At 71.3% G+C, this 56,159-nt stretch carries 53 protein-coding genes and 1 pseudogene (1 of these 54 running past the window's edge); 33 read left to right on the top strand and 21 right to left on the bottom strand.

The genetic code is table 11. The features are described from left to right. Window positions 1-94 precede the first annotated feature (94 nt). Together ABZT17_RS23235 and ABZT17_RS23240 are read right to left on the bottom strand one after the other, a co-directional pair. Window positions 95-1,312 (bottom strand): annotated as a pseudogene (locus ABZT17_RS23235) (phospholipid carrier-dependent glycosyltransferase); the annotation flags it as partial. A gap of 325 nt (window positions 1,313-1,637) precedes the next feature. Then, window positions 1,638-2,171, bottom strand: coding sequence for a DoxX family protein (locus tag ABZT17_RS23240; RefSeq protein ID WP_356351479.1), 534 nt, complete (start codon window positions 2,169-2,171; stop codon window positions 1,638-1,640). 206 nt (window positions 2,172-2,377) lie between these two features. On the opposite strand from ABZT17_RS23240, the gene ABZT17_RS23245 reads away from it, so the two are divergent. The 8 genes from ABZT17_RS23245 to ABZT17_RS23280 all read left to right on the top strand — a co-directional run bounded on the left by ABZT17_RS23245 (window position 2,378) and on the right by ABZT17_RS23280 (window position 12,551). After that, the gene (locus tag ABZT17_RS23245) at window positions 2,378-4,525 is read left to right on the top strand and encodes a DUF1996 domain-containing protein (protein ID WP_356351480.1); all 2,148 of its coding nucleotides are present in this window, start codon (window positions 2,378-2,380) and stop codon (window positions 4,523-4,525) included. A gap of 123 nt (window positions 4,526-4,648) precedes the next feature. Beyond that, window positions 4,649-5,101: a flavodoxin family protein gene (locus ABZT17_RS23250; RefSeq protein ID WP_356351481.1), complete on the top strand. Its 453-nt coding sequence runs from the start codon at window positions 4,649-4,651 to the stop codon at window positions 5,099-5,101. Between the two features lie 236 nt (window positions 5,102-5,337). Beyond that, on the top strand, window positions 5,338-5,889 hold the full coding sequence (locus tag ABZT17_RS23255; RefSeq protein ID WP_356351482.1) for a DUF485 domain-containing protein: 552 nt from the start codon (window positions 5,338-5,340) through the stop codon (window positions 5,887-5,889). Further along, complete coding sequence (locus ABZT17_RS23260; protein WP_356351483.1) at window positions 5,883-7,481, top strand: cation acetate symporter; 1,599 nt, start codon at window positions 5,883-5,885, stop codon at window positions 7,479-7,481. The genes ABZT17_RS23255 and ABZT17_RS23260 overlap by 7 nt, the downstream gene beginning before the upstream one ends. A 162-nt stretch (window positions 7,482-7,643) precedes the next feature. Further along, window positions 7,644-8,798, top strand: a complete 1,155-nt coding sequence (locus ABZT17_RS23265) for a serine hydrolase domain-containing protein (RefSeq protein WP_356351484.1) — start codon at window positions 7,644-7,646, stop codon at window positions 8,796-8,798. A gap of 81 nt (window positions 8,799-8,879) precedes the next feature. After that, window positions 8,880-10,520, top strand: coding sequence for a phosphoglucomutase (alpha-D-glucose-1,6-bisphosphate-dependent) (gene pgm, locus ABZT17_RS23270; protein ID WP_356351485.1), 1,641 nt, complete (start codon window positions 8,880-8,882; stop codon window positions 10,518-10,520). 135 nt (window positions 10,521-10,655) lie between these two features. Next, window positions 10,656-11,486 (top strand): PP2C family protein-serine/threonine phosphatase, encoded by an 831-nt coding sequence (locus tag ABZT17_RS23275; RefSeq protein ID WP_356351486.1) that lies wholly within the window; start codon window positions 10,656-10,658, stop codon window positions 11,484-11,486. Between the two features lie 63 nt (window positions 11,487-11,549). Continuing rightward, on the top strand, window positions 11,550-12,551 hold the full coding sequence (locus tag ABZT17_RS23280; protein WP_356351487.1) for an MASE1 domain-containing protein: 1,002 nt from the start codon (window positions 11,550-11,552) through the stop codon (window positions 12,549-12,551). Here the strand turns inward: ABZT17_RS23280 and ABZT17_RS23285 are convergent. The 3 genes from ABZT17_RS23285 to ABZT17_RS23295 all read right to left on the bottom strand — a co-directional run bounded on the left by ABZT17_RS23285 (window position 12,533) and on the right by ABZT17_RS23295 (window position 14,035). Then, window positions 12,533-13,000 carry a hypothetical protein gene (locus ABZT17_RS23285; protein WP_356351488.1) on the bottom strand — a complete coding sequence of 156 codons (468 nt, stop codon included), beginning with the start codon at window positions 12,998-13,000 and terminating at the stop codon, window positions 12,533-12,535. The genes ABZT17_RS23280 and ABZT17_RS23285 overlap by 19 nt on opposite strands. A 98-nt stretch (window positions 13,001-13,098) precedes the next feature. Further along, complete coding sequence (locus ABZT17_RS23290; protein ID WP_356351489.1) at window positions 13,099-13,464, bottom strand: metalloregulator ArsR/SmtB family transcription factor; 366 nt, start codon at window positions 13,462-13,464, stop codon at window positions 13,099-13,101. A gap of 196 nt (window positions 13,465-13,660) precedes the next feature. Continuing rightward, window positions 13,661-14,035 (bottom strand): hypothetical protein, encoded by a 375-nt coding sequence (locus ABZT17_RS23295; RefSeq protein WP_356351490.1) that lies wholly within the window; start codon window positions 14,033-14,035, stop codon window positions 13,661-13,663. A 234-nt stretch (window positions 14,036-14,269) separates the two neighbouring features. Between ABZT17_RS23295 and ABZT17_RS23300 the strand changes: the two genes are divergently transcribed. Next, window positions 14,270-14,683 carry an SRPBCC family protein gene (locus ABZT17_RS23300; protein ID WP_356351491.1) on the top strand — a complete coding sequence of 138 codons (414 nt, stop codon included), beginning with the start codon at window positions 14,270-14,272 and terminating at the stop codon, window positions 14,681-14,683. A gap of 68 nt (window positions 14,684-14,751) precedes the next feature. Here ABZT17_RS23300 and ABZT17_RS23305 read toward each other — a convergent pair whose 3' ends face one another. Genes ABZT17_RS23305 through ABZT17_RS23325 form a run of 5 tightly spaced genes read right to left on the bottom strand, consistent with a single transcriptional unit; the run spans window position 14,752 to window position 20,200 of the window. Further along, window positions 14,752-16,215 carry an HAD-IA family hydrolase gene (locus tag ABZT17_RS23305; protein ID WP_356351492.1) on the bottom strand — a complete coding sequence of 488 codons (1,464 nt, stop codon included), beginning with the start codon at window positions 16,213-16,215 and terminating at the stop codon, window positions 14,752-14,754. Between the two features lie 54 nt (window positions 16,216-16,269). Then, on the bottom strand, window positions 16,270-17,346 hold the full coding sequence (locus ABZT17_RS23310; RefSeq protein ID WP_356351493.1) for an ABC transporter ATP-binding protein: 1,077 nt from the start codon (window positions 17,344-17,346) through the stop codon (window positions 16,270-16,272). A gap of 3 nt (window positions 17,347-17,349) precedes the next feature. Next, complete coding sequence (locus ABZT17_RS23315) at window positions 17,350-18,165, bottom strand: ABC transporter permease subunit (RefSeq protein WP_356351494.1); 816 nt, start codon at window positions 18,163-18,165, stop codon at window positions 17,350-17,352. Next, on the bottom strand, window positions 18,153-19,052 hold the full coding sequence (locus tag ABZT17_RS23320; protein WP_356351495.1) for an ABC transporter permease subunit: 900 nt from the start codon (window positions 19,050-19,052) through the stop codon (window positions 18,153-18,155). The genes ABZT17_RS23315 and ABZT17_RS23320 overlap by 13 nt, the downstream gene beginning before the upstream one ends. Then, window positions 19,049-20,200 carry an extracellular solute-binding protein gene (locus tag ABZT17_RS23325; protein WP_356351496.1) on the bottom strand — a complete coding sequence of 384 codons (1,152 nt, stop codon included), beginning with the start codon at window positions 20,198-20,200 and terminating at the stop codon, window positions 19,049-19,051. Before ABZT17_RS23325 ends, ABZT17_RS23320 begins: the two co-directional genes overlap by 4 nt. 212 nt (window positions 20,201-20,412) lie before the next feature. On the opposite strand from ABZT17_RS23325, the gene ABZT17_RS23330 reads away from it, so the two are divergent. Then, entirely contained in the window at window positions 20,413-21,153 is a 741-nt protein-coding gene (locus ABZT17_RS23330; RefSeq protein ID WP_356351497.1) for a GntR family transcriptional regulator, read from the top strand. 6 nt (window positions 21,154-21,159) lie between these two features. Here the strand turns inward: ABZT17_RS23330 and ABZT17_RS23335 are convergent, their stop codons facing one another. Further along, window positions 21,160-21,816 (bottom strand): hypothetical protein, encoded by a 657-nt coding sequence (locus tag ABZT17_RS23335; RefSeq protein ID WP_356351498.1) that lies wholly within the window; start codon window positions 21,814-21,816, stop codon window positions 21,160-21,162. Between the two features lie 40 nt (window positions 21,817-21,856). Beyond that, on the bottom strand, window positions 21,857-22,570 hold the full coding sequence (locus ABZT17_RS23340) for an FAD binding domain-containing protein (RefSeq protein ID WP_356351499.1): 714 nt from the start codon (window positions 22,568-22,570) through the stop codon (window positions 21,857-21,859). Window positions 22,571-22,824: 254 nt separating this feature from the next. Here ABZT17_RS23340 and ABZT17_RS23345 point away from each other — a divergent pair, with 254 nt between their 5' ends. Then, window positions 22,825-23,502 (top strand): alpha/beta fold hydrolase, encoded by a 678-nt coding sequence (locus tag ABZT17_RS23345; protein WP_356351500.1) that lies wholly within the window; start codon window positions 22,825-22,827, stop codon window positions 23,500-23,502. A gap of 4 nt (window positions 23,503-23,506) precedes the next feature. On the opposite strand, the gene ABZT17_RS23350 is transcribed toward ABZT17_RS23345, so the two are convergent. Next, window positions 23,507-24,838, bottom strand: a complete 1,332-nt coding sequence (locus ABZT17_RS23350) for a lipase family protein (RefSeq protein ID WP_356351501.1) — start codon at window positions 24,836-24,838, stop codon at window positions 23,507-23,509. A gap of 208 nt (window positions 24,839-25,046) precedes the next feature. On the opposite strand from ABZT17_RS23350, the gene ABZT17_RS23355 reads away from it, so the two are divergent. Beyond that, complete coding sequence (locus ABZT17_RS23355; RefSeq protein ID WP_356351502.1) at window positions 25,047-26,555, top strand: MFS transporter; 1,509 nt, start codon at window positions 25,047-25,049, stop codon at window positions 26,553-26,555. Window positions 26,556-26,565: 10 nt separating this feature from the next. On the opposite strand, the gene ABZT17_RS23360 is transcribed toward ABZT17_RS23355, so the two are convergent. Next, window positions 26,566-27,429 carry a DUF3152 domain-containing protein gene (locus tag ABZT17_RS23360; protein WP_356351503.1) on the bottom strand — a complete coding sequence of 288 codons (864 nt, stop codon included), beginning with the start codon at window positions 27,427-27,429 and terminating at the stop codon, window positions 26,566-26,568. Between the two features lie 140 nt (window positions 27,430-27,569). Between ABZT17_RS23360 and ABZT17_RS23365 the strand changes: the two genes are divergently transcribed. Genes ABZT17_RS23365 through ABZT17_RS23375 form a run of 3 tightly spaced genes read left to right on the top strand, consistent with a single transcriptional unit; the run spans window position 27,570 to window position 30,342 of the window. Next, window positions 27,570-28,250: a response regulator transcription factor gene (locus tag ABZT17_RS23365; protein WP_356351504.1), complete on the top strand. Its 681-nt coding sequence runs from the start codon at window positions 27,570-27,572 to the stop codon at window positions 28,248-28,250. Between the two features lie 56 nt (window positions 28,251-28,306). Beyond that, complete coding sequence (locus tag ABZT17_RS23370; RefSeq protein WP_356351545.1) at window positions 28,307-29,806, top strand: HAMP domain-containing sensor histidine kinase; 1,500 nt, start codon at window positions 28,307-28,309, stop codon at window positions 29,804-29,806. Then, window positions 29,803-30,342 carry a hypothetical protein gene (locus tag ABZT17_RS23375; protein WP_356351505.1) on the top strand — a complete coding sequence of 180 codons (540 nt, stop codon included), beginning with the start codon at window positions 29,803-29,805 and terminating at the stop codon, window positions 30,340-30,342. Before ABZT17_RS23370 ends, ABZT17_RS23375 begins: the two co-directional genes overlap by 4 nt. Here ABZT17_RS23375 and ABZT17_RS23380 read toward each other — a convergent pair. Both ABZT17_RS23380 and ABZT17_RS23385 read right to left on the bottom strand, forming a co-directional pair. Further along, window positions 30,339-30,764, bottom strand: coding sequence for an ATP-binding protein (locus ABZT17_RS23380; RefSeq protein ID WP_356351506.1), 426 nt, complete (start codon window positions 30,762-30,764; stop codon window positions 30,339-30,341). The two genes, ABZT17_RS23375 and ABZT17_RS23380, sit on opposite strands and share 4 nt — an antisense overlap. A 190-nt stretch (window positions 30,765-30,954) precedes the next feature. Then, window positions 30,955-31,836 (bottom strand): LysR substrate-binding domain-containing protein, encoded by an 882-nt coding sequence (locus ABZT17_RS23385; RefSeq protein WP_356351507.1) that lies wholly within the window; start codon window positions 31,834-31,836, stop codon window positions 30,955-30,957. 71 nt (window positions 31,837-31,907) lie between these two features. On the opposite strand from ABZT17_RS23385, the gene ABZT17_RS23390 reads away from it, so the two are divergent. The 7 genes from ABZT17_RS23390 (at window position 31,908) to ABZT17_RS23420 (ending at window position 38,066) form a co-directional block, all read left to right on the top strand. Next, window positions 31,908-33,113, top strand: coding sequence for a thiolase family protein (locus ABZT17_RS23390; RefSeq protein ID WP_356351508.1), 1,206 nt, complete (start codon window positions 31,908-31,910; stop codon window positions 33,111-33,113). Next, window positions 33,110-33,805: a 3-oxoacid CoA-transferase subunit A gene (locus ABZT17_RS23395; RefSeq protein ID WP_356351509.1), complete on the top strand. Its 696-nt coding sequence runs from the start codon at window positions 33,110-33,112 to the stop codon at window positions 33,803-33,805. Before ABZT17_RS23390 ends, ABZT17_RS23395 begins: the two co-directional genes overlap by 4 nt. Next, the gene (locus ABZT17_RS23400) at window positions 33,802-34,449 is read left to right on the top strand and encodes a 3-oxoacid CoA-transferase subunit B (RefSeq protein WP_356351510.1); all 648 of its coding nucleotides are present in this window, start codon (window positions 33,802-33,804) and stop codon (window positions 34,447-34,449) included. The genes ABZT17_RS23395 and ABZT17_RS23400 overlap by 4 nt, the downstream gene beginning before the upstream one ends. Before the next feature lie 153 nt (window positions 34,450-34,602). Further along, window positions 34,603-36,129: an APC family permease gene (locus ABZT17_RS23405; protein ID WP_356351511.1), complete on the top strand. Its 1,527-nt coding sequence runs from the start codon at window positions 34,603-34,605 to the stop codon at window positions 36,127-36,129. A gap of 215 nt (window positions 36,130-36,344) precedes the next feature. Continuing rightward, entirely contained in the window at window positions 36,345-37,262 is a 918-nt protein-coding gene (locus ABZT17_RS23410) for an SGNH/GDSL hydrolase family protein (protein ID WP_356351512.1), read from the top strand. 118 nt (window positions 37,263-37,380) lie between these two features. Beyond that, window positions 37,381-37,821, top strand: a complete 441-nt coding sequence (locus ABZT17_RS23415; protein ID WP_356351513.1) for an OsmC family protein — start codon at window positions 37,381-37,383, stop codon at window positions 37,819-37,821. Window positions 37,822-37,889: 68 nt separating this feature from the next. Continuing rightward, entirely contained in the window at window positions 37,890-38,066 is a 177-nt protein-coding gene (locus tag ABZT17_RS23420; protein ID WP_356351514.1) for a hypothetical protein, read from the top strand. A 29-nt stretch (window positions 38,067-38,095) separates the two neighbouring features. Here ABZT17_RS23420 and ABZT17_RS23425 read toward each other — a convergent pair whose 3' ends face one another. Continuing rightward, a complete protein-coding gene (locus ABZT17_RS23425; protein WP_356351515.1) occupies window positions 38,096-38,527 on the bottom strand; it encodes a MarR family transcriptional regulator in 432 nt (143 codons plus the stop codon). 148 nt (window positions 38,528-38,675) lie between these two features. Between ABZT17_RS23425 and ABZT17_RS23430 the strand changes: the two genes are divergently transcribed. The 3 genes from ABZT17_RS23430 to gap all read left to right on the top strand — a co-directional run bounded on the left by ABZT17_RS23430 (window position 38,676) and on the right by gap (window position 42,271). Beyond that, entirely contained in the window at window positions 38,676-40,082 is a 1,407-nt protein-coding gene (locus ABZT17_RS23430; protein ID WP_356351546.1) for a DHA2 family efflux MFS transporter permease subunit, read from the top strand. A 125-nt stretch (window positions 40,083-40,207) separates the two neighbouring features. Then, on the top strand, window positions 40,208-41,164 hold the full coding sequence (locus tag ABZT17_RS23435; protein ID WP_356351516.1) for a helix-turn-helix domain-containing protein: 957 nt from the start codon (window positions 40,208-40,210) through the stop codon (window positions 41,162-41,164). A gap of 108 nt (window positions 41,165-41,272) precedes the next feature. Beyond that, on the top strand, window positions 41,273-42,271 hold the full coding sequence (gene gap / locus ABZT17_RS23440) for a type I glyceraldehyde-3-phosphate dehydrogenase (protein WP_356351517.1): 999 nt from the start codon (window positions 41,273-41,275) through the stop codon (window positions 42,269-42,271). 10 nt (window positions 42,272-42,281) lie between these two features. On the opposite strand, the gene ABZT17_RS23445 is transcribed toward gap, so the two are convergent. Further along, window positions 42,282-42,941 carry a hypothetical protein gene (locus tag ABZT17_RS23445; RefSeq protein ID WP_356351518.1) on the bottom strand — a complete coding sequence of 220 codons (660 nt, stop codon included), beginning with the start codon at window positions 42,939-42,941 and terminating at the stop codon, window positions 42,282-42,284. 192 nt (window positions 42,942-43,133) lie between these two features. Continuing rightward, complete coding sequence (locus ABZT17_RS23450) at window positions 43,134-44,348, bottom strand: carbohydrate-binding protein (protein WP_356351519.1); 1,215 nt, start codon at window positions 44,346-44,348, stop codon at window positions 43,134-43,136. 216 nt (window positions 44,349-44,564) lie between these two features. On the opposite strand from ABZT17_RS23450, the gene ABZT17_RS23455 reads away from it, so the two are divergent. Then, the gene (locus ABZT17_RS23455; protein ID WP_356351520.1) at window positions 44,565-45,653 is read left to right on the top strand and encodes a twin-arginine translocation signal domain-containing protein; all 1,089 of its coding nucleotides are present in this window, start codon (window positions 44,565-44,567) and stop codon (window positions 45,651-45,653) included. Between the two features lie 6 nt (window positions 45,654-45,659). Here the strand turns inward: ABZT17_RS23455 and ABZT17_RS23460 are convergent, their stop codons facing one another. Together ABZT17_RS23460 and ABZT17_RS23465 are read right to left on the bottom strand one after the other, a co-directional pair. Continuing rightward, window positions 45,660-47,417, bottom strand: a complete 1,758-nt coding sequence (locus ABZT17_RS23460) for an MFS transporter (RefSeq protein WP_356351521.1) — start codon at window positions 47,415-47,417, stop codon at window positions 45,660-45,662. Further along, window positions 47,414-47,842 carry a MarR family transcriptional regulator gene (locus ABZT17_RS23465; protein WP_356351522.1) on the bottom strand — a complete coding sequence of 143 codons (429 nt, stop codon included), beginning with the start codon at window positions 47,840-47,842 and terminating at the stop codon, window positions 47,414-47,416. The genes ABZT17_RS23460 and ABZT17_RS23465 overlap by 4 nt, the downstream gene beginning before the upstream one ends. Before the next feature lie 175 nt (window positions 47,843-48,017). On the opposite strand from ABZT17_RS23465, the gene ABZT17_RS23470 reads away from it, so the two are divergent. The 7 genes from ABZT17_RS23470 to ABZT17_RS23500 all read left to right on the top strand — a co-directional run. Beyond that, the gene (locus tag ABZT17_RS23470) at window positions 48,018-49,106 is read left to right on the top strand and encodes a LacI family DNA-binding transcriptional regulator (protein ID WP_356351523.1); all 1,089 of its coding nucleotides are present in this window, start codon (window positions 48,018-48,020) and stop codon (window positions 49,104-49,106) included. A gap of 98 nt (window positions 49,107-49,204) precedes the next feature. Next, window positions 49,205-50,533, top strand: a complete 1,329-nt coding sequence (locus ABZT17_RS23475; RefSeq protein ID WP_356351524.1) for an extracellular solute-binding protein — start codon at window positions 49,205-49,207, stop codon at window positions 50,531-50,533. A 21-nt stretch (window positions 50,534-50,554) separates the two neighbouring features. Continuing rightward, the gene (locus ABZT17_RS23480; protein WP_356351547.1) at window positions 50,555-51,520 is read left to right on the top strand and encodes a sugar ABC transporter permease; all 966 of its coding nucleotides are present in this window, start codon (window positions 50,555-50,557) and stop codon (window positions 51,518-51,520) included. After that, on the top strand, window positions 51,517-52,386 hold the full coding sequence (locus tag ABZT17_RS23485) for a carbohydrate ABC transporter permease (protein ID WP_356351525.1): 870 nt from the start codon (window positions 51,517-51,519) through the stop codon (window positions 52,384-52,386). Before ABZT17_RS23480 ends, ABZT17_RS23485 begins: the two co-directional genes overlap by 4 nt. A gap of 44 nt (window positions 52,387-52,430) precedes the next feature. Further along, on the top strand, window positions 52,431-53,411 hold the full coding sequence (locus ABZT17_RS23490; RefSeq protein WP_356351548.1) for a hydroxyacid dehydrogenase: 981 nt from the start codon (window positions 52,431-52,433) through the stop codon (window positions 53,409-53,411). A 36-nt stretch (window positions 53,412-53,447) separates the two neighbouring features. Next, window positions 53,448-55,400, top strand: coding sequence for a DUF2264 domain-containing protein (locus ABZT17_RS23495; RefSeq protein WP_356351526.1), 1,953 nt, complete (start codon window positions 53,448-53,450; stop codon window positions 55,398-55,400). 119 nt (window positions 55,401-55,519) lie between these two features. Next, a protein-coding gene (locus ABZT17_RS23500) for an SAM-dependent methyltransferase (protein ID WP_356351527.1) crosses the window boundary here: on the top strand, window positions 55,520-56,159 show its 5' portion. 179 nt of this gene lie beyond the right edge of the window; the window shows 640 of its 819 coding nt (coding positions 1-640); it begins with the start codon at window positions 55,520-55,522; its stop codon lies off the right edge, out of view.

Below are 56,159 nucleotides of genomic sequence, written 5' to 3' on the forward strand. Positions count from 1 at the left end.
CATCGCCCGCTACCGCAAGGAAGCGACCGAGATGCTCGACGACGCGCAGCTGCGCACGATCGAGGAGCGGCTGCGCTATCTGCGGGAGCTGGAGGTAGCGGTGCGGGGTGTGCAGTCCCACGTTGAACTGGTAGACGGCGTGTTCGTAGTGCCACAGGCTGCGCAGTGGGGCCGGAATCCACGACCAGGTGCCGCCGCGGCCGTCGGCCCAGTGCCGGCCGTAGCCCTTGTCGGACAGGAACCAGCCCGTCCAGGTCGCCAGATACGTCACCAGCGCGACCGGCACCAGCGACAGCACCGACCATCCGAGGTCCTTGCGCAGCACCGCCCGGTAGGGGAACCATGCCCCGGCCACCCGGCGCGAGCCCACGTCCCACAGCACGGTCAGGGCGATGAAGAAGACCAGGAAGTACAGGCCGTTCCACTTGCTCGCCGCCGCCAGGCCCAGGAAGACTCCGGCCGCGACCCGCCAGGGGCGCGGGCCCATGCCCGTGTACGTGCCGGCGTTGTGGTCCGGGCGGGCGAAGCCGTCGCCGTCGAGGGGGAGGGCGGCCGCCAGCCGGGCCCGTGCCCGGTCGCGGTCGACGAGAAGACAGCCGAAAGCCGCCAGGGAGAAGAACATGACGACCAGATCGAGCAGGGCGGTGCGGCTCATCACGTAGTGCAGACCGTCGATGGCCAGCAGCGCCCCGGCAAGACAGCCCAGCGCCGTCGAACGGAACAGGCGGCGCCCTGTTCGGCACAGCATGAGAACCGACAGAGTGCCGAGCGCCGCCGTCATGAACCTCCAGCCGAACGGGTCGAGACCGAACAGCGCCTCCCCGATGGCGATCACCCACTTGCCGAACGGCGGATGCGCGACGAACGCGCCGGGGTCGGACAGCGAGATCACCTGGGGGTGCGCGAGGATCTGCGGATCGGCGATCTTGCGGTCCGGCCAGCTGCCCTCGTAGCCGAGCCGCAGCATCGACCAGGCGTCCTTCGCGTAGTACGTCTCGTCGAAGACGACCGCCCGCGGACTGCCCAGCCGCCAGAACCGCAGCACCCCGGCGAACACGGCGACGAGGATCGGCCCCAGCCAGCCCATCACCCCGGTCACCCGGTCCGCGGGCCAGGGCCCTCTGCCCAGCAACGCCCGCAGACGGGGCGACGGCTGCGGGAAGGGCGGGACCAGACGCTCGCGGGTGTCGGTGCGGGGGCGCGCGACATGACCGAAGCGCTGCAGCCGGCCGGCCCAGGAGCGGGGGTCGGGGACCGCGGTCGACCGCGCGTCCTCGTCGACGCCGTGGCGGGTGGAGGTGTTACTCGTCACCGCCTCATCGTAGGGAACGCGCGTACGAGCCGCGGCGATCTTCAGACAAGGGCCTGCGTGGGACGGTGGAGGGAGAGGCGAACGCCAGGGCGGCCTGCTGCCGGGATGGGGGGCGCCCCTGGAGCCGATGGTGGCCGGTGCCGTCAGGCGTGGCCGGGGTGAACGGTCCCGACCCCGTGCGGGATCGGTGTCGGCTCGCCGGGCGGTGCGCGGGGTTCGCCTCGCGAGTTCGAACGCGAGGATCATCGCCCGGTACTCCGCCTGGACGCCGTGGGGGTCGCCGGTGGTGAAGGTGCCGCCTCCGGTGGTGAAGGTGTCGCGTCCGTCAGGCGGAGAGCTTGGCCCTGAGGCCGCCGGTCGCCGCGGCCGGGCGCGCGGTGGCGCGTACGGTCCGCCGCACCAGCCGCGCGTCGCGCCGCACATCGCGGGCGGCGTGCCGGCTTCGCCACAGCAGCGACGGTGCCCCCGCCGTGTCGTCGGCGGCGATCAGCAGACCGCCCAGCATGGACAGATTCTTGAGGAAGTGGATGCGCTGCTGGGCCCGGTCGGCGGGGTCCTCCTCCTCCCAGAAACGGTGGCCCGCCACCGTGGTGGGCACCAGCGTCGCAGCGATCGCCAGCGCGGACAGCCGGGGCAGCCGGCCGAGTCCGAGCAGGATGCCCGCGGCCACCTGCACGGCCCCGCTGAGCCGTACGACCTGGTCGGTCCTGTCCAGCAGCGGCGGAACGTGTTCGGTGACCGGCTGGACGACCGGCTCCGCTAGCGGGGCGACCTCTTCGGGTGAGGTGAGGGACCGCAGGCCGCCGGCCACGAACATCGAGGCGAGCAGGGGGCGGCCCGTCGTGCGCAAGAGACTCATGACGTTCTCCAGACCAGTCGGTGCGAACGGCTCCTGCCGGGTTCCCGGTCCGGGCGGCGGCAATCGGCGTCCCCGGCACCAGCGGGGACACACAGGTTCTGAGAGGTTTCTATGAATCCGTGAGGCGGTTGAACACACGGGCGCCGCCGTCCGTATGGGGCGAGGGATTTCCATGCCCGACCGTCAGACGCAGTAGGAGAACTCTCGTGGCACGAAACTCGCGCCGACGCCCAACAGGCCCACGCCGCGCCACCTTCGCGGCATTCGCGCTGATGCTGGGCGGCGGCGGCCTGGTTGCGGCCAACGTCTACGCCTCCGCGACGGAAGGCGGTTCGGGCTCCGACCAGCCGACGACACGCAGTGCCGCGGCCGGCACGATCGACTGTCCGGACGTCGGCGACAAGCTGACGCAGATGCCGGACGGGGCGCGTGCCGACGTCGACAAGGAACTCGCCTCGATGGACCAGCAGATAGCGGAGGCCTATCAGCGGTTGCAGGCGGCGACCCCCGAGCAGCGTCAGGACAGCGGCTACACCGACGACACGGTGATGAAGCCGCTGAAGGAGAAGCGGACCGAGTCGCTCGACCGCATCGGCGGTGCCATGGAGCGGGCCGGACAGCGTCCTCAGGGGCTCGACTCCATGGCGGACTGCTCCCTGCGGACCTGGAACGACCAGAACGGCGGCCAGAGTTCGCAGGGCGGCCAGCAGCAGGGGCAGCAAGACCAGCAGAACGGCGGTCAGCAGAACGGGGGTCAGCAGAACGGGGGTCAACAGGGCGGCAACGGAGGCCAGGCCGGCAACGGCCCGGTCGTCGGGGACTACCAGGACATCAACACCGTCCAGCCCAACTCCCCGGCGCCGGACCTGAACACCTTCGCCTCCAAGGGCACCTTCACCACCAGCTGCGGGGTGAACGCCAACGGACTGCGCAACTCCGACAACGTGATCGTCGCCCCCGGTGTCTCCAACGGCGCCCACCACTTCCACGACTACATCGGCAACCAGTCCAACAACGCCTTCGCCAGCGACGACGACCTCGCCAAGGCCGACACCAGCTGCGAGAACCAGGGCGACAAGTCCACGTACTACTGGCCGGTCCTGCGTCTGCAGAACGGCACCCAGGACAAGGACGCGGGCTCGCCCGGCGGTGGCATCGAGGGCAACGCCGGTCAGATCGTGACGCCCAAGGAGGTCACCATGACCTTCATCGGCAGCCCGCGCAGCCAGGTCACGGAGATGCCCCGGCTGCTGCGCATCATCACCGGTGACGCGAAGGCCTTCGTCAACGGCCCGGCCAACGCCAACGCGTCCTGGAGCTGCACCGGGTTCGAGGACCGGCAGCTCAAGGACAAGTACCCGCTGTGCCCGCAGGGCAGCGACGTGGTGCGCACCTTCCGCTTCCAGAGCTGCTGGGACGGCCGCAACATCGACAGCGCCAACCACCGCACCCATGTGGCGTTCGAGGACGCGGCGGGCAACTGCCCGAACGGCTTCGAGGCCATCCCGCAGCTGGTCCAGCGCATCGTCTACGACGTGCGGGCACCCAGCCTCCAGGACGGCGGCCGTACGACCCCGCTGTTCGCCGTCGACTCCTTCCCGGAGCAGCTCCACAAGCCGGTCACCGACCACGGCGACTTCATCAACGTCTTCGACGAGGGCCTGATGACGGAGGTCGTCTCCTGCATCAACGGCGGCCGCAACTGCGGCACCGGCACGGGTGAGGACCCGGGCGGCTCGGACGGGAACGCCACCCAGCCGCCGAGCGAGCAGCCGACGGACCAGCCCACCGACAACCCGGGCGAACCCGGCGGTCAGCCCACCGCGCAGCCCACCGGGAACCCCACCACTCCGCCCGCCGGTGACGACAACGCGGGCTCAGGCAAGGGCGGTTCGGGCAGCGGCTCCGACAAGGGGAACTCCGGCAGCGGATCCGGCGACGGCAACTCGGGCGCCGGGTCGGACAACGGCAATGCGGGCAGCGGCTCCGGCGACCAGGGTTCGCAGCCCACCGCGAACGCGCCGGGGACCGACCAGCCTGCGAACAACGACGAACCCACCCTGTCCAGCACGGCCCAGCCCAAGGTCTACGCGAAGCCCTCGCCCTCCAAGAGCACCGTGGCCGCGCAGGCCCAGGGCGGTTCGGACGCCAACGGCTCCGTCACCGGCGGTTCCGTCCAGTCCCAGGCGCCCGGCGGGAGCGACGCCCAGGCCGCCGGACAGACCGAACCCCAGGCGGTCCAGGGCAACTTGGCGGAGACCGGGACCTCGCTGTGGCCGGCCGCGGCCGGCACCGTCCTCCTGATCGCCGGCCTGATCGTGCTGGCCCGCACGAAGCGCACCATCCTGCGCTGACGCAGTGACGCAGTGACGCAGTGACGCAGTGACGCAGTGACGCAGTGACATGGGGCGCGCGGACCGGGTTGCCGGTCCGCGCGCCGCTTGCGTGGGGCGTCACCCGACGGCAGGGTTCGGGGTGTGCCCACCCTGCTGATCGTGCATCACACGCCCTCGCCGCACTGCCAGGCCATGCTGGAGGCCGTCGTGTCCGGGGCGACCGCGCCGGAGATCGAAGGCGTCGAGGTCGTACGGCGTCCCGCGCTGTCGGCCTCCGCCTCGGACGTCCTGTCCGCCGACGCCTGTCTGCTGGGCACCCCGGCCAACATCGGGTACATGTCCGGGGCCCTCAAGCACTTCTTCGACCAGATCTACTACCCGTGTCTGGACGCCACCCGGGGCAGGCCCTACGGGTACTACGTGCACGGCGGCAGCGATGTCACCGGCGCGGTCCGCGCCGTCGAGTCCATCGCGACCGGCCTCGGCTGGCGCACCGCCGCCCAAGCCGTGACGGTGACCGGCGAGCCGGGCAAGGCCGATCTGGAGGCCTGCTGGGAGCTGGGGGCGACCCTCGCGGCGGCACTGACGGACTGACCGTCGACTCCCTTCCTGTGCGCAGGATTTGAGACAGCCTGACCGGCGCACAGGTACGGACTATTTCCGCCGCCCCTGCTTATTGCGGGCGGAGTGGCGTATTCCGCCTGCGGTGGAGCACGTGAATGAGCCAGCTGCGGGAAACCACCCATCCGCACGGTTGATTGTTTAATCGACACGCTGCAATACTCCGGCTTCCAGTCGCGCCATGGCGCTATGGCGCTCCCGAATCCGGAATGCAGTGGTTTCGGATTCACCGACCCCCCACAACATACGCACGAGAACTGACTCCAGCCTGCCTCCCTGCCTCCGTGAGCTGGACGTGTGCGACCCGAAGCAGCGAAGAAGGTGCTCTGGTGTCAAGAAACCATGAAGGATTTGAGTCGCCGCCGCGTTTTTCCGGCGCCGGAGTCGATGAAGTGCAACAGCAGGCGATATCCGACAATCCTGAATTCCAGGCGCTGCGCCGCGCGCACCGTCGGACCGGTGTGCGAATGACGGTGATCGCCGTCGGTGGGTTCCTGTTGTACGTACTGCTGTCGAGTTTCACGCCCGGCCTGATGAACAGTTCCCTCAGCGGCCATCTCACCCTCGGCCTGGCCCTGGGCCTCGGCCAGTTCGTGCTGATGGCCGTCATCGCCCGGCGCTATGTCGTCCATATGCGCACCCGTGTCGACCCGGTCGTCCGGGGCTTTCGCTGCACGCCTCGCACCCGCCCCGGCGAGAGCCGGCGACAGCATCCCACCGAGCCCCACCAGTACCGCACCGAGGGATACCGCACATGGTGACGACCGCCGCCGGCGTCGGCGACCGGTTCAGTCTGCAGCTGACGTTCCTGCTGTTCCTCTCCGTCGTCGTGGTGACCCTGTTCACCGCGCTGCTGACCGCCCCGCAGCGCGACGAGATCAGCGAGTTCTATCTCGGCAACCGCACGATGACCCCGCTGCGCAACGGCCTCGCGATGTGCGGTGACTACATCTCCGCCGCCACGCTCCTCGGCAGCACCGGCCTGGTCGCCCTCAACGGCTACGACGGACTGCTCTACCTCGGCGGCACCGCCGTCGCCTGGACGACGGTCCTGCTGCTGATCGCCGAACCCCTGCGCAACGCGGGCAAGTTCACCCTCGGGGACACTCTCGCCCTGCGCCTTCCGCAGGGCCACCGGCCGGTCCGGCTCGCCCTCTCCCTGTGCACCCTCGCCGTCACCACGCTCTACCTGGTGGCCCAACTCGTCGGCAGTGTCGCCCTGCTGACCCAGTTCACCGGAGAACCCAGCGCGACCACCCGCACTCTGTGCGTGGCGGTCATCGGCACCATCGTCATCGTGTACGCGGCGATCGGCGGCATGCCCGGAGCCACGTTCATCCAGGTCGTGAAGGCCGTGATGGTGATCTCCGGGGTCACCGTGACCGCCGTGCTGGTGCTGCACCACTTCCACTGGAACATCAACGCCCTGCTCGGCGCCGCCGCGGACAACAGCGGCCTGGGCACCCGCTTCCTGGAACCCGGTCTGCGCTACGGCGGCAGCACCACCAGCAAGCTCGACTTCTTCAGCCTCGAACTCGCCATCGTCCTCGGGCTCGCCGCGCTGCCGCACATCATGATGCGCCTGCTGGCTCCCCGTACCGTCGGCGTCCTGCGTTCCTCCGTCGTCTGGGCGATGGGCCTGGTGGGACTGGTCTGCCTGGCGGCCGGCATCCTCGGTCTCGGTGCCACGGCCGTCGTCGGCCGGGAGACCATCGCGGGCACCGACCGCAAGGGCGACGCGGCCGTCCTGCTGCTGGCGCACGCCCTCGGCGGCGGCGTCCTCACCGCCCTGCTGTCCTGCCTCGCCTTCGTCACCCTGCTGGCCGTGGCGTCCGGCCTCACCCTCGCCGCGGCCACCTCCCTCGCGCACGACCTCTACGGCGAGGTCATCCGCAAGGGCAGGGCCGAGGAGAAGGAGGAACTCCTCGTCGCCCGTCTCGCCGCGGTCGTCATCGGCGTCCTGGGCATTCTGCTCGCGCTGGTCTCCTGGGGAGCCAACACCGCGACCCTGGCCTTCCTCGCCTTCGCCATCGCCGCCTCCGCCCTGCTGCCCACCCTCGTCTACACCCTGTTCTGGCGGCGCTTCAACGCGACCGGAGCGCTGCTCAGCCTCTGCGGCGGCCTGCTCACCTCGGTCCTGTTGGTGATCTTCTCGCCGGTGGTCTCCTCCACCCCGGCCTCGCTCTACCCGCATGCCGATTTCGCCTGGTTCCCGCTGCAGAACCCGGGCATCGTCTCGATCCCGGCCGGCTTCCTCCTCGGCTGGCTCGGCACCGTACTGGGCCGAGGCGAAACGGAGGACACCTACGACGAGTTCGAGGTCCGCACCCTGGTCGGAGCGGAACAGTCCTGACACCGCGCCGGCCGGGCGGGCGATGAAGGTGACGCCGGTCGAGATGTGCGGCATGTGGGCCGGCTGAGGTATTTGGGCCGGATGCAGCAGCACGGGAGGCTGGGCGCGCGGCGGCGGGGAAGGCTGGCGTGCGCTCGCCCTTCCGTCCCCCAGGGAGAACCCATGCCCTTGCGTGCTGTCGCCTGTGCCGTCGTCGCCTGTCTGGCCGCGCTGAGTCCGGCCGCCCCGAGCGCCGCCGCCACCCACGGTCCGAACGACACCGACCTGCGCCGGGAGCTCGAGGACCTGGTCCACGCCCCGGGCGGACCGCCGGGTGCCGTCGTGGTCCTGCAACGCGACGGCCGGCGGCGCGTGGTGCGCGCCGGAGTCGCCGACCTCGCCACCGGCCGCAAGCCGCAGATCGACGACCACATGCGCATCGCCAGCGTGGCCAAGGCGTTCAGCGGCGCGGTCGCCCTCACCCTCGTCGACAGCCACGACCTCGGCCTGGACGACACCATCGGCCGCAGACTGCCCCGACTTCCGGCAGCCTGGCACCCGGTGACCCTGCGCCAGCTCCTGAACCACACCAGCGGTCTGCCCGACTACTCCGACGACCCGGAGTTCCGGCAGATCCTCACGGCCGACCCGCACCACCGCTTCGACCCCCACCACCTGCTGGACTTCGTGGCCGACGAGCCCCTCCTGTTCCCCGCGGGCAGCCGCTACCACTACTCCAACTCCGACAACATCGCCGTCGCACTGATGGCGGAGGCGGTGACGGGGACGCCGTACGAGCAGCTGCTGCGTGAACTCGTCTACCGGCCCCTCGACCTGCACGGCACCAGCCTCCCGCAGGGGTACCGGATGCCCCGGCCCTATCTGCACGGGTACGCCGTCGCCCCGCCCGCGCCGCCGGAGGACGTCAGCGAGCTCTTCAGCGCGTCCGCCTCCTGGGCGTCGGGCGGTATCGTCTCCACACCCGCCGACCTGAACCGCTTCATCCGCGGCTATGCGGGCGGCGCGCTCTTCGGCCCGGACGTCGTGCGCCGGCAACGGCACTGGATCCCCGGCGCGTCCGAGCCCGCGGGCCCCGGGAGCAACTCCGCCGGACTGGCCCTGTTCCGCTACACCACCCGCTGCGGTGTCGTGCTCGGGCACACCGGCAACACCGCCGGCTACACCCAGCTGGCCGCCGCCACCCCCGACGGCCGCCGGTCCCTGACCTTCTCCGTCACCAGCCAGATCACCCAGTCCACCGACCCGCGGTCGCTGGCACGGCTGCGCGCCGTCCAGGAGGACTTCGTGTGCGCGCTGCTCGGCGGCCCCGGTCACTGATCCGCTCTCGCCTGCCGCCGCCATGAAGAGGGAGGATGGGGCGGCAAGCGTTTTGGTCAACCGATGTGGAGGAGCGGGCACATGCAGCACGAGCGAGCGGGCAGGAAGGCCGGCCCCGAGGACCTCGTCGACGTCGCCCGGCTGGTCACCGCGTACTACGCGCTGCACCCGGACCCGGCCGACCCGGGGCAGCGGGTGGCGTTCGGTACGTCCGGGCACCGCGGATCGTCGATGAACACGGCGTTCAACGACGACCACATCGCCGCCACCAGCCAGGCGATCTGCGAGTACCGGGCCCGGCAGGGCACCGACGGTCCGCTCTTCCTCGGCGCCGACACCCACGCCCTGTCCGAGCCCGCCCGGGTCACCGCGCTGGAGGTGTTCGCGGCCAACGAGGTCACCGTGCTCATCGACAGCGCGGACGGCTACACCCCCACCCCGGCGGTCTCGCTCGCCATCCTCACCCACAACCGCGGCCGCACCTCCGGCCTCGCCGACGGCGTGGTGGTCACCCCCTCGCACAACCCGCCCGCCGACGGCGGCTTCAAGTACAACCCGCCGAGCGGCGGGCCGGCCGGCTCGGACGCCACGTCCTGGATCCAGGACCGGGCCAACGAGATCATCGCGAGCGGTCTGAAGGACGTACGCCGTATCCCGTACACCCGGGCGCTCGTCGCGGAGACCACCCGGCGCCACGACTTCCTCGGCGCGTACGTCGCCGACCTGCCGAACGTCCTCGACCTGGACGCGGTCCGGGACGCCGGCATCCGTATCGGCGCCGACCCGCTGGGCGGGGCGTCGGTCGCCTACTGGGGCCGGATCGCCGAGCAGCACCGTCTCGACCTGACCGTGGTCAATCCGCTGACCGACCCCACCTGGCGGTTCATGACGCTGGACTGGGACGGCAAGATCCGGATGGACTGCTCGTCGCCGTACGCGATGGCCTCACTCATCGAGCAGCGCGACCGGTTCCGGATCGCCACCGGCAACGACGCCGACTCGGACCGGCACGGCATCGTCACCCCGGACGCGGGCCTGATGAACCCCAACCACTACCTCGCCGTGGCCATCTCCTACCTCTACAGCCACCGGGAGCGGTGGCCTGCCGAGGCCGGCGTCGGCAAGACCCTGGTGTCGTCCTCGATGATCGACCGGGTCGCCGCCGACCTGGGGCGCCGGCTGGACGAGGTGCCGGTCGGGTTCAAGTGGTTCGTGGACGGGCTGGTCGACGGCTCGATCGGATTCGGTGGCGAGGAGTCGGCGGGGGCGTCCTTCCTGCGCCGTGACGGCTCCGTGTGGACCACCGACAAGGACGGCATCATCCTCGCGCTGCTCGCCTCCGAGATCACCGCGGTCACCGGGAAGACACCCTCGGAGCACTATGCGGCCCTGACCGACCGCTTCGGCGCGCCGGCGTACGCCCGCATCGACGCCCCGGCGTCCCGCGAGGAGAAGGCGCTGCTGGCGAAGCTGTCGCCGGCCCAGGTCACCGCGGACACCCTCGCGGGGGAGGCCGTCACCGGCGTCCTCACCGAGGCGCCGGGCAACGGCGCGGCCATCGGCGGCATCAAGGTCACCACCGAGAACGCGTGGTTCGCGGCCCGGCCTTCCGGCACCGAGGACGTGTACAAGATCTACGCCGAGTCGTTCCTCGGCGCCGAGCATCTGCGGCAGGTGCAGGAGGAGGCCAAGGACGTGGTGGACGCGGCGCTCGGCGGCTGAGGCCGTGGCCTCTCGGTGAGGTGGGCCGGCGGAGACCCGTCGGCCCACTCCCCACTGTCGCTATCATCCTCTTAAGCCCGAAATCGGGGGTTTGTTCGTAAGGGGCCACGGCCCACGGCCCCGCCGGAGTGATGGATGTCCCTCATACGCGAGACGGAGGACGGCGACGAGCTGCTCGCCAGACTCGGTTCGCTGACCGCCCAGGCACGGGAGCTCGCCGAGCTGCAGCGCTCGCGGGTCGAGCTGGCGATCGCCCTGCAGCGCGGCATGCTGCCCCGGGACCTGCCCCACTCCGAGGGCTTCCATCTGGCCGTCCGCTACGCGCCCGCCTTCCACGGCCTCAATGTGGGCGGCGACTGGTACGACGCCTTCACCATGCCCGACGGGCGGATCGGGCTGTCCATCGGCGATGTGCAGGGCCACAACATCGAGGCCGCCGCCTTCATGGGGCAGGTCCGGGTGGGCCTGCGCGCCCTCGCCTCCGTGACCAGCGAGCCGGGAGAACTCCTCGCCCGCACCAACGACCTGCTTCTCTCCCTGGGCACTGATCTCTTCGCGACCTGCACCTTCATGCGCCTCGACCCGGCCACCGGGGTCCTGGAGAGCGCCCGGGCCGGACACGTCCCGCACATCTGGGCCACGGCGGACGGCCGTTCCGGTATCGCCGAGGACGAGGGCGGCCCACCGCTTGGCATCCAGCCGGGCGTCGACTTCCCCGTCACCCGCTACCGCCTGACCACCGGCGGCGTCTTCGTCCTGCTGACCGACGGTGTCGTCGAGGGCCCGTCCCTGAGCGTCGACGAGGGCCTCGACCAGGTCGTCCGGCTCGCCGGCATCGCGGCGGTCGCCGGAATGGAGGCGGCCTCCCTCGCGGCGGCCGTGATGAGGGTGGCGGAACGCGTCGGCCACGAGGACGACGCCGCGGTACTGGTGGTGGGACATGACGGGCTCGGTCTCCAGACGTAGCCGAGGGCGGTCCCACCGCTGCCACGACCGCTCGCCTCGCAGAGAAGGCGTCCTCGGTGTCTGATGGCTGCTGTGGGTAGTACCGACGTTCTGCGCCGGCCCGTGGGCTTCGTCCTGTGGACGCTGGCCGTCGCCACCTGCTATTTCGCGGCCGGGCGCCTGGGGCTGATGCGGCAGCTGGTGGTCGACGGGGCGGTCGTCACCCCCATCTGGCCGCCCACCGGGGTCGCAGTGGCCTGTCTGCTGCTGTTCGGGCTGCGCTCCTGGCCGGGCATCGCCCTCGGTGCCCTGGCCGTCGTCATGTCGATCACCGCCATCCAGCCCGCCGTCATCGGCACCCTGGTGGGCAACACCGCCGCCCCCGTGTGCGCCTACTACCTGCTGCGCAGAGTCGGCTTCCGCCTCGACCTCGCCCGGCTGCGCGACGGGTTCGCGCTGGTCTTCCTCGGCGCCCTGACCGCCATGCTGGTCAGCGCGACCGCCGGCGCCGGCCTGCTCGTCCTGACCGGCAAGCTCGCCGGCAGCGGCTTCTGGCTCGTCTGGTCGACGTGGTGGGCCGGCGACGCGATGGGCGTCCTGATCGTCACCCCGGTCCTGCTGGTGCTGTGCCGCGTCCACTGGCCGCCGCGCACCGTCCGCTGGAAGGAGGCCGCGGGCCTGACCCTCGTCGCCTGCGGACTCATCCCGTTCGTCACCCACAGCTCGGTCAGTCTGCTGTTCCTCGTCTATCCGCTGCTGATCTGGGCGGCCCTGCGCTTCCAGCTCGCCGGCAGCATGCTGTGCGCGCTCTTCGCCTCCGTGATGGCCACGATCGCGGCGACCAACCAGGTCGGCCCCTTCGCCCACCTGACCGGCGTCGAGGTGATGATCAAACTGCAGGCCTTCAACGGCGCGATGGCCCTGACCGCGCTGCTCCTGTCCGCCGTGATCATCGAGCAGCTGCACACCAGACGCTCGGTGGAACAGGCCTGCCAGGAACTCGTCGAGGTGCTCGAACACCTCACCGCGGGCGAGTCCCCGCAGGGCCGCTCACCCGTCGACCCGCCTCAGTCCCACAGCGGATAGACCACCGTCCGCGGGAACGAGTCCGGCCGGTTGCCGGGATACACCAGGGTCATCCGGTCGTAGTGGAGCACCTGCGGGTGCTTCTTCCACGGCCGCACGTGATCCAGCCGTACGACGACGGCGTACTCGTGGAAGCGGCCCGCCGCACAGTACGGCTTGCAGTCGTTGACCCAGTTCACGCCCTCCGCCCGCGCAGACTCCTGCCCCCAACGGGTCCAACGCAGCGAGGCCAGACGGCTGTTGCCGTCGCCGCAGGCGAGCACGAAGTCGGCCGGACGCACCCGCGGATGCCAGAGGCAGTCCACGAGCACCGGCGCCGGGACCGTCCGTACGGCCTGCGCGGCGGTGTCCGTCGCCACCCGGGCGGAGGACGGAGGCGCCGCCGCGGCCGCCGTCAGGGACGCGGCGAAACAGAGCGCCACCGCCGAAGTGAGTGCGTATCCGCGCATGTCCGCTCCCCGCCACGAGCCGCCGGCAGTTTCCCCCGCTTCGACGCTACGACCGTCCGGACGGATCCACCACTCGGGCGGAGCAACCCCCGGCATCTTCAGCCCGGGCTGCTCGTCGGCACCCGACCGGGAGCCGCGTCGGCCTGCCGGAGCTCGGCGAGCAGCTCGTTCTGCCCGGCGAGCAGCTCGGTCAGGATGCGGCGGGCCGCGCGCAGCAGTTCGGCCACATCGCCGCCGGCGAGCGCGTAGGTGACGGTGGAACCCTCCCGGATGGACACGACGATCCCCGAGCGGCGCAGCACCGCCAGCTGCTGGGAGAGGCTGGAGGGCTCGATCTCGATGTCGGCGAGCAGCTCCCGCACCGGGACCGGCCCGTGCTGGAGCAGTTCCAGGACCCTGATGCGCACGGGATGCCCCAGCATGCGGAAGAAGTCTGCCTTGGCCTGGTAGAGGGGGACCTGCATGAGCGCTCTCTCCCTGCCGCGTCGGGTGCGGTCGCCTCGGAGCGGCGGCGTCCCGAGGACACCGCCGCGGCTGGCCTTCGTGGTCGAATCCTCGCGGCCCGGGGCCGTGCGCAGGCACGACTTGGGATCATGCTGATGTGGTGACTTGAAGAAGTCTTCACATCGTGGGCGCACGACGCCCGGACCGCGGACCGGCTCAGACCTCGAGTTGCTCCTCGACGCGCTTGAGCTGGTGGCGGGCCATCGCCAGGTTCGAGCGGTCCTTGTCCAGCACCAGATAGAGGAACAGGCCGTTCCCGTTGCGCCCGGCCACCAGCCGGATCAGGTGGTACTGCCTCTCCAGCGTGATCAGGATGTCGTCGATCCTGCTCTTGAGACCGAGCTGCTCCATCGTGCGCATCTTGGCCCGGATCACATCCGTGTTCCCGGCCGCGGCGACGGTCAGATCGAGGTCCTTCCCGCCGCCCAGCGTGCCGAGGGCCATCCCGCTGGTGTAGTCGACGACCGCCGCCCCCAGCGACCCCTCGACCCCGGCCATCATCTCCTTCATCGACACTTCCACATTCGCCATCGCGCCCACCCCTTCATCTCGCTTGTCGGCTGCGGCGGGCCCACGGCTGTCGGCCCGTCCGGTTCTCGGACCGTAGGCGCGGGGGCGGGGCGCGGGACGGAAGTCTTCGGGACTGACGGATGATGCGCGAAGAGCGACCGCCGAAGACCGTTCGGGCACCCGGAACCGGTGTGTCGGAGGGACAAAAACGGGCACGCGGCGGGTGGTGTGCCACCGCCCCGGAGGTGATCGACGATGACCGAGTACGAACGCTCCCGCACCATGCCCGCCCTGCCCGAGCACGTCTACGACCAGGCCGCCAACGTCGGCCAGTTCGACGGCTGGCTCCCGCGGGCACTGCACGTACGGTCCGACGACCCGCCCGCCGTCACCGTCCACGAGGACGGCACCGACCAGGACACCCCCGCGCTGCTGCGCCCGCACCACGACGAACTGCGCCTGGAGTGGGGCACCCGCGGTGAGGGCGGTTACGCCGGCTGGCTCCAGGTCGCGGGCTCCGGAGCGGGCGCGAGCGAGGTCACCGTGCACCTGTCCTTCGTCGACGACGCCCATGACCCGGGCGAGGCGGCGGCGGGCCGGGCCCTCGACGACAGCCTGCGACGGCTGGAGGAGCAGGTCCGCCTGCGCGTCGACAACGCCGCCGGCTGACGGCGCGCCTATGTCCTCGATGCCGCGTGCCTTTCCGGTGCGCGCTCGGTCCGCTCTCCGGTGGGCGCTCAGTCCGCGGGGTTCAGCTCGAACGTCGTGAGCACCGCCGCGTGGTCGGACGGCCAGTCGTTGCCGGCGACGTCCGGCCAGGGGCTCGGGACCCCGGTGACGACGGTGCGCGCGTCGAGGACCCTGAGACCCCGCCCGTTGTGCAGGACGTAGTCGATGCGGTCCTGCGGTTCGGGCAGCGAGGTGTCGTTCTCGTGCCGGACGTGGACCGGTGACCAGGTGTGGCCGGGGTCGGAGACCGGGTCCGGACGCGCCTCGCGGTAGGAGTCACGCAGCCCGGCCTCCTCGGCCGCCTTCGTCACCGGCCAGACCACGTCGGACCGGTCCAGGTGGGAGGGGCAGTTGAAGTCGCCGGTGAGGACGACGGGCCGGGTGGCGCCGGCCGCCTCGCCGATCCACCGCAGCGCCTCCCGCATCTGTGCCAGCCGCACCCCTTCGTGGGCGATCAGCTCGGCGGGCGGGAGCCCGTCGAAGGCCGCCTCGTAGGGCCCGTACGGCGTGTAGTGCAGATGCGCCGTCCAGATGTCCACCTCGTACGAGCCGACACGGACACGGGCGCCGGCCGCGCCGTAGAAGCCGACGTCGGGATCGCCGAGGAGGGCCGTGATCGGGTGGCGGCTGATGATGCCGAGGTTCTCACCGGCCTGGTGGTGGTGCCAGCCCAGCGCGTCGGCGAGTTCCCGGGCGGAGGTGCCGGCCGTCTCCTGGAGTCCGACCACATCGGCCTCGGTGTCCAGGACGACCTTGAGCTGCTTGGCACGGTGGTCGTCGACCTTCGCGCCCCCGTACCAGAGGTTCCAGCTCAGCACGCGCAGCCGGGGCCGGACGAGGTCCCGCAGCCGTTCCGGTGTCACCTCCTCCAGGCTGGCCACGACCGTCCGCCCGGCCGCCGGTTCGATCGGGGCGAGCGACGGCACCGCCAGGACCGCGCACCCGGCGGCCTCCGCGGAGCTGACACCGGTGGGCGTGTCCTCGACCGCGACACAGCGGGCCGGATCGACGCCCAGGGCACGGCAGGCGGCGAGGTAGGGGTCGGGATCGGGCTTGGTGCGGACGGTGTCGTCCGCGGTGACGGAGACCCGGAAACGGTCGGCGCCGAGCACCGCCAGGACACTGTCGGCGACCGAGCGGGGCGAGGCGGTGACCAGGGCGGTCGGCACGCCGTCCCGAGCGAGGGCGTCCAGCAGGGCGAGCGCGCCGGGCCGCGGCACGATGCCCGTGCGGACCCGTTCGGCGAACGCGTCGTGCAGCCGGTCGGCGAGATCCGGCGCCCCGGTGAGCCCGCCCAGCCAGTCGGCGGTGTACTCGACGGGCCGGCCGAGCACCTCCGGCTGGTCGGCCTCGGTCAGCGGTCTGCCGAGGCCGGTGGCGATGTCCTGTACCGCCTCCCACCACAGCCGCTCGGTGTCGACGAGCGTGCCGTCCATGTCGAACAGGACGGCCTGGAGCGGGGGTTGGGTCACGTTCTCTGCCTTCGCGTGTGGGGGGATTTCCGGTGGGGAAAGGGTGGGCGCGGCTCAGGCCGCCCGCTCGGCGACCAGCACCGGCCGCTCGGGCAGCGACACCCGTACGGCCGCCCCGGCGCCCAGCGTCGCGGCCTCGTGGGTGGGCAGGTCGGCCTTGACCTCGGTGCCGTCGGCGAGCCGCACGGTCAGCCGGGTGGAGGCGCCGAGGAACGCCGTGGCGATCACCGTCGCGTCGCCGGTGGTGTCCGCGGCGACCCGCACGGCCTCGGGCCGCACCAGCACGTCGACCTCGGTCGCCGGGGGAAGCGTCCCCTCGACGGGCAGCCGCAGCCCGAGCACCTCCACCGTCTCCCCGGACAGCCGTCCCGGGATCCGGCTCATCGTGCCCACGAACTCGGCGACGAACGCGGTGGCGGGCCGCCCGTACAACTCGGCGGGCTCGGCGCACTGTTCAAGCCGCCCGGCGTGCATCACGGCCACCCGGTCGGCGACCGACAGGGCCTCTTCCTGATCGTGCGTCACGAACAGTGTGGTGATGCCGAGTTCCTGCTGGAGCCGGCGGATCTCCTCGCGCAGGGTGAGCCGCACCTTGGCGTCCAGCGCGGACAGCGGCTCGTCCAGCAGCAGGACCCGCGGCCGCAGCGCGAGCGCGCGGGCGAGCGCGATGCGCTGCTGCTGACCGCCGGAGAGCTGGTGCGGGAACCGCTCGCCCTTGTCGGCGAGCCCCACCAGCTCCAGCAACTCGGCGGCACGCGACCGGCGTTCGGCCGTGCGCACCTTGCGCATCCGCAGCCCGAAGGCGACGTTGTCGAGAGCGTTGAGATGCGGGAAGAGGCTGTACGACTGGAAGACCATCCCGGCGTCCCGGCGGTGCGCCGGCACATCGGTGACGTCCTTGCCGTCGACCAGCACCTCACCGGAGTCGGGGTGTTCGAACCCGGCGAGCATCCGCAGCGCGGTCGTCTTGCCGCACCCGGACGGTCCGAGCAGCGCCAGGAACTCCCCTGGACGGACGGTCAGATCCAGTCCGTCCAGGGCGACCGTCGCCCCGAACTCCCGGCGCAGCCCGCGGAATTCGACGGTGGCGGCCTTGTCGAGCGTGGCCTTCTCAAGCGTGGTGGCGGTCATGGTTCATCCCCGGGACGAAGCGGTACGGGTCCGCCCGCCGACACCGGCGAGCGCGAGGAGCAGGGCCCAGGTCACGAGGAGACTGAGCACGGACACGGCGACGGACAGCTGGGCCTGCGAGCCGCCGACGCTGTAGATCCACACGGCGAAGGGCTGGAAGCCGAGCAGCTGGGCCACGGTGAACTCGCCGAGGACCAGGGCGAGGGTGAGGAACCCGGCGTTCAGCAGTGCTCCGCGCAGGTTGGGCAGCACGGTGCGCACCAGCGCCTGCGGCCAGCTCGCGCCGCAGCTGCGGGCCGCCTCCACCAGCGTCCGTACGTCGATCGCCCGCAGTCCGGCGTCCAGCGACCGGTGCACGAAGGGCAGCGCCATCACGACGTACGCCATGACCAGCACGAACGGGAAGCCGGGGTTCTGGATCGCCACGAACGTCTCGAACAGCGGGGTCCGCGACAGATACTCGGGACCCCATTTCAGGACGGTCGAGATGCCGGCGACGAACGCGATCGGCGGGACGACCAGGGGGAGTTGGCAGATCACCTCGACGACCGGACGCAGCCGGGGCGCGCCGAGCCGCAGCGCGACCATGGCGGGCACCATCAGCAGCAGCACGATCGCGATGGTCGCCAGCGCCAGCTCCAGCGAGAGCAGCAGGCTGGAGACGAAGCCGTCGGTGGAGACGATCTGGGTGTAGGCGTCGAAGGTGACCCCCTGCCCGGGCACGTCCACGGTGAAGACCACGGACGCGGCGAGCGGCACCAGGAAGTACAGCGCGGCGAGGCCGAGGACGACCCACCGCCACGGGTTCAGGCGAGCCATCGCGCACTCCGTCGTTGCAGGGGCAGGTACACGGCCATGACCAGACCGGCGACCAGGACCATGTCGAGGCTGAGGGCGAGGGCCACGTTCTCCTGGCCGACCAGCACGTTGCCGGAGATGGCGTCGGCGATCTGCAGGGTGACCAGGGGCACCGAGCTGCCCACCATGGCCGCGGCGGTGGCGTAGGCGGCGAAGGCGCTGCCGAAGAGCAGGACGAGGCCGCCGAGCAGGGAGGGCAGCAGTACGGGCAGGGCGATGTGGCGCCAGTACTGCACGGATGTGGCCCCGTTGTTCTGCGCGGCCTCGCGCCATTGTGAGCGCAGGCCCTCCAGGGCCGGGGTGATGGTGAGGACCATCAGCGGGATCAGGAAGTACAGATAGACGATGACCAGGCCCCAGAAGCTGTAGAGGTCCCAGCCCGTGTCCTTGAGGCCCAGGTGGATGGTGAGGACACCGGCGTTGCCGAGCGTGGCGACGAAGGCGAAGGCCAGCGGGACACCGCCGAAGTTGGCGAGGACCCCGGACGCGGTGAGCACGGCCTCGCGCAGTGCCCGGAAGCGGGAGGTCACCACGACCTGCGCGAGCGGCAGCCCGAGCAGCGCGCCGAGGCCCGCGGACACGGCCGACAGCTTGACGCTGCCGAGCAGCGCGGTCAGATAGGCGCCGTGCAGCGAGGTCGTCAGGTTCTCGGTGCTGTACGAACTCGCGCCCGTGGCCTGGTTCTTGACGCTGAAGGCGCCGTTCAGCATGGCGAGGGCGGGGACCCCGAAGGCGATCGCGGTGAACACCAGCAGGGGGACGACGGCCAGCCAGCCGGGGACACGGCGCCGCCGCTTCGCCGAAGCGACCGGCGGCGCCACGTCCACGCCCGTGAGGGTGGCCGTCATCCGGAGACGGCCTTCGCCCAGCCCTGCGCGATGACCGTCTTGGCCTTGCTCTGCTGGGCCTCGGTCGGGAAGGACGGCGTGCCGGAGACCTTCGGCAGCTTGGCCGCGGCGGTCGTGTCGAGCGTGCCGGCCTTCTCCATGGAGGTCATCAGCGCCGGACGGGCGTAGCCCTTGAGCCACAGGTTCTGGCCCTCGGCGCTGTAGAGGTACTCCTGCCACAGCCGGGCGGCCGCGGGGTGCGGGGCGTCCTTGTTGATGGCCTGGGAGTAGAACTGCGAGAACTGGCCGTCGGAGGGCACCGAGACCTTCCAGTCGACGCCCTTGGACCTGAACTCGTCGGCGTAGCCGGCGTTCAGGTAGTCCCAGTCGATGCTGATCGGCGTCTCGCCCTTCTCGACGGTCGCCGGGGTCGACTCGACGGGGGTGTAGTTGCCGTTCTTCTTCAGCTTGGCGAAGAAGTCGAGGCCGGGCTGGATGTCGTCGAAGGAACCGCCGCCCGCGAGCGCCGCCGCGTAGACACCGCCGAAGGCCGAACCCGACTTGGTCGGGTTGCCGTTGAGCGCCACCTGCCCCTTGTACTGCGGCTTGAGGAGGTCGGCGAACGTCGTCGGACAGGTCTTGACCCGCTTGGCGTCGCAGCCTATGGAGATGTAGCCGCCGTAGTCGTTGTACCAGCGGGCCTGGGTGTCCTTCTGGCCGCTCGGGATGTCGGCGTAGGAGGCGACCTTGTACGGAGCGAGCAGCCCCTGCTGGGCGGCGCTGAGCGCGAAGGACGAGCCGAGGTCGAGGACGTCGGGCGCGCGGTCCTGGCCCTTGCGGGAGGTCACGGCGTTGATCTCGTCCTGGCTGGAGCCGTCCGGGTTCTCGACCTGGATCTTGATGCCGTACTTCTTGGTGAAGCCGTCGATCAGGGCGCCGTAGTTGGCCCAGTCGCGGGGCAGCGCGATGGCGTGCAGCGTGCCCTCCTTCTTGGCCGCCTTGACCAGCGCGTCCATGCCGCCGAAGTCGGCCGCGGAGGTGGCGGTGGCGGCGTTCTTGCCGTCGGCGGTCGTCGACGCGTTGTCGGGAGCGGCGCCGCAGGCGCTCAGGGCGAGCGCGGCGACGACGGCGAGGGAGCCGGTCAGGACGGCTGTTCTCGACTGGGACACGGGGACTCCAGAAGGGGGGAGCAGGGACGTGCAAGAGGGGAGAACTTGTCTGAACAAGTTGGCCCCAGTAATGCTGCCTGTGGTGACGTGTTCGTAAACAGTGGCGAAATTGTGACCTCCCAATCCCTGCACAGTTCGGGGCGAGCGCGGCCGGTCTCCGGTCTCGATTAGGGTGGTCACGCTGTGCACAGCTGCCGACTCGGAGGGAAACGGTGCCGACGCGACACGAGGAGATCGCCGACGAGCTGCGTCGGGCGATCGACCGCGAGGAGTACGCGGTGGGCGGCAGGCTGCCCTCCGAGACCGAGCTCGCCGCCCGCTTCGACGTCTCGCGCGGCACCGTCCGCCAGGCCGTCGCGGCCCTGACCGCGGAGGGCCTGATCGGCTCCCGCCAGGGCGCCCGCCGGGTCGTCCTCGCCAGCCGCCGCAGCCAGAGCTTCGCCGAACTGCGCAGCTTCGCCCAGTGGGCCCGCGCGATGGGCCGGGAGGCGACGGGGCGGGTCGTGTCCCAGGAGTACCTGCCCGCCACCGCGACCGACGCCGCCCGTCTCCAACTCCGCGAGGGCACCAGGGTGTTGCACGTCCTGCGGGTGCGCGGTCTGGACGGCGAGCCGGTGCTGGTGGAGCGCACCGTGTACGCCGACTGGATCTCCCCGGCCGTCGAGGTCATCGCCCCCGACGCCGCCTCGGTCACCCAGCTGCTCTACGACAGCACGGGCCTGGTCTTCGCCTACGGCGAGCATGTCATCGACGCCGTCGCGGCGAGCGCCCAGGACGCCGAACTCCTCGGCATCCGCCGCACCAGCCCCCTGCTGCGGGTGCGCCGCGTGACCACGACCCGCGAGGGACGCCCGGTGGAGTGGTCCGACGACCGCTACCGCTCGGACGCGGTGAGCTTCAGCGTCCACAACTCGATAGACAACAACGCGCTGGCCCGCAAGGCGGCCGACTGACGCCGGTCACCCCGGAGTCGGCCGCACCCCCGCCGGCAGCTTTCCGCCGTGCCCGCGCCGTCCCCATCGCGCCCGCACCGCCGGGGTGACCCGCTCCCGCGCGTACCCGGTGTGCGCGACGAACGCCTCGATCACGTCCGCCGCGGGCCGATGCGGTGCCACCGCCATCAGCACCGCGTCGCCCTCGCCCGACAACGGCGGTGCCACCAGGGCGACTTCGTCCCCGGAGCGCAGACGCAGCACCGCCGCCCGCGGCGCGTGCTCGTCCCCGGGGACGCTTCGCAGCCGGGAGAACAGGGGGTCCTGAGGAGGCGCGTACAGCCGTACACGAGCCAGCAGCACCCCGCGCCGGTACTCCTCCCACCGGTCCAACCCGAGGCTCCGGTACGGCGGTTGCGGCCACGGCCGCAGCGCGTCCAGCCGCTCCAGCAGCCGGCGCAGGAAGTCCCGTACCGCCGTTTCCTCGTGCGGCTGCCAGGACAGGTCCTCGTCCCAGGCCGGCGCGGTGAGGGCGGCCTCGATCCCCGCGACCTGCTCCTCGGCGGTGAGGTCGTAGAAGGGCCGCTCCAGCACCATGCCCGCGATGCGTTCGACCTCCCCGTCGTTCAACTCCCGGCTGAACTGGAGGCAGTAGAGGATTCCGGTGACCACCCCAAGACGCATGCGCACAGTATGACGGGCCCTGCCGACGCGCCCGGGCGGTTCAGCCGCCGACAGGGCGCGCCAGCAGATCGGCGACATGGTGTCGTACGACCGCCCAGGCCGGGTCGTGCAGCGAGCCGACCGGCGTTTCCCGCAGGGTGTCGATCGCCTCCTCGTCCGCGGGGACATGGCCTGCGAGCACGTCATAGCCGTCGCGCACGGCGACGTGCAGGCGGCCTGGCCCGTCGTCCTCGGCGTGACGGGCCGCCGCGACGACGAACGGTGGCGGTCCGCCCGCCTCCTGCGGGAACTTGCGGTAGCTGCTGGCGACCGGGTCATGCCAGCGCAGGTCGAGCAACAGGTGCTGTTTGGCGAGGAGTTCGGCGAGGTCCGTCTCGAAGACCCGGTCCGGGGCCAGGACCGTGGCCCGCGCGTCCAGCACCAGCGCGGCGGGCAGCAGACAGCGCAGCGCGCTGCCGACGATGTTGCCCCCGACGGTGGCCGTCCGGCGCACGGCTCCGGTGCCGATCCCGGCGGCCGCCCGCCGCAGCACCTCCGGTACCCGCTCGTCGATCCGGTGGAGGACCACGGCGGAGCCCAGCGCGCCGCCCCCGATCACGTTGGCCTGCGGCAGGTTGCGCAGCGACATCGCCCGCTCGGGAAACCCGTCCCGCTGCCAGCCCGCCCACACCAGCGTGGCCCCGCCGACAGGCACCGCTCCCTCCGCCAGGCACTCCTGCGCTCGGGACACCGATTCGGGCAGACGCAACAGCACGGGAGCCGACCTGCTTTCTCGGCCCGTCCGAGTTCTCGGCCGGTCTGCAGCTGTCGACCGGTCGGAGCTGAGGTGCGCGACGTCCCGGGCCGCGGACCGCCGACACGGCGCATTCTCCGCACCGGCGTGCGGGCGCACACAGGGCTCATCGCGTCATGCGTGCGCCCCCGCCCGGCGCGCGGAACGCGACTGTGCCCGGTGCGCACGGGCGGCCCCGGGCGCGAGCCGCCAGGGCGATGAGGCAAGGTGGGTACGTGCAACGCAAGGAGTCCGCGCTGATCGTGCGGCACGCCCCCGAGCAGCCGGTGTCCGCCGCGATCGTCACGCTGCACGGCGGCCAGGAGGTGAGCCGTCGCTCGGTGCGCCCCTGGCAGCCGGCCGCGCTCCGTATGCACCCGGTGCTGCGGGCCGCCGCGGCGGCGGCGCCCGCGGACGTCCTGCTGGGGCAGGTCCACTACCGCTACCGGGGCTGGAACACGGGCGACCCGGCCGACGACGCCCTGCGGGCACTGGACGAACTCGCGGAGCTGGCCGAGGCCCCGGTCGTCCTGGTCGGGCACTCGATGGGTGCCCGGGCGGCCTTGCGGGCCGCCTCCCACCCCATGGTGCGGGGTGTGCTGGCGCTCGCCCCGTGGTGCCCGCCCGAGGACTCCGTCGCTCATCTCGGAGAGGTGCCGGTCGTGCTGCTGCACGGCGATCGCGACCGTGTCACCGCCCCCGCCGAGTCCGTCGACTACGTGCGCAGGGCCCGGGCGGCCGGGACCCCGGCGGGCCTGGTGATGCTGCGCGGCGGGGACCATGCGATGCTGCGCCGCAGCGGCGACTGGCACCGGGCCACGGCCGAGGTCGTGGCCCAGTTGCTCGGCCCGGACCGCGGCCCCGAGGGACTGGCGACCAGGGCCTGCTCGGCGGACGGCGCGATCCAGCTGTAGCCGGTCAGGAGAGTCCCGGCAGCTCCGCGCAGTCGGAGCGGGCGGGCTTGGCGTCGAGCCGGTCGGTCAGCCACGAGATCGCGGCGCCCTGGTCGGTGAGCAGGGGCGTGAAGTGGTTGATCAGCGCACTGCCCAGATCGGGCAGCGGGACCGGCTTGTACGTGACGTCCGCGCCCTTGGCGCACCAGTCCACGGCGAGCCGGCGCGCCTGGGCGTGCGGTACGAGGTCGTCGCTGGTCCCCGTGGCCACCCGCACCGGTGAGGCGGGCTCCCGAGTGCCGATGCGCTGGTCGGCCAGGAAGGCGGTGAGCGCGGGCTCGGACTGGATGATGTCGCTCAGGGAGCGGCCGTCCGTGGTCCAACCGGTGCTGTGCGCACCGCCGTAGGCGAAGAGCGCGTCGCCCACGCACATGGTCGACAGGTCCTTCAGCGCCGCCCGGCCCGCCGAGTTGAGATGGGCGTCGGCGATCGGCTTCAGGGCGGGGTCGGACTCCAGGAAGCCGTTGACCGACCAGCCGAGCGCGCCCGCGAGTTCGCTGCCGTCGATGGCCTTGGTGACCTCGGTGAGATCGGCCGGCGGCGCGCCCGCGTAGGTTCCGGCGAGGGGGACGTCGGGTGCGTAGGAGGGCTGCAGTTCGGCGGCGGACGCGGTCGCCCCGCCGCCCTGGCTGTATCCGAACAGGCCGACCCGGGACGCGGGGGTGAGCGAGGTCCCGGGCAGGGAGCGGGCGGCGCGGACGGCGTCGAGCACGGCGTGGCCCTCGTCGACCCGGTTGACGTAGGTGTGCAGCCGGTCCGTGGTGCCCAGCCCGGCGTAGTCGGTGACGACGACGGCGATGCCCTTGGCGAGGAGGCGGTGGATCGCCAGGTCCTCGTATCCGATGGACACCGTCTGCCCGTTGAGGACCAGCGGGTTCTGCAGGCCGAGGGAGGCGGCGCACTGGTCGCCCTGGCCCATCGTGCCGGGCGCCACGGCGACCAGGGGCCGGGCACCCGTGCCCTGCCAGGCGGCGGTCGGCTCGATGTAGGCGCCGGTGACCGCCATCGCACGGCCGTTGGAATCGGTCGACCGGTACATCAGCCGGGTGGCCTTGCCCGGCAGCGGCCCGTCGACGCCCGGCAGGCTCAGCGCGAGGGGGAGCGGTTCGCTGCGTACCAGGGCGCCGTCGGCGGACGGCAGGGAGACGGGCGGGTTGTAGAACTCCGGGATGGTGACACCGCGCGAGACCACTGCGTCCGACGGGGAGACGGCGGTGGCGGTGGCGGGGAGCGCGGTGGCGCCGACGCAGGCGGCGGTGGTGACAGCTACGGCGAGCAGACGTGCGGAAACGGGCATGACGGACCTCCGGTGGTGGGGGGAGGCCGAGCCTCGGCCTTCGGCTCGGGCGGCTGACGGCGCGGGGAAGCGGTCGTCCCACCGCGCCCCGCTCCGTTCTTAGACGAAGTGTCAGGACGGTACCGAGGCGGTTGTTACCGGCGGTAGCCCCGTGAAGGTTACGTTTCAGTAATATGGCGTCCCGTGCACGGGGACGGGAACCCTCTTGATGTCCGGTCCCCGATCACGCGAGGAGCGCACCGTGCCGACGCAGGCGGACGGCGGAACCGACCCCAGGCGCTGGAAGGCCCTGTGGGTCACCCTGGTCGCGGGGTTCATGAGCCTGCTCGACGTGACGATCGTCGCCGTCGCGCTCCCGTCCATGCAGCGCGACCTGCACGCCAGCGCACCCGCCATCCAATGGGTGGTCTCCGGGTACGCGCTGGCCTTCGCCCTGGTCCTGGTGACCGCCGGACGTGTCGGCGACGCGATCGGCCGCCACCGCGTCTTCCTGCTGGCGCTGACCGCGTTCGTCCTGTGCAGTGCCGCGGCGGGCGCCGCCCCCAACATCACCTTCCTGGTCGTCGCCCGCCTCGCCCAGGGCGTCGCCGCCGGCTGTCTCGCCCCACAGAACTCCGCGCTGATCCAGCAACTCTTCCGTGGCGCCGAACGCGGGCGCGCGTTCGGCCTGTTCGGCGCCACCGTCGGCATCTCCAGCGCTGTGGGCCCCGTCGTCGGCGGCCTCGTCCTCGCCCTGGCCGACGGCCCCCAGGGCTGGCGCTGGATCTTCTACGTCAACGTCCCGATCGGCGCGATCGCCCTGCTGCTCGGCATCCGTCTGCTGCCCAGGGCGGCCCCCGGCCGCCGCGAACGCCTCGACCTCGGCGGTGTCGTCCTCCTGGGCTGCGGAGTCCTGGCGCTGATGCTCCCCCTGGTGCTGGCCGAGTCCGGCGGCGTACGGCACCTGTGGTGGCTGTTCGCCGTGGGAGCGGCCTTCCTGGTGGCGTTCGCCCGCTGGGAGCGCCGGATCGCCGCCCGCGAGGGCCGGCCGCTCCTGGACCCCCGGCTGGTGACCGACGCCCGCGGCTATGCGATCGGCGCGGCCATCGCCACCCTCTACTTCGTCGGCTTCAGCGGAGTGTGGCTGGTGTTCGCCCTCTACTTCCAGAACGGTCTCGGCTACTCGCCCCTGCGCTCGGGCCTCGCGGTGACACCGTTCGCGCTCGGCTCGGCCTGCGCGGCGGCGATCGCGGGCCGGCTGGTGGACCGGCTGGGCAGGCTGCTCACGGTCTGCGGACTCGCCGGGGTCGTCCTCGGCCTGGGCGGCACCGCCCTGATCCTGCGACTGGCCCCCGCAGGCACCGCCGTATGGCTCGCCCTGCCCGCCCTGTTGGCCGGCGGTCTGGGCAGCGGCTGTGTCATCTCGCCCAATGTCACCATGACCCTGCGGGAGGTGCCGGTGCGGATGGCGGGGGCGGCGGGCGGCGCCCTGCAGACCGGACAGCGGCTGGGCGGAGCGATCGGTACGGCCGCGCTGCCCGGCCTGTTCTACGTGGTGCTCGGCGCCCACCCCCACGACTACCGGGCAGCGGTGGCCACGGCGGTCGGCCTCGGCATCCTTCCCGTCCTGTGCGCCCTCGCCCTAGCGGTCCACGACTGGCGCCGCCACCGCAGGACCCGGCGCGCACCGTGCCCGCCCGAGGTGTCGCACGGTCATCTGCACGCGGGCCAGGGCTGAGGTCCCGCGGTCAGGGGACGGCGGGCCCGGTGAGGTAGGTGCCGTTCTCGTCGTACGGCCACACATTGGGGACGCACCCGTGCATGCCCTTGATCTGCTGCATCATCGCGGGAGCAGGTTTTCCCGGCCCCGGGCAGTCCACGTGCCCGTGCTGGAGGAAGTGCCCGACCTCATGGTTGATGATCAGGGCGCGATAGGTGCCGACCGTCTTGGCGTAGACGGGTGTGGCCAGCAGCCAGCGCCGGAGGTTGACCATCACGTTCCCGTCGACGCTGCAGTTGTACTGGCCCCCGGTGTCCAGGCCCTTGGTCGCGCACATCCTGTCCACGGTCCCGGGCGTCGCCAGGCGTACGACGAAGTCGCTCGCCCCGCCGGACACACGCCGGAACGCGGAGTGCCCGTCGGCGGTCCAGCCGCGCGGGTCGGCGAGGATGCGGTCCACCTGCCGCGCGACGTCCGCGGCGGACAGGTCGATGCCCTTCTCCACCTCGACCCGGTAGCGCAGCACCTTTCCCTTCCCGACCGCGGCACTGCCGCCGGACGCGGTGATGTACGTGCCCGGTCCCGAGGCCGGGATGTCCGGCTTCGGGGGAGTGGGCGAGGCGGTGGCCGTCCGGCTGGGCGACGGTTTCGGTGTCGTGCCGGGCGCCGGTGTGGAGCCGTGCGTCGGCCGGGCGGTCGCGTCCCCGATGTCGGCACGGCCGCCGGCCCCGCCGAGGGAGGTCCACCCCGTGGCCGCCAGCCCCGTCACGCCGAGCACGGTCAGCGCCACCAGTCCGCCCCACAGGGACCTTCTGCGCCCTCGGGCGGCGGCGTGTCCGGAGCCCTTCCGGCGGCGACGGTCACGAGAGGGAGTTGCTTTGTGCGCGGTCATGGTCGTTCAGGTTGTGACCGGAATGTGATCGGATCTGGCCTGGATGGTAACGAAAAGATAACGGCAGGGGTGGCGTGAATGAATATGATCATCCGGTAACAGCACCCCGAACAGCCGCACGGCGTACGGATACTGTGCCCATGCCACGCGTACTGCTGATCGAAGACGACCCCGCCGTCCGGGACGGCGTCGCCCTCGCCCTGCGCCGCCAGGACCACGAGGTCGCCGCCGCCGAGACGGGGGAGGAGGGGCTCGAGCGGCTCAGGTCCTTCCGGCCGGACGTCGTGGTGCTGGACCTGATGCTGCCCGGTATGCCCGGCCTCGACGTGTGCCGCGGGATGCGCGCCCTCGACCAGACCCTGCCGATCATCATGGCCACCGCCCGGGGCGACGACGAGGACATCGTCGTCGGCCTCGAGGCGGGAGCCGACGACTACGTCGTCAAGCCCGTGCAGGCCCGAGTGCTGGACGCCCGGATCCGGGCCGTCCTGCGCCGGGCGGCCGCCGGAGGCGCCGAAGCCGGCATACCCAAGATCGAGACCTACGGCGATCTGGCCGTCGACCGCGCCGGGTTCGCCGTCAGCCTGCGCGGCGTCCCCGTCCCGCTCGCCCCCTCCGAGATGCGCCTCCTGCTGACCCTGTCCGCCTCGCCCGGGCAGGTGTTCAGCCGGCAGCAACTCCTGGAGGCGGTCTGGGAACACAGCTACCACGGCGACTCACGCCTGGTGGACGCCTGCGTCAAACGGCTGCGCGCCAAGATGGGTGATTCCGGGCACATCCAGACCGTCCGCGGTTTCGGCTACCGGTTCGCCGCCCGGTGACGGCGCACACCCGGCGCCGGTTCGCGCTCCGCACTCCTCAACTGCGAGGCCTGCGCATGCGCCTGGTCGTGGCGTTCGCCCTCGTGGCCGCCCTCACCGCCATGACCACCGGCGCCCTGACCTTCCGCGAGGCGCGCATCGGCGTGCTCCAGCAGAGCCAGGACGCGGTGATCACCATGCTGCGCGGACAGGCGAACCGGCTGGCCCCCGAGCTGACCGTGCCGCCCAGCGAAGCCGAACTGAGCCGGTTCGCCACCGACATGGCCGCCGCCGAACCGTCCGGCACCTGGCGCGTCCTCGTCGCCTACGGCGGCCTGCGCGCGACCTCGGTCCCCGGGGACCGCTTCGAGGAGCTCACGCCCGACCTCGACGCGGCCGTCGACTCCAGCCGGGCCACCGTCTTCCAGCGGGTGCGCAACGGCGGCCGCACCGCGCTCGTCGTCGGTATGTCGGTCACCTTCGCCGACCAGGGCGGGACCCCCTCCGGCGTGCAGGTCTTCCTGACCGTGTCCCAGGCCACCGAACAGGCCTACGTCGACGCCCTGGTGACCGCCGTCGAGCGAGGCACCGTCCCCGCCCTCGCCCTGGCCGTCCTGCTCGCGCTGCTCGCCGCGCGCGGGGTACTGCGCCCGGTGCGGGCCCTGCGCAGCGCCACCCGCAGCATCGCCGAGGGGCGTCTGGAGACCCGGCTCGCGGTCAACGGCTCCGACGAACTCGCCGATCTCTCCCACACGTTCAACGAGACCGCCGCCGCCCTGGAGCAGTCGGTGGCCGAACTGCGCGGCATGGAGGCCAGGGCCCGGCGTTTCGCCGCCGACGTCTCCCACGAACTGCGCACCCCGCTGGCCGCCATGTCCGCGGTCACCGACGTACTCGACGAGGACGCCGCGCGTCTCGACCCGGACACCGCGACCGCCGTCCGGCTGATCAGCCAGGAGACCGTGAAGCTGGCCCGCCTGGTGGACGACCTGATGGAGATCTCCCGCTTCGACGCGGGCGCCGCCGTGCTGCACCTCGACGAGATCGACCTCGCCGAGTCACTGCGCCGCACCCTGGCCGCCCGCGCCTGGACCGACCTGGTGGTCGCCCACCTGCCACCGCCCGACATACTGCGCGGCCGCGTCGACCCGCGCCGCCTAGACGTGGTCGTCGCCAACCTGGTCGGCAACGCCCTGCGGCACGGCGCCCGCCCGGTCCATCTGCGCCTCACCGGGGGCGGGACCCCGGACACCGGACGGCTGGCCGTCATCGAAGTCCTGGACAGCGGACCCGGCATCCCCGACCACGTACTGCCCCATGTCTTCGAGCGCTTCTACAAGTCGGACGACGCCCGCACCCGCACCGAGGGCAGCGGCCTGGGCCTCGCCATCACCGCCGAGAACGTCCGGGTGCACGGCGGCACCGTCCGCGCCGCGAACCGGCCGGAGGGGGGCGCCGTGTTCACCGTGGAACTCCCCTTGCGCACCGACGAGTCGGCGGACGGCGGCGGCTCCGGCGACGGCGCGCCCTACGACGGCACCCGGGGCTCCGTTCCGGGGAAGGAGCGCCGCCCATGAGAGCCGTACGCCGATCCGCGCTGCTGCTTCTCGCGGCGCTGTCCGGGCTCACCTCCTGCGGCATCCCCACGACCGGTGTCGTGCAGGCGGGCGTGCCCGCGAGCGGGGTGGCGCCGACGGTCCGGGTCTACTTCGTGGCCGACGGCGGGCTGTTCCCGGTGCGCCGTCGGATCACCTCGGTGGTCGGCGTCGAGGCCGCCGTGGAGCTGCTGCTCCAGGGCCCGACCCTGCCGGAACGGTTCAAGGGCATCACGACCCGGCTGCCGCAGCCGGCGGCCGTCGCGCCCGCGGACGGCACCCCGGCGCCGGGCGGCCCGTCGGAGCTGATGGAGGTGACCGCGCACCGAAGCGGCGTGACCATCGAGCTGTCCGCGCTCGTGGGCCGCCCCGACCGCCTCGGAGCCGCCCAGATCATCTGCACGGCACTCGACGCCCAACGCATCACCGACCCCGGCACCGAGCCGCTCCCGGTGACCGTCACGGGCCCGGACCACCGACGCGTCGAGGGGACCGGGAAGGAGTGCGGCGTCGGCTAGCCGGAGAGCGCCAGAACCGCCCGCACCCGCTTACCGCCCCCGGTGAGCGCGGTGACGTCGAGATGCTCCGCCAGGCAGCGCACCATGGCCAGGCCGCGCCCGCTCTCGCCGTCGGCGGTGAACGGCCGGACCCGCGCCGGCAGCGGACTGGAGTCGTACACCTCGACCGTCACCCGGTCCTCGGAGACCTGGAGTCGCAACCGGCAGGCGCTACGGGCATGTTGGGTGGCGTTGGCGACCAGCTCGGACACCACGAGCTTCACGTCGTCGACCCGCTCCTCCGCCACTCCCGTCGCCCGGGGACGGGAACGGGCGAGGAATCTCGAGGTGAGTCCCCGCGCCCGGCCCGCCGAAGCGGCCTCCTCGGGCAGCACGAACTCCACACGTACCGAACGCCGATGGGTACGCCCCTGCGTACGCATCGTGGATCACATCCCCTCCTGGGACACCCGGTTTCCTCGCGGCCTGTCCGCCCACCGGGGCCGCGGCAGGTTGCCCGCGGCCGGCCCTGTCCCGTCGTGATGCCCGGCTCCGAAGATCGCCAACCCCCGTACGCCAATGTCCGCGCCACTGAGCGGAGTTGGAGCCAGGGAGAGCCACGGCCCCTGTCTCTCAGATCGCCGCCCGGATGATCCCCACGGTGCGCGCCAGATGCGGTTCGGAGCGGTCGGCGCGATGGGCGACGGCCAGCTCCACGCGTGCGTCCGTCCCGGCCAGCGGCAGGTAGACGACACCGTCGAGCGCGAGCGCGGTCACCGGCTCCGGCACGACCGCGAGGCCCAGGCCGCCGGCCACCAGGGTGACCAGCGTCGAGGTCTCGCCGACCTCGTGACGGATGCGCGGCTCCACGCCCGCGTCCCGCAGAAGGCCCAGGACGACGTCGTACATCACGGACCGCCGGTCGGCGGAGTGCACGATCAGGTCCGCACCGGCGAGGTCGGCGACCCGGAGCCGCTTCCGGCGCGCGAGGGAATGCTCGGCCGGTACGGCGACGACGAGTCGGTCCCGGCGCAGGGTGTGCACGGCGAGGGAGAGATCGGCCGCGACGGGGCGCAGCAGTGCCACGTCGATCGCGCCGGTGCGCAGTGCCTCGACCTGGTCGGGCGCCAGCATCTCGCCCCGGAAGGAGAAGTCGACGCCGGGAAGCTCCTCCGTCAGCCGGCGCGAGAGCGCGGGCAGCAGGCTGTACGTCGCCGAGCCCACGCAGCCGATCGCGAGATGGCCCACCGAGCCGGCGGCGACCCGCCGTGCGAGGTGGGCGGCCTCCTCGACATCGGCCAGGACGGCCCGCGCCCGCTCCAGATAGACCCGGCCGGCCTCGGTGAGGTCGACCCGGCGTGTGGTGCGGTGCAGCAGCTCCACCCCGAGCTCGGTCTCCAGCTGGCGGATCTGCTGGGACAGCGGCGGCTGCGCCATGTGGAGCCGCTCGGCGGCGCGTCCGAAGTGGCGCTCCTCGGCCACCGCCACGAAGTACCGGAGGTGGCGCAGATCCATATGTCACCCATATCAATTGGCGCGAATATGCGTACTTCAGAATATCGTGAACCGCGACTAACGTCGTCGGCATGAGCGCTTTCATCTACGCCGCGACCCGGACACCGTTCGGCCGCTTCAACGGCGCGCTGGCCGGGGTGCGTCCCGACGACCTCGCCGCCGCCGCGATCACCTCGACGCTCGCCACGGTGCCGCACCTCGACGCCGCCGCGATCGGCGACGTCGTGTGGGGCAACGCCAACGGCGCAGGCGAGGAGAACCGCAACGTCGGCCGCATGGCCGCGCTGCTCGCCGGCCTCCCGGTGAGCGTGCCCGGCACCACGGTCAACCGGCTGTGCGGCTCCAGCCTGGACGCGGCGATGACGGCGAGCCGGACCATCGAGTCCGGCGACGCCGAGGTGGTGCTGACCGGGGGAGTGGAGTCGATGACGCGGGCGCCGTGGGTCCTGCCCAAGCCGGCGAAGGGGTTCCCGGCCGGCGATGTCACCGCGGTCTCCACCACGCTCGGCTGGCGGCTGGTCAATTCGAGGATGCCGAAGGAGTGGACGGTCAGCCTCGGCGAGTCCAACGAGCAGCTCCGGGAACGCTTCGGGATCTCCCGCGAGCGCCAGGACGAGTTCGCCGCCCGATCCCACCAACTCGCCCACGCCGCCTGGGAGTCGGGCTTCTACGACGATCTGGTGGTACCGGTCGACGGCGTGGACCTGGCCCGCGACGAGGGCATCCGCCCCGGATCGACACCGGAGGTGCTGGCCGGGCTCAAGCCGGTCTTCCGCACCCCGGAGCAGGGCGGCACGATCACCGCGGGCAACGCCAGCCCGCTCAACGACGGCGCCTCCGCGGTGCTGCTGGGCAGCGAGAAGGCCGCGTCCGTGATCGGGACCGACCCCCTCGCCCGTATCGCCGGCCGCGGTGTGATGGCGCTGGAGCCGCAGGCCTTCGGCTACGCCCCGGTCGAGGCCGCGGGCCGTGCGCTGGCCCGGGCCGGGATCGGCTGGGACCAGGTGGGCGCGGTCGAGCTCAACGAGGCCTTCGCCGTGCAGTCCCTCGCCTGCGTCGACGCGTGGAAGATCGACCCGGCGATCGTCAACCAGAAGGGCGGCGCCATCGCCATCGGCCACCCGCTGGGCGCCTCGGGCGGCCGCATCCTGGCCACGCTGGCCAAGGTGCTGCGCGAGACGCGGCAGCGCTACGGCGTCGCCGCGATCTGCATCGGGGTCGGCCAGGGCCTGGCCGTCGTACTGGAGAACTGCGCCGCCGCGGAGGTGGCACGGTGAGCCGCGCGCAGATCGTGGAGAGTGCCGACGCGGCGGTCGCCGGGATCGAGGACGGCTCCACCGTCCTGGTCGGCGGGTTCGGCCTGGCCGGAATGCCGTTCGACCTGATCGACGCGCTCATCCGGCAGGGCGCCAAGGACCTCACCATCGTGTCCAACAACGCGGGGAACGGCGACGTCGGACTGGCCGCGCTGCTCGCCGCGGGCCGGGTGCGCAAGGTGCTGTGCTCCTTCCCGCGCCAGGCCGACTCCTGGGTCTTCGACGACCTCTACCGCGCGGGGAAGATCGAACTCGAGGTCGTGCCCCAGGGCAACCTCGCCGAGCGGATGCGCGCGGCCGGCGCCGGCATCGGCGCCTTCTACAGCCCGACCGCGGTCGGCACACCGCTGGCGGAGGGCAAGGAGGAGCGGGAGATCGACGGCCGCAAGTACCTGCTCGAATACCCGATCAAGGGCGACTACGCCCTCATCGGCGCGCATGTCGCAGACACGCTGGGCAACCTCGTCTACCGCAAGACCGCCCGCAACTTCGGACCGGTCATGGCCACGGCCGCGACGACGACCATCGTCCAGGTCGACCAGGTCGTCGAGGCCGGGAAGCTCGACCCCGAGGCCGTCGTCACGCCGTCCATCTACGTCGACCGGATCGTCCAGGTGGCGGCCCGCCACTACACCGTGCAGGGGGCACGATGACCACCACGCCCACCGATCGTCGTCTGTCCATGGACGAGCTGGCCGCGGTCGTCGCCCGCGACATCCCGGCCGGTTCCTTCGTCAACCTCGGCATCGGACAGCCCACCAAGATCGCCGACCATCTGCCGGACGGCTCCGGTGTGGTGCTGCACACCGAGAACGGCATGCTCAACATGGGCCCGAAGGCCGAGGGCGACGCGGTCGACCCCGACCTGACCAACGCCGGCAAGGTCCCGGTGACCGAGCTGCCGGGCGCGGCGTACTTCCACCACGCGGACTCCTTCGCGATGATGCGCGGCGGCCACCTCGACGTCTGTGTCCTGGGCGCCTACCAGGTCGCCTTCGACGGCGACCTCGCCAACTGGCACACCGGCAGGCCCGACGACATCCCCGCCGTCGGCGGCGCCATGGACCTGGCCATCGGCGCCAAGGACGTCTACGTGATGATGACCCTCTTCACCCGCTCCGGTGAGCCCAAGCTCGTCCCGCGGTGCACCTACCCGCTCACCGGCGTCGGCTGCGTCAGTCGCGTCTACACCGACCACGGTGTCTTCGACGTCGGAGCCGAGGGAGTACGGATCCGGGAGACGTACGGCATCGGCGCGGACGAACTCGCGGAGCGGCTCGGGATCACCCTGCCGTAGGGCGTCTCATGCCCGGATGTTGCCTGGCGGTTTCCGCCGCATCCATCCGAGGACACGTTGGTCAAGAGTTGTACAGGAACGCTTGTGCGGTTGTGCGGAGGCGCCGATCATTGGCCAAATCTCTCCTACAGCACGGACACACAGGAGCACCCGGTGACCGCTGGCCCCGTAGCACCCGAGTCGGCCGGACTGCCGGCAGCCGCACAGGCGGAGCGGCAGAAGCTGCGCAAGCACTTCGGCCGCTTCGACATCCTTTTCTTCCTGCTGTGCACCATCGTCGGCGTCGACACCATCGGCACCGTGGCCTCGTCCGGCGCCGAGGCCTTCACCTGGCTGATCGTGCTGGCCGTCGTGTTCTTCGTGCCCTCCGCACTGCTGACCGCCGAACTCGGCGCCGCGTTCCCCGAGGAGGGCGGCCCCTACATCTGGACAAGCCGCGCCTTCGGCCGCCTGGCCGGCGCCGTCAACAACTTCCTGTACTGGATCACCAACCCGGTCTGGCTGGGCGGCACCCTCGCCGTCGCCGCGGCCACCGCCTTCACGACCTTCTTCAACGACGGCAAGGACCTGGGCACCCCCGCCTTCTACGTCTTCACCCTCGTCTTCATCTGGGTCGGCGTGCTCGCCGCGATCCTCTCCTTCGACGTCGGCAAGTGGATCCCGACCATCGGAGCCTGGAGCCGCATCGTCCTTCTGGGCCTGTTCACTGTCACCGTCGTGATCTACGGCATCAAGCACGGCCTGCACGGCTTCGGCCTCGGTGACTTCTCCCCGACGTACGCCGGCTTCGTCGGCCTGGTGCCCGTCCTGATGTTCAACTACGTCGGCTTCGAGCTCCCCAACACCGCCGGCGACGAGATGACCGACGCCCGCAAGGACGTGCCGTACGCCATCTTCCGCAGCGCCTTCCTCGCCGTCCTGCTGTACGGACTGCCGATCCTCGGCATCCTGCTCGTCCTGCCCGTCAAGGCGATCAGCGGCCTCGGCGGCTTCCTCGACGCGATGCGCGAGGTCTTCACGGTCTACGGCGGCCATGTCGCCGCCGACGGCACGGCCACCCTCAGCGGAAGCGGCACCGTCCTCGGCGACTTCGCGGCCATCGTCTTCATCCTCACGCTGCTGTCCTCCGGCGTCACCTGGGTCATGGGCTCCGACCGCGCCCTCGCCGTCTCCGGCTACGACGGCGCCGCGCCGCGCTTCCTCGGCGTCATCTCCAGCCGCTTCGGCACGCCGGTGCGGGTCAACATCCTCAGCGGCCTGGTCTCCACCGTGGTCCTGGTGCTGGCCCACGAACTCACCCACGGCAGCGCGGCCAAGCTCTTCGGCGCGGTCCTCGGTCTCGCCGTCTCCACCACCCTGGTCAGCTATCTGGGCATCTTCCCGGCCCTCGCGGTACTGCGCCACAAGGCACCGGACGTCCCGCGCCCCTACAAGGCGCCCGCACCCCTGGCGATCAGCATCGTGCTCACCGTGCTCATCCTGTTCGCCACCCTGCAATTGGTGGCCCCGGGCGCGGGCGACCACTGGTTCAGCAAGGACTACACCCCGGACGGCTGGCTCCCTCACGAGCGTGTGCAGTACCTGCTGACGGAGGCGGTCCCCCTCGTCGCCTTCATGCTCCTAGGCGTCGTCTTCTGGGCCCTGGGCAGCCCCACCCGCAAGGCGGCCGCCAAGCAGTAGCGGACACGGCGTCAGAGGAGGCGGATCCGGCCACGACGGTTGCCGGATCCGCCTCTTTCGCGCCCCGCGATCCTCCGTGATCCGCCGCTGGACGAATTGGTTGATGTACACCCCTGGCCGTTCTGCGCTACTCGCCGGTATACAAGCTCAGTTGAACGGGCGACGACCGCACGGGGGCCGTGCCCTGCCGTGAGGCTCGGACAAGGAGGCTCTACATGGAACGTGACACGCATCCGGCCGGCGTTGCGCGAAGACGCCGACGGGCAAGGGCGGGCGCGGCGGCGGTGAGCGGCTGCGCGCTGGTCCTGGCCGCCGGGACACCGGCCGTCGCCCACGGCTCACCCGGCGGGCACCAGGACCGGCAGTACGTGGCCCTCGGGGACTCCTACACCTCGGGCCCGGTCATACCGCGCCAGGTCGACGCGAACTGCGCCCGGTCCGACCACAACTACCCCTCGCTGGTGGCGGCTTCGGGCGAGGGGACCGTGCTCACGGACGTGAGCTGCGCCGGGGCGACGACCGAGCAGATGTGGAAACCCCAGGGCACCAACGGCCCCCAACTCGACGCGCTGAACCGGAACACGGACCTCGTCACGGTCCAGATCGGCGGCAACGACGTCGGGTTCGGCTCCATCATCGCGACCTGCGCCCAACTGGCCGCGACGGACCTCACGGGCAACCCCTGCCAGACCCACTACAACGCCTCCGGCTACGACGAGTTGGCGCTCGCCGTCCTGAAGACGGCGCCGAAGATCACTCAGGTGCTCTGGGCCGTGCACCACCGGGCGCCGCACGCACGGGTGGTGGTCGTCGGTTACCCGGACCTCCTGCCCGACGACGGCATCGGCTGCTTCCCCTCGGTGCCCTTCGCCGCCAAGGACTTCCCCTACCTGCGTGACACGGAGAAGCGCCTCAACCTGATGCTCCGGGTGACGGCGGCCCTCAACCACGCCGAATACGTGGACACTTACGGCCCCACCCGGGGCCACGACATGTGCAAGTCCCCGGCCGACCGCTGGATCGAGCCCCTTCAGCCGGCCTCCCCGGCGGCCCCCGCCCACCCCAACGCCAAGGGAGAGGCGGCCATGGCCCAGGCGGTCCTCGACCGCCTGGACAGGGGTTACGGCCACTGAAGGGACCACGGCCACCGACCGGAGCCCGGACACGCCGGCGAGGGCGCACCCCGCCCCGCCGACGTGTCCGGCGCCGCTCGGCCCGGGGAAGGCGCGGCCACGGCACTAGGGTCGCCGTATGACCGAAAACTCTCTGCGCTCCGTCACCGTCGAGCGGACCGGTACCGGACACTTCGTCGCCACGAACACCCGCGGCGGCACGATCACCTTCGGTACCGGTTCCGCCCCGGGCACCGAAGCCGAGTTCACTCCCGTGGAGTTGCTGCTGGCGGCGCTCGGAGGCTGCACGGCGGTGGACGTGGACGTCGCCACCAGCCGGCACGCCGAGCCCAGCGAGTTCTCCGTCAGGGTGACGGGCCACAAGACCGACGACGCACTCGGCAACCGGATGACCGACCTCACGGTCGTCTTCTCTGTCGCCTTCCCGGACGGCGACGGCGCGGAGCGGGCCCGCGCCATTCTTCCCCGGGCGGTGAAGACCTCGCACGACCGGCTGTGCACCGTCAGCCGCACGATCGAGGCCGGTACTCCGGTGACGGTGAGCGTCGAGGACGTCTGACGGTCCCATTCGGGGGCATCCGCACTGGAGCCGGTACGAGCGGCTCGGCCGGCCGAAGGGCGGACACCATGCTGGCGATCATCTCGGCGATCCTCTTCTTTCTCGCCTTCCTGATCAACGCTGCGGACATCTCCACGAACGACACCTTCACCTCGACCAATGTGATGCTGCTCGGTCTCACCGCGCTGGCCCTGCACCTGGCCGGTGTGGGCAGCGGCTGGTCCGTACGGGGCCGCAGGCGCTGACACCCGGCCGCAGCGGGCACGGGCGGCCCTCAGGAGGTGGCCGTACGGATCCGCGCGAGCAGGTCCCGCAGCAGCTCGCGGTCCTCGGCCCCGAGCGCGGCGGTCGCCTCCGCGAGCGCGAGACGGTCCACCTCCTCGGCCTCGCGGTGGCACCGCACACCCTCGTCGGTCAGGCGCACCAGGAACGCGCGGCGATCGTGCGGATGACGCACCCGCTCGACCAGACCGTCGCGTTCCAGGCCGTCCACGATGCTGGTCGTGGTCCGCGCGGCGACCCCGGTCATCTCGCTCAAGTCCCGCATGCGCAGCGGCTGTTCGGCGTGCGCGAGCATCCGCATCGCCCGCAGCCGGGCGACCGAGGCCCCGCCCTTGCGCAGCCGGGCCTCCACGAAACCGCGCAGCTGATGAGTGGTCTCGTAGAGCTCGTCGACCAGGACGTCGCTGCTTCCCTGCACCGCCATAGCGTTCCCCGTTCCGCCGAAAACCCCATTCTATGAGCACTCACATAGTGAGTATGCTCAGCATGTGCCGTCGCTCTTCCGTCCTCCCCGCCTGTCCGTCCCCTCCCTCCGCCTCAGCCGCCTCAGTCAGCGTCTCGTCGTCCCCGTGATGTGCGTCAGCGTGACGTTCATAGCGATCGTCGACGGGGCGATCACCACCGTCGCGCTTCCGTCGATCGCCGCCCAGTTCGGACTCACCACGGCCGCCCTGGACGGCGTGGTCGTGGTCTACCCGGTCTGTCTGGCGATGGCCATCCCGGCCTCCGCCTGGCTGGTCGAACGCTTCGGCGGCAAACGCGTCCTGCTGACCGCCCTCACCGCCTTCCTCGGCTCGTCCCTGCTGTGCGGCGCGGCCGCCTCACTGAGCGAGCTCGTCGCCTTCCGCGCGCTCCAGGGACTGTCCGCCGGCGTGCTCTTCCCGGCCTCGACCGCCCTGCTCTACGCCACCTTCAACTCCGCCGAACAGGTGCGCGTGGCCCGCTACATGATCGTCCCGCAGCAGATCGCCCCGGCGGCCGCACCCATCCTCGGCGGCCTGCTCGTCGACCATCTCTCCTGGCGCTGGGTCTTCTACGTCAACCTGCCCGTGGGCCTGCCGGCCGTGCTGTTCGGGACGCTGTGCCTCGCCGCCCACCGCGGCCACCGGCCGCCCCGCTTCGACCTGCCGGGTCTGCTGCTGAGCGCGGCGGCGCTGGGCACCACCATGTTCGGCGTCTGCGAGGGCCCCAACCGCGGCTGGACCTCCACCGTCGTCATCACCGCCCTCGCCCTCGGCACGGTGCTGCTCGCCGTTGCCGTGATCCACCAACTCCGTGCCACCGCACCGCTGTTGAAGCTGCGCCTGTTCGCCAACCGGCTGTTCCGGGACACCAACCTCATCAACCTCGTCGGCCTGGTGCCGATGCTGGGCGCGATGTTCCTCGGCCCGCTCTTCCTCCAGCAGGGGCTGGGCCGTACCGCCCTGGAATCCGGCACCAGCACCTTCCCCGAGGCCTTCGGTGTCCTGCTGACCGTCCAGGTCGTGGGAGTCCTCTACGCCCGTGTCGGCCCCCGGATCATCGTCGGCTGCGGTCTGGCCGGCGTCAGCCTGGTGCTGCTGCTGTTCTCCACCTGCGACCAGCACACCGGCCTGTGGACCTTCCGCGCCTACATGTTCCTGCTCGGCCTCTTCATGGGCGGGGTCTTCATGCCGACCACGGTGGCCTCGCTCGCCACCGTCGACCGGAAGGACCTGGCGCAGGCCTCGACCCTCAACACCGTCGTACGCCAGACGGGCGGTGCCCTCGCACCGGTCATGGTGACCACGGCCCTCGTCCTCAACACCCCCGCGGCCGCCGCGGCGAACCCGCCCATCACCGCCTACCAGCACGCCTACCTCGCCCTCGCCGCCCTCGCGGCGGTGACCGCGGTCTTCGCCTTCACCCTCCCGGACGCACAGGCCCGCGCAGCGGCAAGCACCCCCACCGCCTCCAACCGCCCCACGACACGGGTACGCCGAGGGGCGAGGACCGGATGACGAAGGGGACGTCCGCCTGAGGGAGACCGGGAGAACGGGGTGACGCCGGTGTGGCTTTGGCGTGTGAAGGTCGGCCGAGTCCGCGGTGCCCCGGTGGGCGGTCGTCCGGTGCGTATCGTGGCCGGGTGTCAGCCTCTCGTCTGCGGCGTGTCGCCGTGCTCGTGCTCGAAGGTGCCAAGCCGCTCGATGTCGGTATCCCCGCGCAGGTCTTCACGACCCGCGCGAGCATGCCGTACGAGGTACGGCTGTGCGGCGCGGCACCCGGGCTGGTGACCGGGGGCGACGGCCTCTCGTACCACGTCGCCCATGGCCTGGAGGCGCTCGCGTGGGCGGACATCGTGTTCGTCCCCGGCTACCGGTTCCCGGACCGCGACGATCCACCGCCCATCGTGGTCGACGCGCTGCGGGCCGCCCACGCCCGGGGCGCCCGGCTGGCCGCGATCTCGACCGGGGCCTTCGCCCTCGCGGCGACGGGCCTGCTCGACGGCAGACGGGCCACGACCCACTGGCACTACACACGGGCGCTGATGGCGAGGCACCCCCTCGTCCAGGTCGACGAGAACGTCCTGTTCGTGGACGAGGGCAGTGTGCTGACATCGGCCGGCGCGGCCTCCGGCATCGACCTGTGCCTGCACATCCTGCGCGGCGACCTCGGAGTGGCCGCCTCCAACCACGCGGCCCGGCGCCTGGTCGCGGCCCCCTACCGCAGCGGCGGCCAGGCGCAGTACGTGCCGCGCAGTGTGCCCGAGCCGCTGGGGGAGCGGTTCGCCGCCACCCGCGAGTGGGCGCTGCACCGGCTGGACGAGCCCCTCACCCTGGAGAAACTGGCCCAGCAGGCGGCGGTCTCGCCCCGCACCTTCTCCCGCCGATTCGTCGAGGAGACCGGGTACACGCCGATGCAGTGGGTGATGCGGGCCCGCATCGACATGGCCCGCGAGCTGCTGGAGCGCTCGGAACGCAGTGTCGAGCAGATCGCCGCCGACGTAGGCCTCGGCACCGGCGCGAATCTACGGCTGCACTTCCACCGCATCCTGGGCACGACCCCCAGCGAGTACCGGCGCACCTTCGCCCAGGGGGAGTAGGACAGGGGGACGAAGACGGGGTGGCGCGATCCTTTTGAACCGTGGCGTTCCCGCCACTGTCCGCGGCCGGCACGGCGAGCGAGCCTGGTGGCGAAGGAAGGGACACTGATGACTCGCATCGCCATCAACGGATTCGGCCGCATCGGACGCAATGTGCTGCGCGCCCTGCTGGAGCGCGACAGCGGCCTCGAAGTGGTCGCCGTCAACGACCTCACGGAACCCGCCACCCTCGCGCGACTGCTCGCCTACGACAGCACCGCCGGCCGGCTCGGCCGCCCGGTGACCGTCGACGGCAACACCCTCGTCGTGGACGGTCACCGCATCACCGTGCTCGCCGAGCGCGAGCCGGCCGAGCTGCCGTGGGCCGAACTGGGCGTGGACATCGTGCTGGAGGCGACCGGCCGCTTCACCTCGGCCAAGGCCGCCCGTGCCCACCTCGACGCGGGGGCGAAGAAGGTCCTCGTGAGCGCCCCCTCGGACGGCGCCGACGTCACGCTCGCCTACGGCGTCAACACCGACGCCTACGACGCGGCCCTGCACACGATCGTCTCGAACGCCTCGTGCACGACCAACGCCCTCGCCCCGCTGGCCGCGGTGCTCGACGAGCTCGCCGGTATCGAGCACGGCTTCATGACGACGGTGCACGCCTACACCCAGGAGCAGAACCTCCAGGACGGCCCGCACCGCGACGCCCGCCGGGCCCGCGCCGCCGGGATCAACATCGTGCCCACCACGACGGGTGCCGCGAAGGCGATCGGCCTGGTCCTGCCGCAGCTGGACGGCAAGCTGTCCGGTGACTCCATCCGGGTGCCCGTTCCGGTCGGCTCGATCGTCGAACTCAACACCACGGTCGCCCGTGACGTGACCCGCGACGACGTGCTCGCGGCGTACCGCACCGCGGCCGAGGGCCCCCTCGCGGGCATCCTGGAGTACTCCGAGGACCCCCTGGTCTCCTCCGACATCACCGGCAACCCGGCGTCGTCGATCTTCGACTCGGCCCTCACCCGCGTCGACGGCCGCCATGTGAAGGTGGTCGCCTGGTACGACAACGAGTGGGGCTTCTCGAACCGGGTGATCGACACCCTCGAGCTCCTCGCCGCCGGCTGACCCGGTCCGGTCACAGCCCGAGCGGGAACAGCTCGCCGAAACGGGTTCCCTGCGCCCAGCGTCTGAGCGCGGATCCGTCGAGCAGACAGGTATTGCCCTGCCGGCGTGCCCAGCGGACGTCCCGTGCGCGGAACGTCCCCCGGTGCACGACCAGTTGAACAGGTGACGCCGCGTCCGCACCGTGACGGTGGGGATGCGGCGGGTCCTCGTCGGGCAGGGGCTCCGCCACCGGCCGGAAGACCACGTCCAGTCGGCGGCCGCCCCGGTCCCTGGCACACAGCCGGGGCCGGTCCGGCGCGGGCAGCAGCCGTACCCGCCATCCGTCCCGGCGCAACATCCGCGCGACGGCCAACGCGAGCCCCTGGGTGTCGAGTTCGAGGAGTTCGTCGGGGGTGTAGTAGCCGAGGCGACGCCGGACGCCCGGCCGTTGGTGCCGGACGGTGAGCGTGGCCGCGATGGCCACAAGCACAACTCCCGCGAGCGGTACGCCGATTCCGGCGGCCCGGTAGCCCACGGCCAGTGCGGCCACCAGCGCGCACACGACCAGGACCACCGCCACGAGAGCCGGCAGCACATCGCGGAACCTGGGACCGTAACGGCCTTCGGCCCGCAACAGGCGTACGTCGTGCCGTCGCTGGGAACCACCGAAGGTCCTGGATCGGCGCGCCACAGTGCCAGCTCCCCCCAACTCCGCCCGCGTACACCCGTGTTGGAGGGATACCCACTGTGCGGTCGGATGCCCGACCGCCGATCGGAATCCGGCCACACCGGTGGGCGCACGGAAGCATGAGGGGGGCGGAGTGGCGCGCCCGCGTCCCGAGACGCGCCCGCGCGCCCGCGGGTCACGCGCCCGCGCGGGCCGTCAGCAGGCCCCTTCGTCCTGCCACGGCCCCCAGTCATTGGCGGTCGGCACCTCGTTCTGGGTCCACCACTTGGCCTTCCAGTTGTGCTGGTTGTAGGAGACCTCGTTGCCGGCCGTGTAGACCGCTGAGGAGCTCCAGGCCGTCTTGCACCCCGTGGGCGTCGGCGTGGGGGTGGGCGTGGGCGTGGGGGGCGTGGTGGGCGGCGTGGCCCCCGCGAACTTCACCGAGTACTTGGCGAAGTCCCAGGAGTTCTGGGCCACGCTGGAGCAGGTGCCGCTCGTACGGCCGCCGTTGTCGACCGGATCGCACTGGCGGTCGCGGTTGAGGGACCAGAAGGTGAAGCGGTCCATGTTGTGGCCGGTGGCGTAGTCCAGCACGGTCTGGAAGTCGCTCTGGCTGAAGATCTCACCGCTGTCGCTGCGCCCGTTCATCCCGGAGAAGCCTTCGTGGGCGTAGGCCGTCGCCTGGTTCCAGCCGAACGTCGACTGGAGGATGGCGTTGAAGTTGGTGAGCGCGCTGGTCTGCGAGGCGGCGCCGTTGAAGCCGCCGTCGAACGGCATGATGGAGAAGTTGTTCGGCGTGAAACCCTGCGACTTGGCCTCCAGCAGCATCTGCTTGCCGAACCATCCCGTGCCGTCGGCCGTGCCGGCCGTGGTGACGGAGACATACAGACCGGGGTTGTTCTGCTGGAGTATCTTGGCGGCGCCGATCTCGTTCTTGATCGCCGCGGTGTTCTCGTACTCCGGCTCCTCCAGGTCGAAGTCGATCGCGTGGAGACCGTACTTGGTGATGACCTGCTGATAGGCCGCCGCCGTGGCAGCCGCGTCGGAACAGGTCTGGCCGAGCTTCGTGCCGCCGTAGCCCCCGATGGAGACCGACACGTCGCCGCCCTTGGCGCGGATCGTGTTGATGACGGACTGGACGGCGGTGTCCGAGGAGACCGCTGCCGTGCCTCCCCAAGTGGGGGAGCAGCCGCCGCCGTTGGGGGCGAGGACGAACGCGAGTTGGAAGGCCTTGAGGCCGGTCGCGTCCATGATGGCCGTCGCGTTCGGGGGATCGTTGTCGAGGGGCATCAGATAGGGGGCGGCGGCGTACCAGCGGTTGCTGAGCGCGCTGGTCGCGCCGGAGGCGTGGCCCGCCACGAGGGCGGTCGTTCCTGCGGCGGTGAGCCCGACGGCAGCGGCTGCGCCGAGACATGCGCGAAGACGTCTCACGGTGTGCCTCCGATGGGGGTGGGGGAGACCCAGCTTCGGGCTGCGTCGGTCACCCCGTCCATGCTTCGGTCTAGACCAAACCTGTTCTTGGTTCGGACCATGCAATTCCTTTACGTAGTGCCCCCGTTGAATGCCGCTTTCCGTCCCATCACTCCTCTCACCGTGATCTGACTGCTAGTTTGATCAAAATCTCTCAGGCGAACTGGAGTGTTTGATTTGAGCGACATAGCCCACGAGAGCGGCAAGCACCACACGAACCGGCGCGCATTCCTCCGTGGCAGCGCGGCGTTGACCGTCGCCGCCGCGACCGGCGGACTCTCCCTGGCGGCGGCGGGAACGGCCGACGCCGTTGTGGATGAGACCCTGCATTTCAAGCTCGACGGAACCGGCGGTAATCCCGTCTTGCGGCAGACGCTTCATCAGCCTTACTGGGCAATGCAGTCGTTTGCCTACGATCACGTCTACGGGCACATCTACTTCGTGCAGACCAAAGTGGGCAGTGACACCGGCGACCTGTGGGTGACGAGGACCGACCTCTCGGGCAATGTGCTCGGAGCCATGGCTATTCACGCGTTCGACCACGGCTCGTCCATCGGAGTCGAGCCCGACACCGACGGATCCCCCTACATCTGGGTGGCAGGCGACTGGGAGAGCGCGAATCCCCATGTCACGCCGCCTGTACCGCCGAACAGTCACAAGATCGCCCGCTTCAAGTACAAGGACGGCGGCGACCTCGACTACTTCAATCCCGGCGGGCAGTATCTCAAGGTGTTCACGGTCGACGTCGCGACCTTCGTCGACTGTCCCCGGCCGGCGATCGATCCCTACAACAACCGGCTTCTCATTCGGTACATGGGTACGACGACCCCCTGGCGTCTGGCGCTGTTCGACCTGTCCCAGGTGGTGTCCTCGGGCGTTATCTCCAAGCGCCTGCTGGAGCGCGCGATTCCCACCAACGCCGAACTCGGGCTGACCGACAGCGATCTGTTCCAGGGCATCACCGCGTACGGGCAATACGCCTACCTGCTCTTCGGTGGACCACCTTCGAGCAGCGACTCCACCCCGCCCTCGTACATCATCTGCATCGACATGAACGATCCCGGAAGTGCGTACCGCTGGAAATTCTCGACGACGGCCGGCGCCTCCTTGCCCGGGCGTGAACCCCAGGGCATAGCCGTCTGGCGGAGCTCCAGTGGCCCGCGGCTTGCCTTCGGTTTCTCCGACAAGATCACCAGCACCAGTCCCGACTCGTTCGAGGCCAGCGTGTTCTTCAAGGACCAGCTGACCTCGGCGTGGCCCTCCTGACCCTTCTCAGCCGGCGTTCGGAGGCTGTTGCCTGACGGGCGTTGACCGGGACGCCGTGGTCCCTCGGTTCCCTCGACGGGGGCCGGGGCGGTCGGCGTCGGCCTGGTGTCCGCCCCGCAGCGCGGAGGCGACGGCGGACACCACGGCCATGCCCGCGGCGACACCGAACACGATGGTCAGACCGTGGTGGAACGGCCCGGAGACCAGCTGCGGGAAGAAGGTGTGGCCCGTCAGGGCGGCGCGCTGGGACGCGGAGACGTGGTCGAGGGCGCCCTGCGACGTGAGCAGGTGCTCGATCGGGTTGTTGCCGAGGAAGGTCGCGAACAGCGTGCTGACCGGCGGCAGCGCGGCCGCCTGCTCGGCCGCGCCGGCCGGCACACCGTGGGCCTGGAGTCCATGGCTCAGCGTTCCCGGCAGGGAGGAGGCCAGCCCGGAGACCATCAGTGAGAAGAACACGCCGATGGACAGCGCGGTGCCGGAGTTCTGGAAGGTGGAGCGCATCCCCGAGGCGACACCCCGGTACTCGGCCGGCACGCTGCCCATGATGGACGAGGTGTTGGGCGCGGAGAACATGCCCTGACCGAGTCCGTTGAGCAGCAACAGGGCCGCGAACAGCCCGTAGTCGAAGTCGACGGGCAGCGCGAGCAGCCCGAGGAACGAGCAGGCGACGAGGGCCAGACCGCCGGTGGCGAACAGGCGTGCGCCGAAGCGGTCCGACAGATAGCCGGAGAGCGGACCGGCGATCAGGAAGCCGAGCGTGAGCGGGAGCATGAAGATGCCCGCCCACAGCGGGGTGTCCTCGAAGTCGTAGCCGTGCAGGGGCAGCCAGATGCCCTGGAGCCAGATGATGAGCATGAACTGCAGCCCCCCACGGGCGATCGCGGTCAGCAGCGCGGCCACGTTGCCCGCGGCGAACGCCCGGATCCTGAACAGCCCGAGGTCGAACATGGGGTCGGCGACGCGTGTCTCGACATGGCAGAAGAGCAGCAGCAGTACGACGCCGCCGGTCAGGCCCGCCAGGACCCATGGGTTGGTCCAACCGGTGGCGTCGCCGCCGTAGGGCTGGATGCCGTAGGTGATCGCGGCGAGCAGGATGCCGGCGCCGGCGGCGAAGGTGAGGTTGCCGAGCCGGTCGACGCGGCCGGGACGGCCCGTCGAGGTCTCCCGGAGGCTGAGGTAGGACCAGACGGTGCCGGTGATGCTGACCGGGACGCTCACCCAGAACACGGCGCGCCAGTCGACGGCGGCCAGCAGCCCGCCCGCGAGCAGCCCGAGGAACTGCCCGGCGAGCGCGGTGATCTGATTGATGCCCAGGGCCATGCCGCGCTGCCGGGCCGGGAAGGCGTCGGTGAGGATGGCGGCCGAGTTGGCGGTGAGCATGGAGCCGCCGAAGGCCTGCACGATGCGCCACAGGATCAGCCACATCGCACCCGCACCGGCGTGGAACGGATCGAGGGAGAGTGCGACGGAGGCGCACGCGAAGATCAGGAAGCCGAGGTTGTAGATCCGTACCCGGCCGAACATGTCGCCGAGCCGGCCGAGAACGACGACGAGCACCGCCGACACCAGCAGATAGCCGAGGATCATCCACAGCAGATAGCCGATGTTGCCCGGCGCGAGCGGATCGAGGCCGATACCGCGGAAGATCGCCGGCAGCGAGATGATCACGATCGACGCGTCCATGGTGGCGATCAGGACGCCGAGCGTGGTGTTCGAGAGCGCGACCCACTTGTAGCCGGGGCCCGGGGGAGTGTTCCTGTTCACAGCCGCTCCGCGAGCCGGTCCAGCAGGGGCAGGGCCGCCGCGAGTGTGGCGCGCTCCTCGGCGGTGAAGTCGTCGAGCACGGCGGTGAGGCGTTGCACCGATTCGGAGCGGCGCTCGGCCAGCACGGCACGCCCTTGCTCGGTCACCGCCACGATGGAGCGCCGCCCGTCCGCCGCGTCGGGGCTGCGGCGCACCAGTCCGCGCTGTTCGAGCAGGGCGAGCGTGCTCGCCATGGCCTGGGGGCGCACCCGCTCCATCTCGGCGAGGGAGGTCGGCGAGTCCGAGCCGTCACGGGCCAGCCGCGCGAGCACCGAGACCCCGGAGAGGGAGACGTCCCCCACGGCGTGGGCCTGACGCAGCCGCCGTGTCACCCGTCCCACGGCGAGCCGCAGTTCGGACGCGAGTACTTCTGCATCCACCTTCATGAGTACCAACAGTAGGTTTATCAGTCTGGACTGCTCAATCAATTGTTAGTAAATGCCGTGCCCTGGCGCCCGCTTCCCTCCGCTTCCCTCCCCTCCACTCCCCTCCTCTGATCGATTGATCGCTATCATCGGCACATCGCCGAGAAGCGATCGTGTGCACGGGAACGGTGGGGCCATGCGGGAACCGGCGGAGAAGCGACAGCGGCGCATCGCGGAGTCGGTGCGGGAGCGGGGCATGGCCCGCATCACCGATCTGGCCGACGAACTGGGCGTCTCCGTCGTCACGGTGCGCCGTGACGTCGAGGAACTGGCCCGGCGGGGCGAGCTGCGCCGGGGGCACGGCGTGGCCCGTTCGCTGCGACCGGTGCCCGAGAGGACCGCCGCCGGCGGCGGCGAGGCGATCGCCATGGTGGTCCCCGAGAGCAACACATATCTCACCGAGGCCGTTCAGGGCGCCCGGGAGGCCGCCCAGAGGGCCGGCGTCCGCCTCGCCCTGCACATCGCCGCGGGTCACCCCGGGGCGGAGCGGGACGCGGTGCGTCAGGCGTTGGAGGCAGGCGCTCGCGGGCTGCTGCTGTCCCCGCACTGGCGCACCCGGGAGGCGGAGACCGCGGACCAGTCCTGGCTGTCCGCGCTGGACGTCCCCACGGTGCTCGTCGAGCGCCGCCCCGAGCGGACCAGCGCGATCTACGGGGTGGACTGCGTGCGCACGGACCACGCCTACGGCGTCCACCTGGCCCTCGGGCATCTCGTCGCCCTCGGCCACCGGCGGATCGTCCTCGCGGCACGCGACGACAGTCCCACGGCCCGGGTCATCCGCACCCAGTTCGCCGAGCAGACCGCGGCCCGGGGGCTCGTCGAAGGCTGCCGTACGATCCTCAGCTCGCCGACGGCCGGCCCCGATCCGCGTCTCGCCGACCCCCGGGCCGTGGACCTGGCGCAGGTGATCGGGGAGACCGGTGCCACGGCGGTGCTGATCCACGGCGACATGGACGCCCTGGTCCTCCTCCAGGGCCTGCAGACGGCGGGGATCAGCGTGCCCGGACACTGCTCGGTGGTCGCGTACAACGACGTGGTCGCCGACCTCGGGCCCGTCCCGCTGACCGCTGTCGCCCCCGCCAAGGCGGAGCTCGGCCGCACCGGAGTGGACCTGTTGTTGCGCCGGCTCACCGGTGACCGCGACGGACTGCGTCCCGGACCGCCCCGCCATGTGGAACTGCTGCCGGACCTCGTGATCAGACAGTCCACGGCGAAGAAGGTCTGATCGTTTGACCGTTTTAGTTTCTTCTGTTCGTTGTCTTGACGCCTTTTTCGGCGAGCGATCAGGATGCCCATGACCCCAGCACCGACGCGGGAGGGCCCATGCCTGGTCAGCGACTCGTCCATGCGTCCGGCACGGCGCTGCTCGCCGTCCTCGCCCTGCTCCTGACGTCCTGCTCCACCGACACCGGGAGCGGCAGCGGCACCGCGCGGGACGGACGGCGGATCCACCTCACCTTCTGGTCGGCACTGCGCGGCACCCAGCAGGTCGTCGACGAGTACAACCGCGTCCAGAACAGGGTGAGGGTCGACTTCCAGCAGGTCCCCTCCGGCGCCCAGGGCGGCTACGCCAAACTCAGCAACGCCGCCCGCGCCGGCAACGCCCCGGACGTCGCCACCATCGAGTACCCGCAGCTGCCCGGCTTCGCCATCGACGGCGTGCCCCGCGACCTCACCGAACTGCTGCCCGACCCGGTGCGCCGCAAGATCCTCCCGCAGGCCCTCGACCTCACCACCCTCGCCGGGCACACCTACGCCGTGCCGGTGGACATCGAGCCGATGCTGTTCTTCTACCGCAAGGACGTCTTCGCCCAGTACGGCATCCCGGTCCCCAGGACCTGGGCCCAGTTCGAGAGTTCGGCCCGCGCACTGAAGAAGGCACAGCCCAGGGCCCGTATCGCCAGCTTCTTCACCAATGGCTCCCTGCACATGGCCGGGTTCTCCTGGCAGGCCGGCGGTCAGTGGTTCCGCACCTCCCACGACACCTGGCGGATCTCCATGGCCGACGCCCCGACCCGCAAGGTCGCCGCGTACTGGCAGCGCCTGGTCGACCAGGACCTCGTACGCGTCGAACCCGTGGACAGCCAGCAGTGGCGGGCCCATCTGCGCAGCGGCGAGACCGTCGGTTACACGGCGGGCGCCTGGGCGGCCGGCTCGCTGATGAACTCCACCCCCGACGGCAAGGGCAAATGGGCCATCGCGCCGCTTCCGCAGTGGGACCCGGCCGAGCCGTCCCTGGGCACGCAGGGCGGATCCACCTTCGTCGTCACCAAGGACAGCGACCACCCCGCGCAGGCACTGGACTTCATCACCTGGATGGTCACCAGTCCCGACGCCCTGCGCGCCAAGCTCTCCAGCGGCATCAGCAGCGCCTATCCGGCCGTACCCTCCCTCGTCCCCGTCGCCCGCAAGGAGATGGACACGAGCTACTACTCCGGCCAGGACATCTTCGGCCTCTTCCAGCGGCAGGCCGCGCTCATCTCGCCCCGGTGGAAGTGGGGCCCGCGCATGACCTCCACCATCACCTCCGTCGAGGACGGCTTCGCCAGGGCCGGAGCCGGCAGCGGCACCATCATCGGCGCGCTGCGCGAAGGACAGCGCAGAACACTCCCCGACCTCAAGAGCCTCGGCCTGTCGGTCACCACCCACTGAGGGGCACCCGTGAGCACAGTGATCTCCGAAGGCGAAGCCCGCAAGCGGACGGGTACGCAGGCGCGGGCGGCGAACGCGTCCCGGCCCCGCGCGGCGGGACGCCGACAGCAGATGCTGGCCTGCGCCACGCTCCTGGCCCCGTTCACGGCCCTGCTCGTCGCCGTGTTCCTGGTCCCGGTCGCCTACGCCATCGGCCTCAGCCTCTTCTCACAGGACCACCACGGACTCGGCTTCGGCGGCGGCACCACCGTCTTCACCGGCCTGCGCAGTTACCTCGCGGTCCTGACCGACCCGAGCTTCGTGTCCGGCTTCGGCGTCATCGCCCTGTACTGCGTGATCTTCGTGCCGGTGGTCGTGGTCAGCGCCCTCGCGCTCGCCCTGCTGCTGGACTCCGGACTGGTGCGGCTGCGGCGCACCGCCCAGATGCTGCTGTACCTGCCCCACGCGGTGCCCGGCATCATCGCCGCCGTCATCTGGCTCTACCTCTACACACCCGGCCTCAGCCCGGTCATCCGGCTCTTCGCCCGGGCCGACATCACGGTCGACTTCCTGGGCCTGCACACCGTGCTGCCCTCCATCGTCAACATCGCGCTGTGGAGCGGCCTCGGCTACAACATGGTGATCTTCTACGCCGCTCTCCAGGCCCTGCCCCGCGAGGTCGTCGAGGCGGCACGCATCGACGGCGCCGGCGGCATCCGTACCGCCCTGATGGTCAAGGTGCCCATCATCAGGGGCTCGGTCGTCATGGTCTGCATGTTCGCCCTGATCGGCGCGCTGCAACTGTTCACCGAGCCGATGCTCATGAACCAGGCCACCCCGATGGTCAACTCCCGCTTCACCCCCAACATGTACATCTACGACGCCGCGTTCCGCCGCAACAACTACGGACTGGCCTCGGCGGCCTCCGTCATCCTCCTGATCGTCACCTGCGCCCTCTCCTACGCCGTCACCCGATGGTCCGGCCGCCAGGAACGGAGTGCCCGATGACCGCGCTCGCACCCTCCGCGAAAACCTCCGGCAGGCGTCTGACCAGCCGGGCCGTCGCCAACACCGTGGTCGTCATCGCGGCCCTGTACACCCTGCTGCCGGCCCTGTGGCTGCTGCTGGCCTCCACCAAGAACGCCGACGCGCTCTTCGGCAGCGACCTCCTCTCCCCACGGGACTTCGCCCTCTGGCACAACCTGCGCGCCCTGTTCACCATGGAGGACGGTGTCTACGGCCGCTGGTACCTCAACAGCCTGCTGTACGCGGTCCTCGGCGCGTTCACCGGCTCGCTGATCAGCGTCGCCGCCGGGTACGCCTTCGACAAGTACCGGTTCCCGCACAAGGAGAAGCTGTTCGGGCTCGTCCTGACCGGTGTGATGGTCCCGCCGACGGTGCTGGCCCTCCCGCTCTACCTGGTGGCCTCCGGCATCGGCCTGGTCAACACCTTCTGGGCGGTCTTCGTTCCGGTCCTGTTCAACCCCTTCGGGGTCTACCTCGCCCGCCTGCTGTCCAGCGGCTACGTACCCGATGAGGTCCTGGAGGCCTCCCGCGTCGACGGCGCGGGCGAACTGCAGACCTACTTCCGCGTCAGCCTGCGCATGCTCGGCCCCGGATTCGTCACCGTCTTCCTCTTCCAGCTCACCGCCATCTGGAACAACTTCTTCCTGCCGATGGTGATGCTCTCCGACCAGCACTTGTATCCGCTGAGCCTCGGCCTCTACACCTGGAACAGCTCCGCCACCGTCTCGCCCGAGTACTACCCGCTCGTCGTCATCGGCTCGCTGCTCGCCGTGGTCCCCCTGATCGTCGCGTTCCTCACGCTGCAGCGCTACTGGAAGTCCGGCCTGACCGCGGGGAGTGTCAAGTGACCGACCCCGACGGCGTGTTCCGCCGTCCGCGCGCCGTGCTCGCCATGGCCCGCAGGACCGCGCGACAGGTCCTCGACGCGGACGTACGATCCCGGCTGGCCACCCTCACCGACATCGACCCGGACCTCGTCCTGGACGACCTCACCACCCCCACCGCGCGCCGTGCGCTCGCCGACGCCGAACTCCTCATCACCGGCTGGGGCTGTCCGCCCGTGGACGCAGCGGCCCTCGACGCCGCGCCCCTGCTCAAGGCGGTCGTCCACACCGCCGGCACCGTACGCCACCACATCACGCCCGCCTGCTGGGGACGCGGCCTCACGGTGTCCTCGGCCGCGGCGGCCAACGCCGTCCCCGTCGCCGAGTACACCCTCGCCATGATCCTGCTCGCCAACAAACGCGTCCTCGACACGGCCCGTGCCTACCGTGCCGAGCGCCGCCGCGTCGACTGGAACGAGCGCTTCCCCGGCGCCGGCAACTACCGCCGCACCGTGGGCATCCTGAGCGCCTCGATCATCGGACGCCGGGTCATTGACCTGCTCGGCCACCACGACCTCGACGTCCTCCTGCACGACCCCTATGTCTCGGACACCGAGGCACGCGACCTGGGCGCGGAGCCGGTGGGCCTGCCGGAGCTGTTCGCCGGGAGCGACGTGGTCAGTGTGCACACCCCCCTGCTGCCCGAGACCCGCGGCCTGGTCAGCCGCGAGCTGCTGGCCCGGCTGCGTACCGGCGCCACCCTGATCAACACCGCGCGTGGCGCCGTCGTGGACCAGAAGGCCCTGACCGACGAGGTGGTGTCCGGCCGCCTCAACGCGATCCTGGACGTGACGGTCCCCGAAGTACTCCCCGCGGACTCACCCCTCTTCGACCGCCCCAATGTCCTGATCACCCCGCACATCGCCGGCTCCAAGGGCGGCGAGTTGCGCCGCCTCGCCGATCTGGCGCTGGCGGAGGTCGAGTCGTACGTCCACGGCCGCCCCTTCACCCACCCCGTCCGCCCCGAAACCCTCGCCCGCCTCGCCTGAGCCCGCCCCGCCGTCACGAACAGGAGAGGCCCCGTCATGCCCGAGGACCCCTTCGACCTCCCGCCGGACGACCGCACCCTCAGCCCGCACACCGGCTACACCCGCGCCCACTGGGAAGCCGCCGCCGACGGCCTGCTGACCGCAGCCCTCCGCTACGCCACCCCCGGCCACGCCCTGATCGACCTGCCCGGCCGGCCGTCCCGGTCGGGGGTCCGCTCCGACGGACTGGAGGGTTTCGCCCGTACGTTCCTGCTCGCCGCGTTCCGTACGGCGGGAGCCGCCGGCAAGGATCCGTACGGCTTCCTGGAGCGCTACACCGCCGGACTCGCACGCGGCACCCGCACCCCCGGCCGCGACGACGCCGAGTCCTGGCCGGAGATCGGCCATCACGGCATCCAGGGCCAGCCGATGGTGGAGTCGGCCTCCGTGGCGCTGGCCCTGCGGCTGACCGCGCCCTGGACGTGGGAGACACTCCCCGCCGCCGACCAGGACCGCGTCGAGCGGTGGCTGCGGGGCGCGCTCAGACACACGCCCGCCCCCAACAACTGGTACCTCTTCCCGCTGACCGTCGCCGGCTTCCTGGAGGCCGTGGGCCGCGGTGACGCGGAGACAGGGAACGCCGTCGACCGCGGACTGGGCCTGCTGGAGGGCTGGTACCGGGGCCAGGGCTGGTACTCCGACGGGGACGGCCGCGCCTTCGACCACTACAACAGCTGGGCCCTGCACTTCTACCCGCTGCTCCACGCCCACCTCGCCGGTGACCGCACGCTCCTCGACCGACTCGGCCCGCGGCTACGGGAGTTCCTCGACGGCTTCGCCCTCCTCTTCGACGCGAACGGCGCCCCCATCCACCACGGCCGCTCCCTGACGTACCGCTTCGCCGCCGTCACCGCGGTGGCCCTCGGCGCCCTCACCGACGCGACACCGCTCGCCCCCGGCGCCACCCGCCGCGTCCTCAGCGGCGCACTGCGCCACTTCCTGGACCGCGGCGCCACGACCCCGGACGGCATCCTCAGCCTCGGCTGGTACGGCCCGCACGAAGCGACCCTCCAGCCCTACTCCGGGCCCGGCTCCCCGTACTGGGCCTCGAAGGGCTTCCTCGGCCTGCTGCTCCCACCCGGGCACCCGGTGTGGACAGCGACCGAGGAGAAGGCGCCGGCCGAGGGCCCCGACCGCGCCCTCGCCCTCCCCGCCCCCGGCCTGCTCATCCAGACCACGGGCGCCGACGGACTGACCCGCCTGCACAACCACGGCAGCCACAAAGTCGACTCCCGCGAACCCGAACGCGCTCCCGGCAACCCGCTCTACGCCCGCCTCGCCTACTCCACGCGAACCGGCCCGACCAGCGCCGCCAACACCCCCGACAACCACATCGCGCTCGAGGTCCGTGGCACCCGCAGCGCCCGCACACGCGTCAACCCCCTCGCACACGGCGCCCGTTGGCTCGCCTCCTGGCACCGTCCCGTGTTCCCCGGGACGGGCCCCGTCCTCCCGTCGGCCAGGATCGAGAGCCTGACCCTCGTGCGCGGCCGACTCGAACTGCGCGTCCATCGCACGGTCGGCGTCCCGCCGGGTACGCCCCTCCACCACAGCGGCTGGGCCGTGGCCATGGAGCCCGAAGCCGCCGTGGACATCGGTGGGGGCGCTGAACTGCGTCTCGACGGTGCGGAGGTGTCGAGCCAGTTGTGCGGCCTGTACGGCTGGCGGACCCAGCGGGTGGTCCGCGCTCCGCAGGGAACGGCGTACGGCCCCTGGGCCGTGGTCCCGGAACTGACCGGAACGGTGGGGGAGCCGGGCGTCGGCACGGTCTTCGTGGCGCTGGCCTCCCTGACGGGCGAACCCGACCCGGCCGCGCTGTCCGGGCAGGCCACCGCCTTCGCGGAGGATCTCGCCGTCACCGTCGACTGGGCCGGCGGCACGCGGACCGTCGTCGACTTCGCGTCGGACGACCGTGAGGGTCCCTCGGTCACGGAGGGGGAGCCGGCATGACGCGCCCCCGGAAGGGGTGAACGGATCGATCGAGTCGGTGGTCGGCCAACTGCCTTGTCCCTAGGATGTATTGCCTGGTGCACCGGTGCGTCGGGCCCGGTGCGGGAGTGGGGGAGACGATGGTGTCCGGGAAGCGGATGTCGACCGAGATCGATGCGACGGTTCCCACGGCCGCGCGCATGTACGACCACTATCTGGGCGGCAAGGACAACTACGCCGTCGACCGCGCCGCCTGCGAGCAACTCGACAAGGTCGTCCCCAGTACCCGGGCGCTGGCTTTGAACAACCGGCGTTTCCTGCAGCGGGTGGTGGGGACCCTGGCGCAGGAGTTCGGCCTGCGCCAGTTCCTGGACCACGGCTCGGGGCTGCCGACCCAGAACAACGTGCACCAGGTGGCGCAGCGCATCGACCCGGCCTCGCGGGTGGTCTACGTCGACAACGACCCGATGGTCCTGGTCCACGGCAGGGCCCTGCTGGAGCAGAACGAGCGCACCGCCGTCATCCAGGCCGACATGCGGGACACCGACACGATCTTCTCCCACCCCGACACTGAGCGGCTGATCGACTTCTCGCAGCCGGTGGCGGTCCTGTTCAACTCGGTGTTCCACTGCATCCCCGACAGCGACAGCGAAGGACCGCAGGCGGTGGTGGGCCGGGTGGTCGAACGCCTCGTGCCCGGCAGCTGTCTGGTGATGTGTCAGCTGGTCAGCGAGGACAAGGAAGTGCGGGACTTCGTCACCGACTTCATGGCCCAGGCCA

The sequence above is a fragment of the Streptomyces sp. NPDC005648 genome, from assembly GCF_040605395.1.
Lineage (GTDB): Bacteria > Actinomycetota > Actinomycetes > Streptomycetales > Streptomycetaceae > Streptomyces.

Coding starts and splice junctions, on each gene's coding strand:
- ABZT17_RS23300 (WP_356351491.1), top strand. CDS start 14,270: ATGACCGAGTACGAACGCTCCCGCACCATGCCCGCCCTGCCCGAGCAC.
- ABZT17_RS23370 (WP_356351545.1), top strand. CDS start 28,307: ATGCGCCTGGTCGTGGCGTTCGCCCTCGTGGCCGCCCTCACCGCCATG.
- ABZT17_RS23360 (WP_356351503.1), bottom strand. CDS start 27,429: ATGACCGCGCACAAAGCAACTCCCTCTCGTGACCGTCGCCGCCGGAAG.
- ABZT17_RS23265 (WP_356351484.1), top strand. CDS start 7,644: ATGCCCTTGCGTGCTGTCGCCTGTGCCGTCGTCGCCTGTCTGGCCGCG.
- ABZT17_RS23335 (WP_356351498.1), bottom strand. CDS start 21,816: ATGCGTCTTGGGGTGGTCACCGGAATCCTCTACTGCCTCCAGTTCAGC.
- ABZT17_RS23355 (WP_356351502.1), top strand. CDS start 25,047: ATGTCCGGTCCCCGATCACGCGAGGAGCGCACCGTGCCGACGCAGGCG.
- ABZT17_RS23315 (WP_356351494.1), bottom strand. CDS start 18,165: ATGGCTCGCCTGAACCCGTGGCGGTGGGTCGTCCTCGGCCTCGCCGCG.
- ABZT17_RS23385 (WP_356351507.1), bottom strand. CDS start 31,836: ATGGATCTGCGCCACCTCCGGTACTTCGTGGCGGTGGCCGAGGAGCGC.
- ABZT17_RS23280 (WP_356351487.1), top strand. CDS start 11,550: ATGGCTGCTGTGGGTAGTACCGACGTTCTGCGCCGGCCCGTGGGCTTC.
- ABZT17_RS23240 (WP_356351479.1), bottom strand. CDS start 2,171: ATGAGTCTCTTGCGCACGACGGGCCGCCCCCTGCTCGCCTCGATGTTC.
- ABZT17_RS23390 (WP_356351508.1), top strand. CDS start 31,908: ATGAGCGCTTTCATCTACGCCGCGACCCGGACACCGTTCGGCCGCTTC.
- ABZT17_RS23420 (WP_356351514.1), top strand. CDS start 37,890: ATGCTGGCGATCATCTCGGCGATCCTCTTCTTTCTCGCCTTCCTGATC.
- ABZT17_RS23260 (WP_356351483.1), top strand. CDS start 5,883: ATGGTGACGACCGCCGCCGGCGTCGGCGACCGGTTCAGTCTGCAGCTG.
- ABZT17_RS23350 (WP_356351501.1), bottom strand. CDS start 24,838: ATGCCCGTTTCCGCACGTCTGCTCGCCGTAGCTGTCACCACCGCCGCC.
- ABZT17_RS23410 (WP_356351512.1), top strand. CDS start 36,345: ATGGAACGTGACACGCATCCGGCCGGCGTTGCGCGAAGACGCCGACGG.
- ABZT17_RS23470 (WP_356351523.1), top strand. CDS start 48,018: ATGCGGGAACCGGCGGAGAAGCGACAGCGGCGCATCGCGGAGTCGGTG.
- ABZT17_RS23380 (WP_356351506.1), bottom strand. CDS start 30,764: ATGCGTACGCAGGGGCGTACCCATCGGCGTTCGGTACGTGTGGAGTTC.
- ABZT17_RS23400 (WP_356351510.1), top strand. CDS start 33,802: ATGACCACCACGCCCACCGATCGTCGTCTGTCCATGGACGAGCTGGCC.
- ABZT17_RS23465 (WP_356351522.1), bottom strand. CDS start 47,842: ATGAAGGTGGATGCAGAAGTACTCGCGTCCGAACTGCGGCTCGCCGTG.
- ABZT17_RS23425 (WP_356351515.1), bottom strand. CDS start 38,527: ATGGCGGTGCAGGGAAGCAGCGACGTCCTGGTCGACGAGCTCTACGAG.
- ABZT17_RS23365 (WP_356351504.1), top strand. CDS start 27,570: ATGCCACGCGTACTGCTGATCGAAGACGACCCCGCCGTCCGGGACGGC.
- ABZT17_RS23495 (WP_356351526.1), top strand. CDS start 53,448: ATGCCCGAGGACCCCTTCGACCTCCCGCCGGACGACCGCACCCTCAGC.
- ABZT17_RS23375 (WP_356351505.1), top strand. CDS start 29,803: ATGAGAGCCGTACGCCGATCCGCGCTGCTGCTTCTCGCGGCGCTGTCC.
- ABZT17_RS23475 (WP_356351524.1), top strand. CDS start 49,205: ATGCCTGGTCAGCGACTCGTCCATGCGTCCGGCACGGCGCTGCTCGCC.
- ABZT17_RS23255 (WP_356351482.1), top strand. CDS start 5,338: ATGCAGTGGTTTCGGATTCACCGACCCCCCACAACATACGCACGAGAA.
- ABZT17_RS23295 (WP_356351490.1), bottom strand. CDS start 14,035: ATGGCGAATGTGGAAGTGTCGATGAAGGAGATGATGGCCGGGGTCGAG.
- ABZT17_RS23415 (WP_356351513.1), top strand. CDS start 37,381: ATGACCGAAAACTCTCTGCGCTCCGTCACCGTCGAGCGGACCGGTACC.
- ABZT17_RS23490 (WP_356351548.1), top strand. CDS start 52,431: ATGGCCCGCAGGACCGCGCGACAGGTCCTCGACGCGGACGTACGATCC.
- ABZT17_RS23275 (WP_356351486.1), top strand. CDS start 10,656: ATGTCCCTCATACGCGAGACGGAGGACGGCGACGAGCTGCTCGCCAGA.
- ABZT17_RS23430 (WP_356351546.1), top strand. CDS start 38,676: ATGTGCGTCAGCGTGACGTTCATAGCGATCGTCGACGGGGCGATCACC.
- pgm (WP_356351485.1), top strand. CDS start 8,880: ATGCAGCACGAGCGAGCGGGCAGGAAGGCCGGCCCCGAGGACCTCGTC.
- gap (WP_356351517.1), top strand. CDS start 41,273: ATGACTCGCATCGCCATCAACGGATTCGGCCGCATCGGACGCAATGTG.
- ABZT17_RS23290 (WP_356351489.1), bottom strand. CDS start 13,464: ATGCAGGTCCCCCTCTACCAGGCCAAGGCAGACTTCTTCCGCATGCTG.
- ABZT17_RS23310 (WP_356351493.1), bottom strand. CDS start 17,346: ATGACCGCCACCACGCTTGAGAAGGCCACGCTCGACAAGGCCGCCACC.
- ABZT17_RS23285 (WP_356351488.1), bottom strand. CDS start 13,000: ATGCGCGGATACGCACTCACTTCGGCGGTGGCGCTCTGTTTCGCCGCG.
- ABZT17_RS23320 (WP_356351495.1), bottom strand. CDS start 19,052: ATGACGGCCACCCTCACGGGCGTGGACGTGGCGCCGCCGGTCGCTTCG.
- ABZT17_RS23485 (WP_356351525.1), top strand. CDS start 51,517: ATGACCGCGCTCGCACCCTCCGCGAAAACCTCCGGCAGGCGTCTGACC.